This window comes from Coleofasciculus sp. A1-SPW-01 (genome assembly GCF_040217205.1).
In the GTDB taxonomy this organism is placed as follows: Bacteria; Cyanobacteriota; Cyanobacteriia; order Cyanobacteriales; family Coleofasciculaceae; genus Coleofasciculus; species Coleofasciculus chthonoplastes_A.
The window spans coordinates 1-57,671 of sequence record NZ_JAVJNP010000101.1; the positions used below are offsets into that span (position 1 = coordinate 1).

The window sequence follows — 57,671 nt, forward strand, 5'->3', positions numbered from 1 at the left end:
GGCATTTAAACCTTAATATTAGTAATGGCGAAAGCCTTGTAGTGCGTTTAGCGAAGCCATGCCGCAGGCTTTAGCGAAGCCATGCCGCAGGCTTTGCATCTTGCTCGCTACTAATACCCAATTTAAATGCATGACAGCTTACCCAATTAATCCTAAGCCGAACTGCTACTTTCGCCCTTAACCACAGCCGCACCGATTAGATGAGCTAAACGCAACGCTTCAGGAACTTTGCCACAATCCGTTACGCGCTCTAGAACCGATGCGATAACTTGGGGATTCGCACCACAAACCTGAAAAAAGAAAGGGGGATAAGAATGAATGGTTCCAGCGCGTTGGAGGAGATGGAGACGCTGTTCAGGTTGAGGTAATCGATGAATTGCCTGTTTGACTGCTTCTACATTAGGCATACGCCGCATCAGAGACACACAGGGAAGACTCAGGCGATCGCAAAGCTGGGGCAAGTCTATCAAATTAAAGCCACCAAAACCAATACCATCCAGCAGTAAAACATGCAGTTGAGGTAAAAACTTCCGCCCAACTAATAGCTGAACAATCCTATCCGTCGCATCCCAGCCATCTCGTTCCACCTCTCCCCAAACCATCCCCTCAAAGCGCGTTCCTGCACAAACCACTCCCGCAATGGACACGTTGGCGCTGGCATGACGAGAAAACGGTGCGTCGTCAAAGCCAATGACGCGAATGACGCGATTGAGTCGCACAAGATCATCAAGTTCCATAGAGTGCCATTGAGCCAACCAATATCAATTGTACGGGTACTGCCGTTTTCTTTTGTCCGACTACTTATTAGGAATGACAAAGGACAAAGGACAAAGGACAAATGACAAATGACAAATGACAAATGACTATGACCAAAGACCTCGCTTGCCATTCGGCATAATTGTTGCCCAATTCGTTTTAGCTAAAGCTAACTGTTCCTCCGTAATTTTGGCATTGGCAAGATTCGCGCCACAGAGATTTGCCCCCTTAAGATTGGCATGATTCAGATAAGCAAAACTTAAATCTGCCCCGCGTAAATCTGCCCCCTCTAAATCCGAATTGCTCAAATAAGCCCGTCCTAAATTGGCATCTCGCAAATTTGCCCGAGTTAAGCTTGCCTGACCAAAATCAGCACTGGATAAATCAGCACCTTGTAAATTAATGCGAGTTAACTTGGACTGGTAAAAAATCCCGCCAGATAAATCCGATTTTTGTAAATCCAACCCACTTAAATCATGGGAAGCAAAATCTCTCCGACCTTTCATATATGCCGTTAACACACCATTAGCATCAAGTTTTTTTGGTCTACTGGTAGCAAAACTTTGGCTCGATGGTATATTCCCTGTATGAATTTCTGTCACTGACCTAGATATAAATTGACTGCGGGGATTACTATTACCCATGGTGTTGGGAGAACCCGGACGACTACGTTCCCGCCGTTCACGACGCTTACGAATCGCCGCCGCTAACTTCTGGGTCGCCGATGAAGGAGAGGAAGGAGAACTGGGTGAGTCTACCTCTTGAACTTCGGTGGAATTGCCATTTGTATTTGTATTCGATAGCCCAGAGGTCGGCATTGCCATTCCTTGAACCAAACTATCAAAATAAGGTTCTAAGTCTAGCGCTCTGAGAATCTCTTCTGCCGTTTGATAGCGATGACGAACAGAAGCCTCCAGCATTTTTTTCAACACAGTCGCAAAATGATCGCTGACTTGCACAGATTTACGCCAGACCATTTCACCGGTTGAGGGATTGTAATCTAAATCTTTTGGCGATTTTCCGGTGAGTAAATACACGCTAGTTACGCCGAGAGCATAAATATCACTGGCATAAACGGGTCGCAATGCCATTTGTTCCGGCGGAGCAAAACCGGGAGTCCCAATGGCAAAATTTGTCAAGGCGGTTTGATCAGAGGTACTGGCAACGGCGGCTTGGTTGACTTCATCTTTAACCGCACCAAAGTCAATCAAGACCAGTTTTCGGTCTTGCTCTCGTCGAATTAAATTAGCCGGTTTGATATCCCGGTGGATCACCTCTTGGCTATGGATATATTTAATCAGGGGGAGAACTTCACTCAGAAATTGCTTGACTCCGGCTTCTGAGAGGGGACCACATTGTCTAATTTCTTGCTGTAACGTGAGTCCACTAATATACTCCTGTACCAAATAAAACTGCTGATTGTCTTGAAAAAAATCCAACAGTCGGGGAACTTGCGGATGATTGCCAATCTTGCCGAGGGTTCTGGCTTCTCGCTCAAATAGCTTTTGAGCCATTTCCAGAACCTGTGATGTGGTTGTTGCGGGACGAAGTTGTTTAATGACGCAACTGGGATTGCCAGGAAGAGACTCATCTCTGGCTAAAAACGTAGCGCCAAATCCGCCTTGACCTAGGGTTTTTAGCACACGATAGCGATTTCGCAACATAATAGGATGACCACACGCCTGACAGCTAGTGACGTGCAGCGGATTTTTGGGCTGAGGACAGTCAGGATTTAGGCAGTAGCTCATTCAGCATCACCAATGGGGCGTTTGTCCGGGCTAGGACGAAAGCTTTCTCAATTGTGATCGAAGCACCCGGCTTATCTATTAAGATCTATAGTTGACTTTAGTGGGAAACGCACCGCCGAATGCACCCTCGCTTTGGTAAGCCTTGGTAAGCAATCTTATCTATCTACAGGATATCTTAATTTACCCTGTCGTTTAGGCACAGATGCCCAAATAACGCACTGATTTGAGTCTTTTTTGGATAAAGTCTTGATAAAGATTGTCTTCTGTTTGTGAAGAATTGGTAAAGTGTGGCAAGCCGGGGAAGCAATGTAGAGACGTGCCATGGCACGTCTGGGAGCTGGGGGAGCTGGGGGAGCTGGGAGACAAAATTTCTATAACCCATTACCCTATTGCATAAGACACACCGAGCGTGTTACCGAGCGAAGTCGAGGTAAGTCGAGGTGTTGCCTATTGCCTAAGCTGTCATGCATTTAAATTGGGTATTAGTAGCGAGCAAGATGCTCGCACTACAAGGCTTTTGCCGTTATTGATATTAAGGTTTAAATGCCGAACAGCTTATTGCCTATTGCCTATTGCCTATTGCCTATTGCCTATTGCCTATTGCCTATTGCCTATTGCCTGTTCCCTGACGAATGACAAATGACGAATAACAAATCGGGTATAGTGAGATCAACAGTAACGGAACTGCATCTAAGCTGAGGTCGGTAAAAGCAAGAAATTAATGCGTATCTCTTTAAATTGGCTGCGGGAACTGGTGGATGTGACCCTAGCTCCCCAAGAAATTGCGGAAATTCTCACCAATGCTGGATTTGAGGTCGAGGATATTGAGGATCAGCGAGAGTTAGCCGATGGCGTAGTTGTGGGGAAGGTTATGGATGTTCAACCCCACCCTAATGCCGATAAGCTGAGAGTCACTCAAGTTGATATTGGAGACGCCAATGAGCCAGTCACCATTGTCTGTGGCGCGGCTAATGTCCGGGCAGAGGCTTATGTCCCTGTAGCAACGGTAGGCACTTACCTGCCCACGGTTGATTTGAAAATTCGCTCCTCGAAACTGCGGGGAGTGCGTTCGGAAGGGATGATTTGTTCCTTGGCAGAAGTTGGCTTGGAAAAAGAGTCGGAAGGAATTCACATCTTTGAGGCACAGACGCTACAAGTGGGAAGTGATGCTCGTCCTCTCCTGGGACTTACGGATGTGATCCTGGATTTGACCGCAACGGCGAATCGGGCGGATGCGTTGAGTATGGTTGGAGTGGCTCGTGAAGTCGCCGCCCTGACAGGTGCATCTTTGAACCTGCCAAAAACGCCAGAGTTGACGATTCCTCAAGGTACGGGTGGGTTGACGTTGAAAATTTCTGACCCGAAAGCTTGTCCTGCTTATATCGGTACCGTGATTGAAGGCGTGAAAATTCAACCATCGCCAACCTGGTTAAAACAGCGTTTACAAGCCGCCGGGGTGCGACCAATTAATAATGTTGTGGATATTACCAACTATATTCTGTTGGAATGGGGTCAGCCGCTCCACGCCTTTGACCGCGATCGCTTACAACAAGTAGCAGGTGACACATCTTTAAGCATTGGGGTTCGTTTTGCTAAGGGAGAGGAATCATTAACCACTTTAGATGGTCAATCCCGCACCCTTCAATCCCAAACTCTCCTAATTACCGCCAATGATCGCCCTGTAGCGCTGGGAGGAGTGATGGGTGGTGAGGAAACCGAAGTCCATGAGGGAACAGAGAATTTGGTTCTAGAAGCCGCCCTGTTTGAACCCGTCGCCATTCGTCGTTCCGCCCGCTCTCAAAGCTTACGCACGGAAGCATCCACCCGTTACGAACGGGGCGTCAATCAAGCGGAATTAGGCATCGCGGCTAAACGAGCGATCGCGTTAATCCAGGAACTCGCCCAGGGTAAGCCGATTGTCCAAGAAGTAGCCGATACCCGCCCTGATCCAGAGAGTTGGGTGCGCTCGATTGAGTTACGCCTAGAACGGGTGAATCAGGTATTAGGTCCAGTGGATTTGGGGGATGAGATTGGAGACATTCAGCCCGATGATGTTGAACGCATTCTCACGGCGTTGGGATGTCAACTGGAGTCCGTGGAATCCGACGAGGCGATGAAATGGATTGTCACCGTTCCCCCTTACCGCTACCGAGACTTAGAACGGGAAATCGACCTGATTGAAGAAGTTGCCCGTCTCTACGGCTATGATAAGTTTTGTGAAGATTTACCCCCGAAAACTGAACCGGGTTATCTATCGATTGACCAGGTGTTAATCCGCAAGATTCGGGAAACCTTCCGTGCGGCGGGATTAACGGAATTGCTGCAATATTCTCTGGTTAAACCGGAAGAGAAAGGGGAGCAAATTAGCCTATCAAATCCTCTATTTGTGGAATATTCTACCCTGCGGACGGATTTACTCTCAGGATTAATCGAAGTCGCCCAGTACAACCTCGAACAAGGGAATGGCGTATTAAACGGGTTTGAAATCGGGCGAATTTTCTGGCGCGACGAAGACGGATTTGCTGAGGGCGATCGCGTGGCGGGAATTTTGGGTGGTGATCCCAGCCGGGGGAAATGGACGAGAGGCGGACAAGATGCGCCGATGAGTTGGTATGAAGCGAAGGGAATCATCGAAAGCTTGTTTGAACGCTTAGGATTAACCGTGGAATACCAACCCGATCGCCAGGATTCGCGCCTGCATCCAGGGCGTACCGCTTCCTTATGGATACAAGGCGATCGCTTGGGCAGATTTGGGCAACTCCATCCCCAACTTCGAGCAGAATTGAGTTTACCCGATGAAATCTATGGGTTTGAGTTAGACCTAGATGTCATGTTAAATGCTCTTGTCCAAGATGAAAACTTGACGCCGAGATTTTCCGTCTACTCGACGTTTCCAGCCGCCGACAGAGATATTGCCTTCTTTGTACCCGATACTGTCTCAGTCGCCGACATTCAACGCACCACTCAACAAGCCGCCGGAAGCCTATTGGAATCGGTGCAATTATTTGATGAATATCGCGGGGAACGAGTGCCAGAAGGACAGCGTAGTCTGGCTTTCCGGCTGATCTATCGCGCAGGCGATCGCACGCTGAAGGACAAAGAAGTGGAATCCGCCCACCAGAAGGTTCGAGACGCCTTATTAGAAAAATTTGGTGTTAGCCTGAGAAGTTAAGTTGTCATTTGTCATTTGTCATTTGTTCACAGTTGACTTGTTATGCCCAAATACGTAATGTGGGGAAGCTACTGTGAGGACGTATTAGAAAAACGCGCTCCTCATCGCCAAGCACATCTGGATGGTTTAACTCAGCAAAAAGAATCAGGCGTATTAATCACGATTGGTCCAACCAAAGACTTGACCAAAGTGTTTGGTATTTATGAAGCTGAAGATGAAGCCACCGTGCGCCAATCGATTGAGGCTGATCCCTATTGGCAAAATGGAATTTGGACAGAGTACGATGTGAAAGAATGGATTCAGGCATTTTAGGGTAAGTAGGTGGACACAATTAAAGTTAGCGGTGGAGATTAGGGAACAGGGAACAGTAAGGGTTTGAGGCTTGTTTACATAACTTGATCTAGTTAAGTTGATTTCCACCAACCTACTTAGCCGCGACGTGAGTCCAGAAAACCCATAAAATCTTTGACAGCAGTTTCTGCTAGGATTTTCCATTGTTCTATCGGTTGACATCCTCACTTAAAACTTAGTATATGCGCTTTCCTTAGCAGGCTCCATGGCTCAACCCACAAGTTTCAGGACATAAGGTTGTATCAAGATCGCTTTGCTTTACATTTGTTCATGGGTTGATCGGGACTTCATCTGCAACCCATGGAAAGCTGAACAAAAAAATGACAAACTTGACCAGAGTAAGCAACAACTCGCCTAAACTCATTATTGGGGAGATTAAGCAAATTCTGGTAAAGGTTAGAGAACACCCTCAATTCCACCCCAAACCAAGGGAGTGAGTCTGTCTTATGGCTTTCTCCCTAGCAGAGGGGGAAGTCTTACAGGATTTGAGTGCAGGTGCATTGAATGGATAGAGGTACAAATGAGCGATCGCAACAAGTCCTACGAACAACTCATGGCAGAAGTGGCATTACTACGCCGACAAGTGATTAAACTGAAAATGACTAAAATGGCGTTTGATGCCCAACATCAGCTCATGAGAACCTTTGCCACAACCTTGCAAGCGGCGAGGGGGACACTGATGGTTAGAGCAATGTTGCAACAAATTGTGACCATTGGCACTAAGCTAACTCGTGCGGAATCCAGTAGTTTGTTCTTACTTGATGCCCATGGCGTTGTCACCGAAAGTATTCTAGCTCGTGGTGCGACGCTACGAGGACAAAAGCAACGGCTGATTGGTCAAGTATTGGATAAAGGGTTAGCGGGTTGGGTTTATCGTCACCGCAAACTTGGACTCATTACTGATACGATCGAGGACGAGCGTTGGTTGACCTTACCCAATCAACCTTACACCGTTCGCTCCGCCCTTGGCGTTCCGATTTTAATGGGTAAAGAAGTCTTAGGAATTCTCACATTAACTCACTCCCAACCCGGACATTTTAGCCCGGAATCGGCTCATCTAATGCAAATCACAGCAGAATCCATGGCATTGGTGCTTGACAATGCTCGACTCTATCATGAACGTCAGCAGCAAGAACTGGACTTAGAATTAAAGCAGGCTCAACAGAAAACAACCGCTCAATCTCGTCAAAGTGTAACTCAATCCTTCAGCGAGAAAGAATTTTCCAGAATTGGCATGTATATCCTGTTTGGGGAAGGGAATTTTCTATACGTTAATCCCAGATTAGCCGAAACTTTTGGCTATACTTTTGGAGAACTGATCTCATTAGAATCGGTTCTTGAACTCGTATGTTTAGACAATCGTAAGTTTGTTGAACAACAAATCTATAGCTGCATTCAGGGTCAAACTAAGAATCTGTACTGTCGATTCAAAGGACAGCGTAAAGATAGGAGTTTGATTAATGTGGAAGTTTATGGAAACCGAACTAAACTTTACGGTCGGTTTGTTATCATCGGGGCACTCCGCGTAATTTGACTATAATAAAAAATCGCTATGGGTTAAAACAATCTATGTAAATACAGCCTCAAATCATCATTAACCCCAGCTTTATGGTTGTTTTAAAAAAATAATAACACTTTAATAGTTGAATAAATCATGACTCAACCTCAAGCCATAAAAACTTTGCTCGAATCAGTGGCTGCTGGCGAAACAAGTCCGGCAGTTGCTTTAGATAAACTGAAACATTTTCCCTTTGAGTCCGTTAGTAACTTTGCTAAAGTTGACCATCATCGCACCTTGAGAACAGGTTTCCCAGAGGTAATATGGGGTTTAGGTAAAACACCTGACCAAATTGCTCAAATTATGGCAGCAATGCGACAACGTAATTCAGTGGTGATGGCAACTCGCATTGATCCTGATGTGTTTGCCCAACTCCAAGTTACAGTCCCTGATATCCACTATTATCCCACTGCCCGGATTTGTGCGATCGCGCCGGAAACGATTCCATCCAATTTTCCAGGAACGATAGGGATTATTTGTGCAGGAACCTCTGACTTATGGGTTGCTGAAGAAGCAGCAGTGACGGCTCAACTGTGTGGATTTCAGGTACAGCGTCTCTGGGATGTGGGTGTAGCGGGACTCCACCGCTTGCTGAGTCATCAACAGGTTATTGCTGAAGCCAATGTGCTGATTGTCGTAGCCGGGATGGAAGGAGCGTTACCTAGCGTTGTTGCGGGTTTAGCTGATTCTCCAGTTATTGCAGTTCCTACGAGCATCGGCTACGGTGCAAGTTTTGGCGGACTTGCTCCTCTTTTAACCATGCTTAATTCTTGTGCGCCAGGAGTAGGTGTTGTGAATATTGATAACGGTTTTGGTGCGGCAATTCTAGCGGGTCAAATTCTGCGGACGGCGCAGAAGTTATTGAGGGAATAGTGAACAGGGAACAGGGAACAGGGAACAGGGAACAGGGAACAAAAAAATGCGTTTACTGTTACAATTAAGGCTTTGAGTAAAAACTTGCACCAATAAACCTAAATCTTAATTAAGGAAAATTTCAAACTAATTCCTTGAACACTAAAGTTTAGCTTATCCTAATTAAAGTCTTGAATAGGTTTTCCAAAATAGAGTTTGATAGTAGGTTATTCTGATCAGTAGAGGTATCGCTAGCTGAGCCTAACTTTGACATTAACGTCATCAACCCATACCCTGTGATCTGTTCCCACACCGGATAAACTCTGATGGATGCCATCACTATATTATTATTGATTAGCGGCTTTGTTTTGTTGATCGCCGGAGCCGAAATTCTGGTACGAGGAGCATCCAAATTAGCTGTAGCGGCTGGACTTTCACCCCTAGTTGTCGGATTAACGGTTGTTGCCTATGGCACCAGCGCTCCGGAATTAGCCGTATCTGTACAGTCTAGCTACGCGGGACAAGCAGACATTGCCATTGGTAACGTTGTTGGCAGCAACATTGCCAATATTTTGCTAATTCTAGGCAGTTCCGCCGCCGTTGCTCCGCTGATTGTCTCGCGACAGTTGGTGCGACTTGATGCGCCTGTAATGACTGGAGTATCGTTGCTGGTGTGGTTAATGGGGTGGGATGGTAAACTGAGTCGGGGGGATGGGATTTTCTTGGTTATGGGAGCGATCGCTTACACTCTATTTACCCTCTACCAAGGACGTAGGGAAAGCCAAGCCCAAGAAGACTCCTCAGAAAGCAGTAATCAGCGCTCTCGCCGAGGGATATATCAGATCTTACTCAACCTAGGCTTAATTCTTGTCGGTATAGGAATGTTGGTAGTGGGGTCAAACTACCTTATTCAAGGTTCTGTCGATATCGCCCAAGCGCTTGGAATTAGCGAATTGATTATTGGTTTAACCATTGTTGCTGCTGGAACTTCGCTACCAGAAATTGCCACGTCAGTTGCTGCGGGTATTCGAGGGGAACGGGATATTGCCGTTGGAAATGCTGTTGGCAGTAATATTTTTAATCTCCTATTGGTATTGGGGGTGTGCAGTATTGTTGCGCCTGACGGCATCGCTGTATCAATGCCTGCTTTAAATTTTGACATTCCGGTCATGATTGCTGTTGCTGTCGCTTGCTTGCCAATTTTCTTTACTGGCTATTGTATTGCTCGCTGGGAGGGAATTCTATTTCTGGCATACTATGTTGCTTATACGATGTATTTGTTTCTTAACGCCACTGAACATGATGCGTTGGAGGAATTTAGCACGATCATGCTCCTGTTTGTTATGCCGTTGACTCTCATAACACTGCTTATTCTGGCGATTCGTTCCTTCCGCAAAACTTGATACTTAACGGGAGAAGTGTTGAGCTGATCTCCTCTGCTCCCAGACGCGCCATGGCGCGTCTCTACCCTGCACCGCCGCCCGCCGCACTGCACTAGCTGCGCCAATCCGGGAATTTACCTTGAAGACAAGCCGCGATTTCCGGTGTCCACTGTTCTTCTATGGTCATTAGCCATTCCTCGAACTTATCATCTGTAGCTAAGTGTGCAGTCTGGTATTGTAATTTAAGGAAGGCTTTTTGAGTTTGGGTCAATTTGGAGGATTGGAATTGATGTAATTGTGAAGACATAACTGGAATCGAACTTAATCAATCGTTATATCAATTGTCATCCGCCACAATGCTGATCGTAAACAGCATTTTTACGGATTTTTCAAGAACATTTGTGGAGGAGTTTACAGAATTGTTGATAGGTAAAATTTCGCAACCTGTTCAACTTAATGTTTACTGTCAAGGTCAAGGCTTTCCAATTCTCTGCCTGCACGGTCATCCGGGATCGGGGCTTTGTATGTCGGTTTTTACCGACTACCTATCTCAACGATTCCAAACCTTGTCTCCTGACTTGCGAGGATATGGTCGCAGTCGTACAGTAGAAGCGTTTGAGATGAACGACCATCTGATAGATTTAGAACGGGTACTGAATCGTTTTCAGATCAATCGTTGTTTGGTTCTTGGCTGGTCTCTAGGGGGAATTCTCGCTATGGAATTAGCGCTAAGGCTACCTGAGAGAGTGAGTGGTTTAATTTTGATCGCCACAGCCGCGCGACCTAGAGGAAACCATCCTGCGATCGCGTGGCAGGATAATCTCTATACTGGGATCGCTTCTATCTTGAATCGCGTCTCTCCAGGATGGCGGTGGAATATTGAAACCTTTGGCAAGCGATCGCTCTATCGCTATCTCATCCAAAACCATAGTGCAACGGCTTACCAGTATTTAGCACAGGAAGCCTTAGTCGCTTATCTCCAAACCTCTAAGGCGGCGACTGATGCCCTTAACCAAGCATTGAAAGCAAGATACAATAGACTGGCTGACCTAGAACAAATTCTATGTCCCTGTCTGGTATTAGCGGGAGAAGCGGATCGCCACATTACCGCTCAATCGAGTCAAGAAACGGCTCAACACCTACAAGAATCTGAGTGGCGTTGTTATCCTCATACAGCTCACCTGTTTCCGTGGGAAATTCCCAATCAGGTACTCCGTGATATTGATGATTGGATTCAACGCCACCCTCAAGTTGTTGATCTCAAGGGGTGAAAAGAACCTTAAAAAAGGGATCGGGTATATATTTCTCCCCCAGCTTCCCCAGCTTCCTCAGCTTCCCCAGCTTCCCCAGCTCCCCCAGCTTCCCAACACCTGACACGACGTTCTAGGAAAGGTTTCCACTGAACACTGGTATTTTCGCACTAACCTTGAACTCTTCTGATTCTTCATCAAAAATTGTCAGGTTAGTCGGTTTGCAGCGCATGACATTTACAGAAATCCCTTGAGCGCCTTCATTTTCTAAATCTTCAATATATCCCCCTTGAGCGGATTCGGCTTCCTGTTTGCTGGAGAATGGACCGAAATAGTAAGTGCATTGGGGATCATCTGTGACAATTTCTACCCAAAACGCCAAGCCTAAAAATTGGAGACTGTTGATCAAAACTTCTTTCATGTTCATTACCTACGTCGATGGGATGCTATGTGGTCTTGTTAATTTCCAGTTGTTTACATTTTGTTATACTACTTTACGTTTCCTTTTTCCAAGAATTTTTGCTGAGATCATCAAGATACAGGGGATTGACCCAACGCTGACGATAGGTTTCATACAACGTCATGGCGGCGGCAACAGAAGCGTTAAGGCTAGGAGTCTTGCCATACAAGGGAATCGAAACCAACACATCACAGCAGCGTTGAGTCAAGAGGCTTAGACCACTACCTTCTGAACCAATAACTAATACTATCGATCCATTTAAGTCAACGGTGTGTAGTAGTTTACCAGCGTCAGCACAAGTCCCATAAATCCAAAACCCAGCGGTTTTCAGTTCCTCCAATGCACGACTAAGATTGACCACTCTGGCAATGGGCAAGGTTTCTAATGCGCCTGCTGCTACTTTCAGCACGGTGGAAGTAACGCCTACGGCTCGTCGTTGGGGAATCACTAAACCTTGAGCGCCCAAGGCTTCCGCAGTACGAATAATAGCACCTAAATTGTGGGGATCAGTAATCCCATCACAAACGACGATCACAGGGTATTGACTGGTGGATTTGGCAGCTTTAATTAAATCCCCTAATTCTTTGTAAGAGTAAGGTGCTACTTGAGCCGCCACACCTTGATGATTAGCCCCTTGAGTAACTTGGCTGAGGCGTCGCGAATCGACTTCATCAATCACTGTACCATTGGCTTTAGCTTGCAGCAGTAATGAGTGAAAGCGGTGATCGTAGCGTAACTGCGGTAGAATCCACACCCGATTAAGCTGACGTTGATTTTCCAGGGCGGCTAGGACAGGGTGGCGTCCATAAAGTAAGTCAACATCTTCTGACAAAGTGGACTCAGATTCCGTTGGTTCTGGCGGCGACGGTTGGGGATCATAGCGACGTTTTAGAACAGGTTTATCCGGGGAGCGTTGATCCCTGGAGAATTTACCTTTAGAGGAGGGACGGCGTTGGTCACGTTGAAACTTCCCTCGCTTTGGCTTGCTAGAGGTGTTAGAGCGGCGATCTTGATTAGCCATAATTTAATTAAATAAAGTGTGCTGATGATTTAAGGGGTATCGAGTTCCAAATAAGCCAATAACTGAGTCAGGCGTTGGGGATCAGTTAGATACAGATATCCCAGTAATGTTTCTAAGCTGGTGGCTTGTTGATAGATTTTGCGATTGAGGCGTCGTGAAGTTCCGGTCGCCGCATTCCGTCCACGTCGCAATAGTGCCAATTCGGGTTCAGTGAGATAAGGTTCGAGCGATCGCAGCGTATTCGCTTGACTTTCGGCGCGGACTTGAGCCACTACTTGATCATGATAATCACATAAACGTTTAGGGGGAAGTAAATAGTGACGGCGGATATAGAGTTCATACACAGCATCTCCCAGATAAGCCAACGCCGCCGGTGAGATTTGTTGGATTTGGCATTGGGGATCGGCAGCAGTATTCAATTGCCGAAATCGGGCTTCTGTGCCAGAAAGGGCTGAGTTATTGTCTACGCTGTTTGCCGTCTCTTCCTGCTGCTCCATAAAACTCGGACGAAATGAAAGGCAGTTTAAATGCCCGCCCCTATTTTATCGTAAAAGGCTCCAGGGCAAATAACGGGAAATCCCCTGCCAGACTGTCAGGGGATGAGTGCCACAGTTTTCCTGTGTTCAATTATTTTTTGACGTTATCCAAGGCTTCATCAACCGATGGTTGAAGTGAGAGAAATTTTTCTAGACGCACTAGCTTCACTGTTTGAGTCACACGGGCATTGGTGACAATTTGCAATTTTCCCTCAGCCGTTTGAGCCTTTTTCGCTATACGCACTAAAGCGCCTAAGCCCGAACTATCCACAAAATCGATCTTTGAGAGATCCAAAATAATATTTTTCGGTCCCTCATCGACACATTTACCAATCACCTTCCCAAACGTTGGTTCTGAGAAGGCATCTAACAATCCAGTCAGACGGAAAAGTTGATAATTACTTTTGACCTCACGAGTCCCTCTTAAGCTGACTGTCAGGTTGAGTTGCTCAGGAATAACACCCTCCTAGCTGTACTTACACTAAACGATTCAACATGGGTTGGTGATTTACCAGCGATTAAGCTATTCGATAGTATAGCGAGAAGTTTACGGATCATCCACATAGAGCATGGTGGGCATGGAAATAACCCACCTTCTACCCCTTGCCTTCTACCTTCTGCAAGTAGGGGCTTCAAGTAGGGGTTTTGTGCGATCGCATGGATTCGACAAACTGATCAAACAAGTAGTCGGCATCATGAGGACCCGGACTCGCTTCTGGATGGTACTGCACCGAGAAAAATGGTAGCGTTTTATGACGCAATCCTGCCACAGTCCGGTCATTCAGGTTGAGGTGCGTAATTTCCACATCCGCCCCTAAGGACTCAGAATTAATAGCAAATCCATGGTTTTGGCTGGTAATTTCTACCCGTTGCTTTAACCCAGCCGGGTGATTTAGCCCACGATGTCCAAATTTTAGCTTAAAGGTTTCAGCACCCATGGAAAGACCTAAGATCTGGTGTCCCATGCAGATGCCAAACAGGGGTTTTTCCTGTGCTAACAAGGCTTTGGTCGTTTCAATCCCGTCCCTCACCGCCGCTGGATCACCCGGTCCGTTGGAGAGGAAAATTCCATCGGGGTTGTACTTGAGAATGTCTTCCGGGGACGTATCCGCAGGTACTACGATCACGCGACAACCATAGCTGGCTAAACGCCGCAGAATATTGCGTTTGATGCCAAAATCGATCGCCACTACCGTTAAGGGTTCACCCGCCGCCGATTCTGCCGAGGGACGAAACTCCCAATGATTATCCGTGGTTTCAGACCACTCGTAAACCGCTTTGGTGGTCACTTCCTGCACCAGATTTAACCCTGCCATATTCGGCGCGGCTTGCACTTGTTCCAGCAATTCGTCCGGATCAAGAATTTCTGTGGAAATACCGCCATTCATTGCCCCGGTTGAGCGCAGTTTGCGAGTCAGCGCCCTCGTATCAATCCCGTAAATTCCGGGAATCTTGTGTTCCTTGAGGTAATCGGGGAAAGACTGGGTTGATCGCCAATTACTGGGACGCCAACAAATGTTTCGGGCGATCGCGCCCCGGATCTGAGGATGGGTTGATTCTTCATCCTCTGGGTTAACCCCCGTGTTTCCCAGTTCGGGATAGGTGAACGTGACAATCTGACCACAGTAGCTGGGATCGGTTGCCACTTCTTGATACCCTGTCATGGCGGTGTTAAAGACAACTTCTCCAATCGCCGTACCTGAAGCGCCGAAAGACCAACCCGGGTAGGATGTTCCATCCGCTAGTACCAGAAGCGCTGGTGTAGCTGCTGAAATAGGCATAAGCAGTGTGTTGTTAATGGTTGGTTGATTTTTATTCTAAGAGTAAGATAACTCGAATACTCAACTGAGGCGCTATTATCCCATGGCAATGGAAATACTGGCGAGGATGGGTAGCAGCGATCGTGAAAATTCCCCCGACTGAATCAGTCTGGGGGAAGGAAGCTATGAGGAAATTTGAAGGGAAATAAGCATTACTAGGGCGTCGATTTCACCTGGATGGTTGAAATGTTAACCGCCTTCACCGTAATGCCACCTACACCAAACGGTTAATGAATGGATGGAGGTTACTAGAGTGTGACTTTTATAATCGTGGATTGCCCACCGCCTGAGCAAGATCAGTTGTCGTCTGCCTTCGGATCAGTAAAATTGATCTTGATTTTTTAGCCATCATGAGATAAGAGGTAAAGGCTAAATCATCCGTCATAATAAAAATAAATCGCTCAACATATTCGCGGGAATCCTCGCCCTCAACTCTCGTAGGGCGAGGAGGGATAGCGGGATGCCGGAATAATGGAGGCATCCCATTTTTTACGCTACACATAAGCCGTTATTTCTCTTAATTAACTCGACTTTGCTAGGAGCAAACTGCCCAATCCGTTTCCAGGTATAGTCACAAACAGAGATATTTTTGGTCTTTTTGGTATCGGTAAACCCGCCAACGTAACCGATGTAGATTTTTCCGGCTTTCTCTGCTCTAACCAAATCACCGATCCTTAGACCAAACGGAGTGATTGTCCCGCCCTTACGTTTCCTTTTCCCTGACTTATCCGGTACTTCAAAGTGTAATTGACGGCGGAAAAAGCCATACTCTTTTCCCCGCTTCACCGCACCAGGGCGGGTGATGATTTTAAACGGAGAGGAAGTGACGTTAACGCTACCCCTGTGGGTGTAACCGTATGAGTTAGAGCCAGTGAACGGGACATATCTGACAAAATACCCGCAAGCCAACGTCACCCCATCAACTGCATGGGTTTCCGGTTTGGCTATGGACTTGTTAATCTTGTCCTTCTCTAACCCTAGCTGGGTTCGGAGTTGGGATGTACCGTTCCCATCCTTTTGCCAACCTTCGCGGACATAGACGGGGGCGATTGTTTCCATTTGGGATATTGCCCAATTCTGACCTGTCATCACTGGGGAGAAGCCCTTGCCCGATTTGGCACGTTTGCGTTTGGTCTGATCTACATCAGCCTTGACCCGCTCATAACCAATCGCCGTCACCGGGAAGATAGCCGCTAATTCCATAACTGTCCGCAACTCCAGTTGCCGTGAGGCTTTAATGGATGGGGGAAGTTTACACTGTTTGCGGTTATCGAACTTGCATTGCCGATGGTTCCGTTGCTTGAATGGAACATCCCGGTTAATCCGCCGTCCCCGCCGTCCCCGTCGTAACATGGCACGGGTTTCCATCCGTTTCTTCACCCGTCCAAACGGGAGGATAAGGTGTAGTTGTAGCAGAGTGCATTTAGCCGACTGAACACCGACACCGGAGTAAGACTTGCCCGGATCGACTCCAACGGTAATGGGCTGCACTTCCTCAGCCGATGATGATCTGGTGAGTTGGACGTAATAGACTCCTAGGTCTGACCATTTTCCCACTGCTCTACCAACATTCACCCACCGTCTAGCCCTGGATGGTTTGGTGGGCATTAAAGGTTTTCCTTCTTTACTGACTACTGGAACACGATTCATAGATATAATCCACTCGTGTAAATGTTTACGTCTCTTAAGGCATTGATAGGGGTGTGTCCTGGAATTACCCAGTGCCTAGAGATTCCTAGACCTACATAGAGTCCGAACTAGAGAAACGTTCGGAAGTGATTATCCCCTACCAACTCATGCCCTATTCATGACTTCCTGGCAAGTTCCCTCTGCCAATCCCTAACCTCAACGAAGTAGGTTAGGGTTCATGAAGAGCTTTTTGAGCCTATGTCATCTTGCGATCGCGTCGTCATTCTGTTTATTTCTGGCACCTTAGCCTTAACCACAGGGGCTTGTAGCCGTTTGGAGTCCTCAGGGCGTATGGAGGATTCCTCGCAACCCATTGTTACCTCGACAACGCCCAGGGTTTCCCCTCAACCCTCGACACCTCCGGAATCGGCAGAAACTGAGACACAGCCAACTGCGACAGAACTTTATAAACAAGCGCTAGATGCTGCCTATAGTGCGGCGACGATTAGTCAATCGGCTCAATCGTTTGATGATTGGCAGTTAGTGATCAGCCGTTGGCAAGAGGCGATCGCGCTTTTAGAATCAGTGTCATCGTCTAGTCCCAACTATGCGATCGCGCAATCGAAAATCACTGAATATAAACGCAATCTTAACATTGCCCAACAACAAGCCACTCGTCCTCGTCTCCCTGATCCTGAACCCCTCAGTGTCGCCACCAAAACAGTTACGAAATCCCCGGATTCCTCAGACACAGATCAGGCAAATCCGGCGACATCCGAGAACCCGTTACCGGGAAATAGAGAAACTGCCAAAATCGTTAAAGCGCCAATCAAGCAGCGAATTGGTCAAACCCCCGTGATTGAAGTAACCTTTAATGGCGAACAGACCTTTAACATGGTTGTTGATACAGGGGCAAGTGGTACAGTCATTACTCAAGTCATGGCGCAGCGTCTGGGTGTAGTTCCAGAGGGTGAAATTACTGCCGATACAGCTAGTGCTAAGGGGGTTAAATTTGCCATTGGTCAAGTTAAATCTATCGCTGTCGGAGAAGCCGTTCAACAGAATATAAAAGTCGCGATTGGGGGTGTGGATTTAGAGGTAGGATTATTGGGTCAAGACTTCTATAGTCACTATGATGTGGTAATTCGAGAAAATGTTGTCGAATTTCACCACCGTTAAGAATAAACCTCTAGCTTTTGAGCTTAATCCTTGCTTCTATTATGTCCGCCTTATTGGTATAAACGTGTTACCTAGTACCCAACAGTTGAGGTAATTTTGTCAGGTCTACATTGCCACCGCTAATAATCACGCCGATTCGCTTTCCGGGTGCGGTGATTTGTCCTTCGAGTAAAGCAGCGGCGGCGAGTGTGCCTGTGGGTTCAACGACAATTTTTAGGCGTTCCCATAAGAAGGTGAGGGTGCGACGAATGGCATCTTCGGAGACAGTGATCATGTCATCGACGTAATTGAGGACTAAGGGAAAGGTAAACTGACCCAAAGATGGGGTACGAGCGCCATCAGCAATGGTATCTGGGTTATGGCATTTATGGAGGGTTTTGCTGTAAAAAGAGCGGGTAGCATCATCAGCGCGTTCGGGTTCGACGCCAATCACTCGGCAATTAGGGAATAAGGTTTTGGCGGTAATCGCACAGCCGGAGAGTAAACCACCGCCACCACAACAGACGAGTAAGATATCCAGTTGACCGATTTGTTCAATCAGTTCTTTGGCAACGGTACCTTGTCCGGCGATAATATCAGGGTGGTCGTAGGGTGGGATAATCGTCAGATGTCGTTCGGCGGCTAGTTTTTTGGCGAGTTCCTCTCGGATGGTTTCTGCTGGTTCATAGAGGATCACTTCAGCGCCATAACCACGAGTTGCCGCTAGCTTGACATCTGGGGCATTTTCTGGCATGACAATGGTTGTCGGAATGTTGAGCAATTGACAGGATAGGGCGATCGCTTGGGCGTGGTTTCCGGATGAGTAGGTGATTACACCCCTTTGTTTCTGGGCAGTTGAGAGTTGAGATAGGGCGTTAAATGCACCACGAAATTTAAAGGAACCTGTGCGTTGGAAGTTCTCACATTTGAAGAAGGCTTGAGCTTGGGTACGTTGGTTGACGGTGGTGGAGGTGAGAACGGGTGTAATATGAGCGTGGGTTCTCAAGCGCTTAACAGCGGCTTCGATGTCGGTGTAGGTAACGGGTAATGTTTTATTGTTCATTATCAATCAAGACAGCCAGTTGAGTAAATCCTCACGGGTATTAAAATCCCACAGTGCTTCTCCTAAACGTTCTAAATCTGGGGGCGTCAAGGCTTTAATTGATGCGATCGCGTCAGCAGGTATTTCTCCAAAACGACGCTCAATCTGTCGCAATAGTAAAGCTCTTTCGCCTTTTGTGATTCCCTCTATTATTCCCTCTTCTATTCCTTCCCTTTTGGCTAGACTCAATTCCCCTCGCCTGTCCTCCAATAATATTTCTTCTTTTTGGATTTCTTCCAACTCTTCAACACTCAAACTAGCTTGATTCGCTATAGTTAGGGCTTTTTCAATTTGGGGTACTTCTCTCAGGTTTTCAGGAATGATTTCTAAGTTAGACGTTTCTTTGATAAAGTAGATCCACTTATCGATTACTGTCTCCAACTCTTCCAGCTTCTTCGTGAATTTTGGGAGTTCCACAAACACTAGCTTTAACTCATGCTCCTGATAGGCAAAGTGTTCGACGGCTTCTTGAAAGTAAAAACAGTTAATTACTTTTTCCGTTGATGAGAATAATTTAAAGTCAGTGATGGTTAAAGCAATGACCGGATTTAGATAAGAATATCCCTGTCCCGACTTGACCTGATTGGTGTAGGTTTTACACAAGTTATAAATGACTCGTTTTTGAAAGGCTTCAACATTCCAAAGTTGCATTTCAATAATTACAGTTGTTTGATCGGCTAATACTGCCTTAACATCCAGATAACTATCTTTTAAATCGACCACATTGCCAGGATTATAGGGTTCGATAATTTCTAAGTCCTGGATGACGTAATTACCGCAGTATATCATGGCATTGAGGAAGGAAATTAGAATGTCCTTACTCTCGTTTGAGCCAAAGATTTTCTTGAACGCAAAGTCAGTTTTTGGACTGATGAATCTCATCGGTTTAGCCCGGTTTTGCTGAGTTGTTTGTTAAGGTCTTTATTTTGAGGATAACTCAATTCATGGGAATTGACTGGTTTTGGATGGGTTGAGTCCTACTTTATTTCTAATGATCTCTAATTTTTGGGGGAGTAAGGCGTTGTTCTATAGCGTTTTTCAATTGGGTGAGGTACAATAACAGCAGTGTGTAAACCAGTTGATAAAATCTTGTTCTGTCACCTGACTATAAGCTTGAACTAGGGCTTCTTCTAAAGCTTGATAAGTTCTAGCTCCCCAAGAGCGAAGACACGATTTTACTTTTGACCAAAAATTTTCAATTGGGGAAAAATCGGGGGAGTAGGGCGGTAGATATATAATCTCTGCTCCCGCTTCTCGAACCGCTTTGGCGATAGCTTCTCCTTTATGAGTGCTATAGTTATCTAACCAGACAACTGCTCCTTCCCAAAGTTCTGGAACAAGTTTTTGAATGATAAAGGCTTCAAACGTTAAACCGTCAATTCCCCCGACTAAGTTGATTGAAGTCACAACTTTTTTAAGAGATATAGCTCCAATAACTGAAACATTTTGACCCCGCTTGTTGGGCTTACTTCCTCTAGCTCTGTTTAAGCAGCTTCTGAATGAAACTGAGGGCTACTGAAAACTTGTTCGCAAGCTGGCGCTGTGAGATAGGAGTGCTTTCGTAAGTCTCCAGGATTTTTTGACGAAAAATGGTCGAATAAGCTTTCATCGCTTGAGTTTTTACCAACTCTATGACTGTACCTCACCCAATTGAAAATTGCTATAGTGGCTTGAGCGAAAGGTGAGTAATGGTCTTTTGCCCTCTGCCTTTTTTTTGCTTAGTTTTCTGTTTTAGGCTTAAGCGTAACAATCATTTCAAAACTATGAGTAGAGGGGTTGTCTTGAGTCACGGTTCCGCCGATCCCTTGCACGGAATTTAGAATAGCTAAAGCGGTTTGAGTATCAGGGTCAGGTTCGGGTGTGTCTGGGGTGGTATTTTCGAGAAAATCATTCACCACTGTCATGGTTTTATCCATATCTAAATAAAAGTAACCGCTGTTAGATTCAGGTAAAGCTTCCGTTACCGTAATAAACGACTCACTTTGATCCAGAGACGGTTCAGGATTCGCCAGCATTTTTTCTACTATTGGTTCGCCAATGGCGATAAACAGTGAGTTCTGGTTTAGCCAACCATGTCCTAACCAGGTTCCTTGTCCTGGAATTGCCCATTTGGTAACCGATTCTCCTTGAACGGTTGTGGGTGAAACTTGAATAGTATTCTGTTGGGCGAGGGTATCGAGTTGAGTTAACGTAGCTTGGGCGGTGGCGCGATCGCTGGTTTGAAAGACGATTACTCCGCCAAAGCCGATGGGGGCGAGTATCCCTTCCCTGGAGGGAATCACGCCGATGGCAAATTCCCCATCCATCCAGCCAAAGATATCCTGATCCACGTCTAAATTAATGCTATTGGCGGCACTTCTGAGGCTGTTGAGTCCTTGCTGTAATTGGGGATCGGTTTGGGCGGATTGGCTCATTATTTCCCATCCCTGACTAATTCCATTTCCGGTTAACAGCATCATCGTTGAAGCGGGAAATTGACTGATAATTTGACCGGGATTGGGCTGAAATTCGACTTGAATATCCGAGGGTTCAACATTGGCGATCGTTTTCAGCCGGATTCCTACGTCATCAATTCCTACCCCCATTTTGACTGACTTAAACGTTTGCAATTGTTCTAAGGTAGCAGGTGGTAAGGGAGCAACTCCTGGATTATTAGCAACCATCTCTTGCACAAAAGCAGTATAGTCAGGGATATAAAACTTAGCAACGGGGTTGAGCAGATCCATATCCTGGGAGAATAGTTTGGCAATATTCCCTTCGCTAGCCAGAGACGGTTCTCCCTTATAGCTATCAATCGCTAATTGTACAGGTTTCAAGTCTTCGGATATGACCAAATGCTGTCTCAAAACTGCTGAATAGAAGGTTTGCCCCTCGTCGATTGTCTCCACAATCGTAAACCCGTTATAGTCAATCTCATCAGTTCTTCCCAGTTTTTCCTCAGTTTTCAACTGGTTAGCAAACTTTAACAGACTGAACTTATTTTTAATCGTAACAACTGTCAACAGATTGGAGTCCTCTACTGCTTCAGCCGAAGTAGTTGGTAAAACCGCGACCATTACATTCCCCAACCACGGTTTTAAATCTTCCTCGTAACTAATTTGGGAATCCTTAAAGGTTTCTGCTTGTAAATTTTCCAGACTCTGATTCACTAACGTTTGCAGTTCGGGCGTACCAAACTTCTGCAACTTCATCCAGGATTGAGGGTCAGTGGAAATAAAGCCCGCCATCACCGCTTCATCGGGAATAACTTTAGCACTGGCGGCTGGGGTGTCGGCGACTCCCCAGAATCCTTTGGCGTAGAGATAGGCTGCGCCACCCCCTACCAAGACTAGAGTTGTGCCAATTTCCAGAAACTTTTTAAAGGACATTTCAAATGTCTCCTAACTTGAATAAATGTTTTCAATAAACCTGCGTTTCATTATTTATCACCCTAAATACTAGAATGTCCGACTACTTACTGTTCCCTGTTCCCTGATTTAATTTTGTCCAACTACTTATATTTCATGTTAGCAGGATTTATAACAAAACAGGCTTACTGTAAATAGGACTATAGCTTGACACGATCTGAACAGAGGGTTGAGTAAGCCGCAGGGTGAGGGCTAGCCGAACTTGACCACTGGTATTGCGAATCGAACGATGCATGAGTTGGTCGGTAAATAAAACAAATTGTCCAGGACGCAAAACCACAGGAACGGCTTGCTGTTCTAAGTCTTCTGGCAAATTAAACAAGCGATTGCCACTAAATGGGTCTTTCATTTTCACAGAGACATCCGGAGTGAGTTGAAAATTAGGGATATACTCAAACCCATTCCGTTCATTAACCTCGGTTAGTGCAATGTAGACATTGATCGTTTTCCCTTCGCCTTGAAGCAGATTGGGATAGGAGTCTTGATGCCAAAATGGAATCAGTTGTTGCGAGGGATAATTAACCCAAATTTCTGAACGCCACAAGACTATCGATTCACCCAAATACTCGTTCAATTTCTGTCGTAAATTTTTATCCTGGCAGATCGCCCAAACAGCGTCTGAATCAAGATGCCTTTCCATATAAAACTCTTTTTTGCGAAGTTGATTAAAAAGTAGAACCATCCCTCCAATTTTGAGTTTAATTAAAAGATCAATAAAATGATAAAATTGATTTTTTAGCGGGGGGTTAGGCAATACAGTTTTAACAATAGCTTGGGTAAGGGAACCGAGTTCAGGGGGACTCAATGCCAGCGAATAGGGTTCCAAAAGTCCAACAGTCGTCTCAGGTTTGGCGGGTGCTTTCGGATTGTATTGATGACAGCCTGTCCACAAGCCACTCTGTTCCCACAACTGTTGACCGAGTTCAGTATCTTTTGCTAGATCAGGAAGTTCGATTTCGTTCTGCTGATAATCAAAAAACTTACCCATTACCGCTGCAAAATCAGGAGATGTTGCACAATTCAGCAACCCAGAAGCACTTTCTTGGGGTGAAATACCGATGCCTAAATACTTGCTTAAGCGATGCCCTAAGGTTATATTAGATTGCACAAATCCGGGATGAATCGCGTTAACAGTTACGTTGGTATTCTCTAAGCGCCGTGACAGTTCTTGAGTCAGTATCAATAAGCATAATTTTGATACGGCATACAGTTCTATAAAATTAAACGGTGTCTTCTTGACAAAACGCTCCCATTTGATAGAAGTGGGGCGTAATGCTAAGTCCGAGGCAACCATGAAAATTCGACTTGGAGCTGAATTTTGGAGGGTTTCCAGTAACAAATTTGTCAGTAGAAAGTGACCCAGATAGTTAATTCCCCAAATGAGTTCAAATCCTTCTTTAGTTCTGCCTCTGGCATTGAAAACACCCGCATTATTTACTAATAAATGCAGTGGGAGCTGTCTATCCTGAAACAGTTCCACAAATGTACGAACTGAATCCAGGGAGGCTAAATCGAGTGGCAAAAACTCAACCTGGGAATTTCCGGTGGAGGAGCGAATATAATTGACAGATTTCTCTGCTTTGCTTGCACAGCGACAGGCGATGAATACATGATGACCGAATTGGGCGAGACCCACAGCAGTCATCAAACCGACACCTGAGTTACCACCTGTGACAATGCAGACCTGCTGAGGCTGACACTGATTCATACGTTCTCATTTTTTATTGATAGTAGCGCAATCTTTGTGTAATACCCAATCCGCCTTGAGAACCCAGTTGATCCCTTAGCCGATGAAAGCCTATTGCCTGTTGCCTTGTTCCTACTTATAAAGGGGGTGGTTAACCCGGATTGGGTATAAAAGCTAGGTCAGGGTGAACTTTTAAGCTGTTCGGCATTTAAATAGGGTATAATCAAAATAGGAAATCCGAAAAAATAAAAAAACATGCCAGCTAAAAATTATCTGAAACCCGAGCAAAAAGAAAAACTCCAAATTACTCTGAAAACAGAGAGCAATGCAGATATTAGAGAAAGAATCCTAATACTATTGTTGCTGAATGATGGAAAAACACAACAAGAAATTGCCGAGTTTATTGGTTGCTCACAAAACAAAGTATGTTATTGGTGCGTTCATGGAGACCCAGATGATTTGGAAAGTCTCAGAGATAAAAGAATGTCAGGGAACCATCAAAAATCCACAGATAAATATATTGATATTTTACTGGAAACAATTGAAAAAAGTCCCGAAGAGTTTGGATATGAATTTGGTCGATGGACAACTCAAAGATTGGCTAAGTATTTAGAGGAAAAAACAGGAATTCATTTAAGTGGTTCACAGGTTCGGAGGATATTACAGAGAAAAAAGTACGCTTACCTTTGGACAAAGTATAGCTTAGAAGCGAAGAGAAACGCCAAAAAAAGAGAAGCGTTTAAAGAAAAAATAGAGGCATATATAAAAATAGAAAAAGAGAGTCCAGAACGTCTCCAGGTATGGTTTTGGGATGAAAGTGAATTTAGTTTAAGGGTAATTAGAAGAAAAGATTGGTGTAAAAAAGGAAAGCGGAAACGAGTTAGAGGAGACCGAAGAAAGGGAAGGGTTGACCCTGAGCGAAGTCGAAGGGTCAATGTCATGGGGTGTATGCGTCATTCAGATAAGAAGAGATTTGTCGAATTTCTAGATACAAGCAATTCAAACAACTTTTACAAAGTTTTAAAAAGCTTCTATGAAGAGGTAATCAATGAATGGGTAGAAGCCGGAAATAAAAGAGAAGACTTTACCGAAAAGGGAGCCAAAATTGTTATTATATTAGACAACGCCAGCTTTCACAAAAAAGAAGAGTACATTGATAAAATTGAAGCTGAAATGCCAAATATTCATCTTGAATATTTGCCCGAGTATAGTCCAGATTATAACTTAATTGAATTAGTCTGGCATTCAGCTAAAGAATATATTGCCAATCGGCTTTTTGAATCCATTGAAGAGTTAGAGTCTTTATTGCATCAACTTTTAAATGAAGACAAGCTAGTTATTAATTGGGGACGCAAACTGAAAAATAAGGGTAATGCTCTTATCACAGTTTAAATGCATAACAGCTTATGTCGATGAATAGGGCGCACGTCTGTGAGAAAAGGGCAAAGGGCGCACGTCGGTGCGCCCCTACGAATTATTTAAGAGATGCATAAATGAATGACTATGAGTAAAACCTATTCTCACCTAAACAAAACACTTAAGGGTTGGCTGAAGCGCCCCCGTTCTTTTATTGCTTTGATTCTGGGTGCTTTTTTCCTAACCCTATCTTTACAATCACCCAAGTTGCCAGCAACGGCGGCTTATCCTCCGTTGGGTATGGGGAATCAGACGGAGGAAATTGTCGAGAACCGGGCGGAAACATTAGGACTCCCCATGGAACCTCTCTACAGCCAAACGGTTGAACCATCAGATTTAGTTGAACAGGGGAAACTTTATTATCAAGCTGGACAATTTGACCAAGCAGCAAGAGTATGGCAAGAAGCAGCCGAGACGTATGCCGCAGAAGGGTTTATCCTGAAACAAGCCCAGGCGCTGAATTACCTGGCGTTGGCGTATAAAGAGTTAGGAAATACGGAATCTGCCCAAAGCGCGATCGCACAAAGTTTAAAGCTGTTACAATCTCAACCGGATACTGATAACAATACCCGCTTACTCCTTGCCCAAGCCTTGAATACTCAAGGCAATATTCACCTGCTGCAAGGACAAAGCCAAACCGCGTTAGATACCTGGAAACAATCCGCCTCCATTTATGAACAGGCAGATGACAAAACCGGACAATTAATCAGTCAAATTAACCAAGCCCAAGCCTTACAAGCCTTAGGGAAATATCGACGGGCAAAGTCTCTCTTAGAAAAATTGGTAAGTGAGTTACAATCTGAACCCAATAGTCTCCTGAAAGCCAAGGGATTGAGAAGTTTAGGTGTAGCATTACAAACCCTGGGTCAACTGCGCCAGTCGAAAGCTGCGTTAGAAGCCAGTTGGCAAATTAGTCAACAGTTAAACTCACCCCAAGATACCAGTGAGGCACTGTTTAGCATTGGCAATGTCGCCCGAGATTTACAAGAATATGCCGTGGCTTGGACGTACTATCAACAAGCCGCAGAATTAACGCCTGATCCCTTAACTCAACTCGAAGCGCAATTGAATCAATTGCGGATGTTAATCGAGTTACAACGCTGGGATGTCGCCCAAGAATTCATCCCTATTGTCACCCCTAAAGTTAACCAACTGTCTGCCTCGCGTCCGGCAATTTATGCCCAAATTAATCTGGCAGAGAGTTTGATGGAATACGATGAAGCCGGGATGTCAGACTCCTTGGCAGTGGATACATCAAAACTCTTGGCGAAAGCCGTTAACCAAGCCCGAAAAATTAATGATCCTAGAGCCGAAGCTTATGCCCTCTATCAATTGGCTAAACTGTATCAGGCGAATGGAACATTAGACGATAGCAAAACCCTCTCCCAACAAGCACTAAAACTCGCTCAAGAAATTAACGCCGACGATATAGCGGCACGGGCGGGGGGACAATTGGGTGAAATTCTGCAAAAACAAGGCAAAACCAGCGAAGCCCTCGCCGCTTATAAAATTGCCTTTGATAATATCCAATCCCTACGCAGTGATTTAGTGGCGATTAGTTCCGATGTGCAGTTCGATTTTAAAGAAGGGATTGAACCCCTCTATCGCCAACTTGTCAGCTTACTTTTAACAGAAGGGGATAATCAAGCCAACTTGCAACAAGCCCGTGAGGTGATGGAAGCGTTGCAATTAGCCGAACTGGATAACTTTTTCCAAGATGCCTGTTTAGATACTAATCCGGTTGCTTTAGAAGAAATTGATACCCAAGCAGCGGTGATTTATCCAATTATATTACCCGATCGCCTGGAAGTTATCCTCTCGATTCCCAATCAACCCCTCACCCACTACGCCACTCAACTCACCCAAGCTGAAGTGGAAGCAACCCTGACACAACTGTATTCCGGACTGTCTCCCGGCTATCCCAGAAACGAACGGTTAAAACTCTCTCAACAGGTGTATAACTGGTTAATCCAACCCGCTGAAGCGGCGATGACTAGCCAAGATATCCAGACGTTGGTGTTTGTCCCTGATGGCTTTCTCCGCAACTTACCCATGGCGGTACTCTATGATGGACAACAGTATGTCCTAGAAAAATATCGGGTTGTCTTTAGTCCCGGATTACAACTGTTTCCCCAAGGACTTCCCCAAGAAGAACTGAGTTTATTAGCTGCTGGATTAACCGAAGCTCGTCAAGGGTTTAATCCCTTACCAGGAGTTGATGAAGAGATAGCACAAGTATCGCAACAAGTCAACTCTAAAGTGCTATTCAATGAAACCTTTACCTTTGCTACATTTAAAGAACTGATTAACAACGAATCCTTCCCTATCGTTCACTTGGCGACTCACGGTCAATTCAGTTCTAATCCTGAAGAAACCTTTCTGCTCACCTGGAGCGATCGCATTTCCATTGAAGACTTCGACCTAATCTTTCAAAAACGGCGGTTAGGGCTACTGAAACCGATTGAACTATTAGTCATGAGTGCCTGTCAAACCGCAGCCGGAGATAATCGCGCTACATTAGGTTTAGCAGGATTTGCCCTGCGATCGGGTGCCAAAAGTACAATCGCCAGTCTCTGGTCAGTGAGTGATGAATCCACCTCGATTATGATGCAGGAATTTTATCATCAACTAACGGATCTGAAGGTAAGCAAAGCTGAAGCATTGCGACAAGCACAGCTTAGTCTTCTCAAAGAACCCTTATACCAACATCCCTATTTTTGGGCATCGTTCGTTCTGATCGGTAATTGGCTATAGGCTACAAGCATTCAAGGAAAGTTGACCATGACTCCAGCAATCTGCCAAACTCTCTTATCCGCTACAGTAACCGGGACAATTTTCTTATTAACAGCCAATGCTGCTTTAGCACGTTTTGTCCCCTTAGAGTCGGAACATCCCATCAACAATAACCTGATCAGTGTAGACTTCAGTCTTCCCGACGATAATGTTCCGAAAAGCCCTGTTGGTGGGGGTGTGCGAGGTCAGGTGCAGTTTGGTCTTCCCCAAGATTCCGCACCTCGTAGTGGTGTCGCTGGGGGCGTCAGAGGAAATGTGCAGTTTGCTTTACCTGGTGGTTCCGCACCCCGTAGTGGTGTAGCAGGTGGAACTAGAGGAGATGTGCAATTTAGTTTACCTGGTGGTTCCGCACCCCGTAGTGGTGTAGCAGGTGGAACTAGAGGAGATGTGAAATTTAGCTTACCCGGTGGTTCTGCACCCCGTAGTGGTGTAGCAGGTGGAACTAGAGGAGATGTGCAATTTAGCTTACCCGGTGGTTCCGCACCCCGTAGTGGTGTGGCGGGTGGAACTAGAGGAGATGTGGAATTTAGCTTACCCGGTGGTTCTGCACCTCGTAGTGGTGTGGCGGGTGGAACTAGAGGGGATGTGGAATTTAGCTTACCCGGTGGTTCTGCACCTCGTAGTGGTGTGGCGGGTGGAACTAGAGGGGATGTGGAATTTAGTTTACCTGGTGGTTCTGCACCTCGTAGTGGTGTGGCGGGTGGAACTAGAGGGGATGTGGAATTTAGTTTACCGGCTGATGGGAAAAACCCCTATACCAGCGCTGGTGGAGGTATCCGAGGTGATGTTGAACTATTTCTCCCCAGTGAAGATTCAGTTCCCCCAACCCCAGTGGATGTAGAAACATTAGAAGAAAATCCGGTCAGTGATATTCCTGCACTTACCGCATTAGTTCCGCCGACGAAACATGGACGCACGGTGTCACCTCGTCCCACAATCTATGTTTATTTGCCTCCAATTGGCGCACGGAAGGTCTTTTTTAGTATCCAAGATGAAGCAGGGAATTCTCATTACCACACCATCCTCAATGTCTCTCCCCAAGGTGGAGTCATAGCAATTACCCTACCGCCAGACACACCGGAATTGGAAATCGATAAGAATTATTTGTGGTATTTTGCTCCCATTGAACCCGGTGGAATTCTGAGACCCGATAATTATGCCGTGACAGGATGGATAAAGCGGGTTGAAAATACGGTCAATGAGCAAGAGTTTGTCGAATCTCCCGTGAAGCTGGCAACTAAGTATGCCGAGGCAGGGATCTGGTATGATACGTTGCAGGTTTTAGTTGAGGCTCAACAATCTGAACCGACGAATGAAACCTATCGTACAGAATGGCACGATTTATTAGAACAAGTTGACCTAGAAGCGATCGCATCTCAACCTTTTGTTTTCTAGAAGGCAGGAGGCTTTGTTTGTAGTAAGCACTTTAGTGCTTTAACGCATAGCTGGAGAGGGCTAAAGCCCTTACTACGAACCCAAGCTAATCCACCAATTAAGGTGTGCCACGACACTACTTATTGGAAGGGTAAAAAAACATGATCATGGTTGAGACAGATATAACATGGGTGACGACTCATTAACCAAGACTGAAAATCAAGCCCTTGAACAAAGCGAGGGGTCAACAATTGAGATGAACCCTGACATGTCTCTACAGGCATTATTGAAACGCTGGCAAGGGGTTTTGCTGATTACGCCTTGTGTGGCAGGTTTTATTATTGCGGGCAGTTATCTGGGTATTTTTCGGGTTTTAGAATGGTTGATTTTAGATCAATTCTTTCTCCTGCGTCCCCAAGAACCCGTTGATGAGCGAATTGCGATCGTCACGATTGATGAAGAAGATATTGATTATGTGGTGCAGTGGCCCATGGCGGATAAAGTCATGGCAAAACTGCTCCGAAATATCAAAGCCAAAAACCCTAACGCGATCGGGTTAGATATTTATCGAGATTTACCCGTAGAACCGGGACATGAAGAACGGGTTGAGGTGTTTAAAACTACCCCAAACCTAATTGGAATTAACAAAATTGCTGGAGATACTATCGATCCGCCACCGACGTTAGCCGACAAAGATCAAGTGGCGGCTAATGATATGTTCCTGGATAACGATGGCAAAATTCGCCGCGCTCTTGTCCTCGGTGAAGCTGAGAGTGGTTTAATGCAAGGCTTTGGCGTAAAACTGGCGTTAGATTATTTAGCCGACCAAGACATTGAATTAGAAGCGCTCAATCCTGAAAAACAAATCTTCGGCTTAGGTGAAACTACCTTTATTCCCCTGAGTAAAAATGATGGATTCTACAAAGAATCGGATTTAGGTTGGTATCAAATCCTCGTAAATTATCGCGGCGGACTGGATCGCTTTCCGAATATTTCCATGACCGATGTCTTGGAGAACCGCATCCCCGAAAACTTTTTCCGCGATCGCATCGTTTTTATTGGGGCAAAAGCGCCCAGTCTTAATGATAACTATCTTACCCCTTATAATAGCAATCTAGCTGTCCCCACGGATTTAATGCCCGGTGTAGTCATCCACGCTAATATCACCAGTCAGATCCTCAACGCCGCTGTATCAGGGCGTCCCATGTTACGGGCAACGACGAAACCCATACATTGGCTACTGATTGTTGTTTGGTCAGGATACAGTGCCACACTTGGCTCATTCTATATCCGTAGACGCTGGATGACTCTTTTGGGGTTATTAATTGCGGTAGGAATTATTATCGTCAGTTCCTATTCTGCCTTTCTCTACGGTTGGTTAGTTCCTGTCTTTACCCCTTTATTAGCTGTAGTTGTTGCAGCGACGTTGAGCGTCGGTCAGGTTTTGTGGCAAAATCTGATGATTTCCTATCAAAAATTAGAAGATTATGCCCGTAACTTAGAAGACAAAGTGAAAGAACGCACCGCTGAACTCGCCCACGCCAATCAGGAAATTAGTCAACTCAACCAAAAACTCAAAGCCGAAAATCTGCGGATGAGTGCCGAACTTGACGTCGCCCGTCAATTGCAATATATGATTCTGCCCACGTCTGATGAATTAGAAGCCATTGAAGGATTAGATCTGGCTGGGTTTATGGAACCGGCTGACGAAGTTGGTGGTGATTACTACGACATCCTCTGCACAGATAATGTAGTCACCATTGGTATTGGCGATGTAACCGGACATGGGTTAGAAAGTGGTATTTTAATGATGATGACCCAAACCGTTGTTCGTACCCTAGATGAAATTCGGGAACGTGATGCGGTGAAGTTTCTTGATGCGCTAAACCGCACCCTTTACAAAAATGTGCAACGGATGAACTCGGATCGTAACTTAACTTTAGCCATTCTTAATTATGTTGATGGCAAAGTTAGTATTAGTGGTCAACATGAAGAATCTATCGTGGTACGGGCTGGGGGCATTATTGAGCGAATTGATACCATGGATTTGGGATTTCCGATCGCCTTAGATGATGACATTGCTGATTTTATTGATCAGGCGTCAATTGAATTACACCCTGGTGACAGCATTGTCCTCTACACAGACGGTATTCCTGAAGCTGAAAATATGGAGAATGAACAATATGGTTTAGAACGATTGTGCGATGTGATTAGTCAAAACTGGGATAAATCCGCCAACGCTATTAAAGATGCGATTATTGATAATCTGCGGCACTTTATTGGTAAGCAAAAAGTTTTTGATGATATTACGTTAGTCGTACTTAAGCAAGAGGTTTAGGGGCTTAAATATAATGTAATTTATGATATAGCAGTAGACACATCGATTAGGACTTTCGGCACCATTGTAGAGACGCGCCATGGCGCGTCTCTACATAAATGATGTGTCCTAACAGCTATGCGGTACATTGTCGATCCCCCTAAATCCCATAAGCCAAAAAAGCGAAGCATCCTCTGGCTTCCCCCATGGAACAAAAAGCGAAGCATCCTTTGGTCTCCCCCTTTTGAAGGGGGACGGAAGGGGGATCAAATAGGGGGACGGGAGGGGGATCTGAAGGGGGACTTTGATCTACTGTACTTTATTACAGCGCTTTGCGCTGTATTATATTTTATACAACTGATTAATCATTTCTGACGAAACATTTGTAGCTGAACTATCAAATAAAATTCTTCCCATTTTTAATCCAATAAGGCGATGATAATACCTCAGGGCAAAATCAACCGAATGTAGGCTAGTAACCAAAGTCTTACCGCCCTGTTCACTCATTTGACATAGCAACTCTATTACCTCTCGACTCAACTCCGGATCAAGACTAGAAATCGGTTCATCGGCTAAAATCACTAAGGGATTTTGGATGAGAACTCGCGCTAATGCCACTCGCTGCTGTTGTCCCCCTGAAAGTTGATCAGTGCGGGTATAAAGTTTATCCGGAATTCCCACTTGAGTTAACGCCTGATGCGCTGTTTCTACCTCTAACGGAAACAATAGCGATAAAGCAGCTTTAAACAATGACCACCGTCCTAAATGTCCAGCATTAACATTGTGAATCACTCGCAAATTATCCACTAAATGAAACTGCTGATAGACTGTACCAATTTGCCGTTGCACTTGGCGTAATCTCTGAGTTGAAATTTGGGAAAGATTGTACCCTAATGCCCAAATTTCTCCTTGGCTGGGTTGCAATGTCCCATTCAACAAACGCAATAGGGTGCTTTTTCCCGCCCCACTTGACCCGACTAATGCCACCCGTTCCCCAGGGTAAAGCGTGAGATTAATCTCCGTTAGGGCAGTTAAGCGACCAAATTGCTGAGTTACACCGTTTAGCTGAAAAATTGGCGACGAATCGCTCATTTAATTTTGCCAATTTGACGACCGACTTTTTCAATTTGAGCGTAATTGGAATTTTCTGTGGAAATAAATTTATCAGCACCAAATAAGTCTAAAATTTCTTGGTGTTCGGGGTTATTCGGGTCAAGCTTGAGTAAGGCGGCTTGCACTTTCTGGGAAAAATCTTCGCCATAGCGTGACTTTACATCGGGATGAATCACCCAATGATAATCATAATAGGTTGGCGTTTCCCAAATCACATCCACTTTATTTAAATCCACGTCTCCAGCTTCCACGCGGCTTTTCCAAACTTGAGAATTTAATGCCCCCGCCTGATAACTCCCGGCTTCAACCAGTTGAATTGTGGTATCATGGGAACCGGAAAAACCGACCTCTCCCTGGAAATTATCTGGTGTCACCCCAGCTTGTTCCAGAAAATACTGAGGCATTAACCGCCCTGATGTGGAGGATTCACTGCCAAAGGTAAAGGTTGATCCTTTTAATTTGGATAATTCTTGGATATCCTGAATCGGTTGCAGTCCACTATTTTTATTAGCAATAAATACACTGGTAAATTCAGCATCAATATCCCGTTGGGCGATCGCCTCTGCGCCTTCAACTTGCGATCGCGCCTGTACGCCAGTTAAGCCACCAAACCAGACGAGATCCAGATCTCCCACTCGAAACGCTGTCACCGCCGCCGCATAGTCGGTTACAGGTTTATATTCGACGGGTACACCTAACTCCGTTTCCAGGTAATTCGCTAACTTGTCATACAGCCGTTGCAACTTTTCCGGATCTTGATCGGGAATCGCCCCAGCGATTAACGGTTCAACGGTTGTCTCATCCCCCGTAGAGGAGGCGGAGTCAGACGCTGGGGAACAAGCCACTAGCGGAGATAGCAGGAACAGCAGTATCCCCGATACTAAAACGTTTTTTAACGATGCCATTTGCTGAATCTATAAAATTTTTACCCAAAAAAATTGTAACAGCAGGAGTGTCGGGGTAGGGTGTACGGTGTGCGATCGCGCTTTCGATGCTGGTAGATTTGGTTTGTAGTAAGGGAACCTTAGCCCTTAATTGTACGGGTTTCTTGTGCATAATGCTAATCCATTTTGCTTAGGTGTGCCACGCCACGACTGGCGTAACCCAGCTAAAATTGTGGAATAGATTTTACCGTTAAATCGGGCGCACGTCGGTGATTGGTATTAACTTAAGGCTGAAACCCTTACTTAATAAGAGATCCCCCCTAGCCCCCCTTTTTGATCCCCCTTCCGTCCCCCTTCAAAAGGGGGAGACCAAAGGATGCTTCGCTTCTTTTGCACGGGGGAGACCAAAAGAAACAGTTGTGTAGAAGGAGCAGCAAAAAATATTTTTTCTGCCATGGAATCCAGAAACATTTTTGTTTCTGAACTTTTTGCTACATCAATACCATCAACATGACAAATTAATAAATTTATTTCTTCTTCGTTAAGTCTGTATTCGGATATAAATATCCAATTATTGGATTTCATGTATTCTGCTACTTTAGTTGAAATAGGTTCAATCTCTTGGCGTATTTGGGAATACTCTTTAAGTAGCTCTTCAAGTTGTTTTTTCATCCGATTATTTAATGATTCTGCTATAGACGTAACCTCTCTTGTTAGTTTATGTTTTTCGATGGTCTGTGACGTTTTACGATCAACCGATTGTAATTTTTTAAAAAATTGTTCAATTTGCTCTATTTCTTGACCGAAAAAATTTCCTTCTTTATAAGCAATTATTTGTGTGTCAATATATTCCAAATAGTCAATAAACTCTTGTAATTTTCTAATCTCTTGATTTATTTCTTCAAGTTTTTGCATTGCTAAAAACAATACATTGCCTTTAAAATGGCTAGAGTTATTATCAAATTGTAACATCTCTTGAATATAACCATTTTTGCAACAGAAAAAATCAATGGCTACAGTTTTACTGTTATCCCAAATATCAATCATAGCCAAAGTTCTCTTCGGAGAGTCTTCGCGAATATTGAAGCCATTGAGTAGATTTTGCACAAAAGGTTTTCTTTCTGGATTAGTGGAACAGTGAAGGAGAGTAAAAATCAATTGCAATAGTGTACTCTTGCCACCACCATTTAGACTACCCAAAGGAAAAATTCTGGGAACAAAATCTTTTTCAAAGGTAATATCAACATCCTTTAAAACCCGGAAATCAGGAACTCGAATTCGTTGCAGGTGCATAAAACACTCCTAATCTTGACTTGATATCCCCGTTGGCTTCACAAGTGTTATTTTACTTTACCTACGCAAGATGAATAGAAACCGTAGGGGCGCACCGACGTGCGCCCGATTCAACCGATTTCAGTAGTGGCGTGGCACATCTTAGCAAGATGGATTAGCCTGATGCCCATGAAAGAAATTAGGGGCTGAAGCCCCTACTACGAACCCAACTAATCCCAAATTTTAGCTGGTGGGCAATGCCCACCCTACGGTGTATCACGGGTTTTAGAATAATGTGTTGGATTTCGCGATCGCTCCTGACCTACTTGAGCGTTTTGGGCTATCCTAGACTGGCTCCCCAGTAGTCTGCCGCGAGTTCAGTAGACGGCGCTAGTCCGCAGGTTGACGCGGACATGATAGAAGTCCAGAAAAATCCAGAGGCTACAATTACAACCATGTAATGATCTTAGTGGTCATTCCTCTTTTGCCCACCGTCCGCCTTCTTCACTCACGTCGCCCACTTCTGGATTCATGAAGCCCTTACATTGCTCTCACGGTCACGAAAATCCCCCGAATAGTCGCTTTTGTCTCCACTGTGGTGAGAAACTGGAGCAAGCAGAAAATGGCAATAGGGAGTCGGGACTGGCTTTGGCGGGACGCTATCGGATTGTGCGGGAATTGGGACATGGCGGATTTGGACGCACCTATTTAGCCCAAGACTTGAATCGCTTCGGTGAAGCTTGTGTATTAAAGGAATTCGCCCCACAAGTGCAAGGCACCTTTGCCTTACAGAAAGCCTCAGAACTGTTTGAACGGGAAGCTGGAGTTCTCTATAAGCTGAAACATCCCCAAATTCCGGAGTTCCGAGAACTGCTGCGGGTGAAGAAGCAGGGAGAAGGACGCCTATTTTTAATTCAGGACTATATTGCTGGACAAACCTGTCGGGCTATCTTAGAGGCACGTCGGAATCAGGGATTACGGTTTAACGAAACCGAAATTCTCAAATTATTACGCCAAATTCTCCCCGTTTTGGACTATATCCACTCCCTCGGCGTGATTCATCGAGATATTTCTCCGGAGAATATTATCATCCGTCAACAGGATGGATTGCCTGTACTGATTGACTTTGGTGGAGTGAAGCAAGTCGCGGCTACGGTAGCCTCTCAGGTGATGGCATCATCCCCCGCCACAGCCACGCGCTTGGGTAAAGTGGGTTATGCCCCCCACGAACAAATGCAAGGGGGGATTGTTTCTGCCAGTAGCGATTTGTACGCTTTAGGGGCAACAGTTTTGGTGTTACTCACCGGGAAAGAACCCTCTGAATTCATCGATCCCCACACCTTAACCTGGGATCGTAGTAGGCACTTTAGTGCCACTCCCCTTAGCCCTACTCTCAGCCATGTTCTTGAACAACTGCTGCAACCCCACCCCCGTAATCGCCCCCAAAGTGCGAAACAAGTCTTACAGATGCTGAATCCTCAATCCCCCCCAGCGGCATACTCTCCACCGCCGCCACCATCACCGCAGACCCAAGCAACTGTAGCGGTTTCACCGGGTCAGGTTGCACCGACGCCACCTTCCCCCCCTGCACCTGTTGCCCAGAGGTCTGCGCCAAGTGCTGCGCCCAGTGGCAATAATAACGCCGCCTTAGGCTGGTTGGGGAAATTGCTCCTAGTATTAGGGTTAATTCTGGCAGCAGGTGCTTTTGGCTGGTGGGCGGGTAATCTCTGGATTGATAGCCAACTGCAATCTAATCAACCCGATGCTACGCCTACTGTAGAGGACTTTGAGAACCCAGTGATTTCACCAGAGGATGATGACGAACCTGAACCCTCCTCCGACTTTTCGCCGGAAGAACAACGACGCAAGCAAGCCTTGCGACAGCGACGGATGAATCTGGGTATCGATTATGACTTTTATGTCAGTTTAGTCGATGAAGCGTTTTGGAATGAGTATCCAAGACAACGGGGAGTTCCATTAAGTACCGATCCAGACGATGCTAGGCTGCGAGAAGCCTGGGATAAAATCGCAGCCAATGTACTCACCCAGATTGAACAGCTTGATCTGAGTCGTCAAGCCAAGTCAGAATTGGGCAGTTATGACGGGAGCGATCGCGATCGCTGGAAACGTCAAGTCAATCGTCTACGTGTCAGTAGTCGGGCATTATATGACCTCGCCGATGCTAGGTTTTTCCGCATCTTCCCCAAACAAGAAGGCGAAACGGGATCGGAATTTCTGGATCAACCTATAGGTCAAATCTGGCAAGCCACGGTTGCGGATACCGTCAAGGCGTTACAATCCAGAGAGGCGTTAGACCGGATTATTTTTGAATCGGGTGATACGGGCACACAAATGAGTGGAACTCTGCAACCTGGAGAAGGCAAAGCCTTTACCGCCGAGTTAGCAGCCGATCAGTTAATGGAGGTGAATCTCTCCACCGCCCCCAATGCCTTATTATCGATCTATAGTCCTACAGGGAATACAATCTTCCTGGAAGATTCACGCCAGCACAGCTTTTCTGGGGAATTACCAGAATCGGGGTTCTATGAGTTTGTTGTGGTATCTGACGCGGATGAACCGATTGATTATCAGCTTGATCTCACGGTGGAAAATCCCCCCGAATCGGACATCTCAGTTGATAAAGGTATAGCGGAATAAAGGATTGACTTAAACTCATCCCATAAAGGCGTGAGATTTCACACAATAAGTTTGGAGAGTCGCGATCGCCTAGATCAGGACACCATGATTCAGGTCAAGCAAAAACCGTAGGGTGCGTTAGGCGTAATCAATCATATTGATCATCCTTTTAATAGGAATGTCGCCGTAACGCACCATTATTTTGATAAGAGCAATGCCCACTTAGATCAGGACACGATATTATCGTGTCCCTACGTACTAAACCTTAAACTTCTGGGTAATCCGCTTCATCGCCTCTTCCACATTCTCCCGACTATTGAACGCCGAAATTCGGAAATAGCCTTCACCCGCAGCCCCAAATCCGGAACCTGGTGTTCCGACAACATAACAGGTTTGCAGTAACTTATCGAAGAAATCCCAACTGGATAAACCATTGGGTGTCTTCACCCAAATATAAGGGGCATGAACCCCGCCATACACACTTAATCCCGCTTCCGTTAACTTCTGGCGAATAATTTTGGCATTTTCCAAATAAAAGCTAACTAATGCTTTCACCTGGGCTTTTCCGGCTTCTGAGTAAACCGCTTCCGCCCCTCGTTGGACAACATAGGAGACACCATTAAACTTAGTAGACTGGCGGCGATTCCATAGTTTCCAAAGTTCCACATCTGAACCATCCGATGCTTTTGCCGTTAAAGTTTTGGGAACCACCGTCAACGCACAACGAGTTCCGGTAAATCCCGCATTCTTAGAAAAGGAACGAAACTCGATCGCACAATCTCGCGCCCCTTCAATTTCATAGATAGAATGGGGTAAACTCTCGTCGGTGATAAACGCTTCGTAAGCCGCATCAAAGAAAATAATTGACCCATTCGCCTTCGCATAATCCACCCACGCCTTCAAGTTTTCCTTAGTCGTGGTAGCGCCTGTGGGATTATTCGGGAAGCATAGATAAATCAAATCCACCTTCTGAGAGGGAATCTGGGCAGTAAAGTTATTCTCGGCACTAATCGGCAAATAGACTAATCCCTCAAATTCACCCTTCTCATTCACCTCTCCAGTATGTCCCGCCATCACATTCGTGTCCACGTAGACGGGATAAACGGGGTCAGTTACGGCAATTTTGTTGTTTTTGCCAAAAATATCCAGAATATTACCTGTATCGCACTTAGAACCATCAGAGATGAAGATTTCCGATGCATCCACCTGACATCCCCGCGCCTGGAAATCCTGGGCGGCGATTTTCTCCCGCAGCCAGGGATACCCCTGTTCGGGTCCATAGCCTCGGAAAGACTCCCGATTCCCCATATCTTCTACCGCCTGAATCATCGCCGTGCGACAGGCTTCGGGTAAGGGTTCGGTAACATCGCCAATTCCCAGTTTAATAATCGCGGCATCTGGGTTCGCTTCAGCAAAGGTATTCACCCGGCGGGCAATTTCGGGAAACAGGTAGCCTGCTTTGAGTTTCAGGTAGTTATCGTTGATGGTTGCCATAATCAATTGTGACGAACGCCGTAAACCAGCTTACTGCTAACTGTAGCGGAAAAGGCAACAGGCAACAGGCAACGGGGAATAAGTAGGTGGGGACAATTAAAGTTAACGGTGGGGAACTCGCTTTCGCGAGAAGCAAGCTACGTCATTCGTCATTCGTCATTTGTCAGGGTTTAAGGCTTGTTAACATAACTTCATAAGGTTGAGTTTATTTCCACCAACCTACTTACACAGTTAACAACGATAACTTGGTGGGTTACGGCGGATATCTAATTTAAGGATTTGTTTTCTCTATTGAATACCGCCTAACCCACCCTACTGGCGTGGCACGCATAATTTGGTAGATTAGCTTGGGTTCGTAGTGGGGAACCTTAGCCCTATATTCTGTTATTCCACTGTTAGCAACGGTAACTTGGTGGGTTACGGCGGATATTTAATTTAAGGATTTGTTTTCTCTATTGAATACCGCCTAACCCACCCTACTGATTCGGGGTTATTTGGGTCTATAGGACGGCACATTTTCCCATGATGAAATAATACCGGAAACGACAAAAAAAGTCAAGTGCCAACGAACATTCATCAAACCTGAAATTTATCGATAAGCTATCTGAACCCCTGGCTTTCTGATTGAGTCCGTCTGATTCTGTCCAGATGTGAAAACCTGACGATTTTGCACTAAAATAAACGCGGCTACGGCAATTAAAAAATAACCAAAGGCTTTCTGTAACTGTTGGGCTTTGACATACTGTGCCAAATATGCGCCAACGATAATTCCCACACTTGCCGCCACAATGAATGAACCAATTAATCCCCAATCTAGGGGAACCTGTCCAAAATATCCCAGAAATCCAGCCACCGAGTTACAGGCAATAATTAATAATGACGTTCCCACCGCTTCCTTCATCGGCGTATTCCCTAATAATACCAACGCTGGAACGATCGCGAATCCACCCCCAACCCCGACTAAACCTGTCAATACGCCCACACCTAACCCTTCAGTTAGCATCCATACCCAACAATATTTACACACGGGTTGAGGATAATACTGCAAGTCATTATCGGGTTGAGTCGGTTTACTGCTTTTGCGGATCATGAATCCCGCCGCAATAATCATCATTACGGCAAAGAGAAGAAGCTGGAATGTTCCGCTGACAAAAAAGGCTAACTTTGCCCCTAAATATGCACCTACCATCGTCGCCGCGCCGAACATAAACGCCTTTTTGAAATTCAGATTCCCTCGTCGCCAGTGAGGAATAACTCCAATCAAGCTAACGGTTCCCACGATTACCAATGTCATCGCGATCGCGCTTTTCGCTTCCACCCCCATCACATACACTAAAATAGGCAAGGCTAGCACCGAACCGCCACCCCCCATTAACCCTAAACTAATACCAATTCCGGCGGCGAGAATTAGCCCAATTATCCAAGTAGTCATTTGTCTTATGTCCTTGGTCATTTTTAATTGTTCAGCACCCTGTAGGGTGGGCATTGCCCACCCACCTTAAATCAATGACCTATCACCTTTAAACTCGTTGGTTGTAAGGTAGTTTTGCCAATAACATCCCCATTGCACAGGTTCCACTCACACCAGCAAAGACTAATCCCGCACCGACAAAACCACTCAAAATCAAAAACCAGGGAGAGACAAATGCGCCTAATACAGTTCCCGTAAACACTAATGTACCTGCCACAATTTGCACTTGTCGGAATAAACTAATGGGTGCATTTTTGTTAATTTGAGTCTGATATCCGGCGGATTTCCAAGTGGGTAATCCCCCTTGAAGATGATTCACTGATTCAAATCCAGAGTTGAAGAGTTTTTGGGCGGCTTGTTTCGAGCGATTCCCGCTTTGACAATACAATACAACCTGTTGATCGGTTTCTGGTTTAACATCGGCGGGATTGAGGTTAGACAGTGGCATTAATTTTGCCCCAGGAATATGTTCACTGGCATATTCGCCCGGTTCCCGCACGTCAATCAGCATTACTTGTTGACGATCCAGCCATTGTTTCAACGTTTTGGCGTCTATTTCTTGGAGGTTATTGGCATTGGCTAAAACCATGAGTTTTTCTCCTTATCTATGTGCAGAACTTGTCTAACTGAATGTATTGGTGTAGATGGTTACAGGAATCCCTGTTCCTTTATGTGTTCACCGCTACTTTGCCACAGCGTTCATTAGCGGGAACCGCTTCCATTATCTTCTTCGGATCAGGAAGATTTAAGTTATTCATCAATTCGATAAAGCTGGCGCGATCGCGATTCGCTAATCGGGGATTCCATTGCTGTTCTTCGCCAATTGTGGATACGGTATGTCCGCGATAATCATGTCCAGGATACACCAGCGTCTCATCGGGTAAATTAAATAACTTTTGAGTTATAGAATGAAATAATGTGCCTGCATCACCGCTTTGGAAATCAGTTCGACCGCATCCCCGAATTAACAGCGAATCTCCCGTGAGGACGCGATCGCGATTCACGAAGTAGGCGTTATGGCTATCGGTATGACCCGGTGTGGCGATCGCCTGAATCTCAACTGAACCCACCATTAACACCTCACCATCCGCCAGAAAGCGATCAGCACAAGCAGCCGAGGCATTTTGAGGAACCACACCCTGACAGTGCGTCAACTCCCGCAGTTGCGCTGTTCCGGTAACGTGATCGGCATGAATATGCGTTTCCAGACAATACTGCAAGGTTAATCCCAACTCATCGAGGAGTTTGCGATCGCGATCCACCTGTTCTTTGACCGGATCGACCAGAATCGCGGCTTTTGTGGCTAAATCAGCGATGAGATAGGTATAGGTGCTGGTTTCACTGTCAAATAGTTGACGAAATAACATCAGCTCATCTCCCTTGGACTGTTTCGTATTGTTTATTAACTAAATTGCTATTTAGTTATATTTAACTTACCTCACACGAGACACACCTGTCAAGAGGGAATATGGGGGAGATGGGGGAGATGGGGGTAGTAGAGACGTTCCGGTGGAACGTCTGGGAGATGGGGGACAATTTGTAGGGGCGGGTTTAGGCACTAAAATCGGCTACTCAGAACTAACTGAAAAACAAAACCCGCCCTACCTCACCAATAAATGAACAACAAAATCCGCCCTCTTCTTGTGCAAGAATGCCACCATAATATTACAAAAACAATGGGTTCGTAGTTCAAAATTTTGGAAGGGCAGGTTTTGTATTCAATGTAGTGATTTCCCCGTTACTTAAGTTCCTAAACCCGCCCCTACATTTGGATTGGCTGCTAGGTAATACTAAACTATTGCACCTAATGAACAACGAAACCCGCCCTCTGCTTAAGCATGAACGGGGTATTTTTGATTGAGCTTATCGGTTAGGTTCAAGACTGGGGAAGGGCGGGTTTTGTATTCAATGTAGTGACTTGCCCGTTACTTGAGTCCCTAAACCCGCCCCTACATTTGGATTTGCCTGTCAATTGGATTAACTGACAGGAGTAATCTGACGCTCAAAATCCTCTCGATTGGCAAAACTTTTAAACACGCGATTCATTTTTGTCAGTTCAAAAATCATCTTAACTTGGTCACAAAGCGAGCAGATAAACAGTTGACCGCCAGCCGCCTGAACCGTTTTTAGCGTGGCAACTAAAGCCCCTAAGCCTGTACTATTCATAAACGTGACATCCTGAAAGTCAACCAAGACAATATTCGCACCACTTTCAACAACATCATTGACTTCACGCCGAAGTTGATTGACGCTTACGCCGTCTAAGATACCAGTAGGTTGAACAATTTTAATGGTTGTACTCATTTGCATGACTCCTTTGTTGTGAATAAATTTACTTTGTCATTGGTCATTTAGACAGGGCGGGTTTAGTGACATTAGGGTGGGTAAAAAACGATAGTAGTGAAACCCGCCCCTACAATTCCCCCATCTCCCGATAACTGATCATTGATCACTGATAACTGATTACTGATCACCTAGTTACGGCTAGCTTTGGGTTGCCAGACAGCGGCTCGAATAATTACCCATAACAAAGACAAACTATAAACTGCCCAAAGCCCGTTAATTAGATAAAGTCCAGGATTTTTTAACTCTCCCATTGCTAATCGATACAGACACCATAGTATTCCCAGAATCGTGAAAATAACTATCGTTAACTGCGGCAAAACTAACCGAAGATACATCCCGGATTGACGCTGCTTGGGCGTGACTTGGAATTTAATCGGGCGTCCCGTGAATACACTCCAAACCGCTTGGATAAATAGGGGAAATAACGCGATCGCGTATTGCTCCGAACGCCACAGTTCCCGGGCGGGAATCCCCCAGCTTGCGGCGATAAAGGTTAAACGGTTGAGAACAAAGGCGGGAATGAAGTGGATGGCAAATTCATCTCCATAAGCTTGCACCGGAATAATCCCGGTGAAGAAATAAATAATCGGACAGATGAGAAAGACAACCGTAGCAAACCCAGAGAAATAGCTGTACATGGTTTGAAAATAGTGTAACTGTTGCCAAAAGGTTAACCCCGGTTTACTGAAGGGATTTTCTCGCAGGAGAACCTGGAGAGTTCCCTGCGCCCAGCGTAGCTTTTGTTTGAGCGTAGAACTTAAGTCATCGGGGGCTAATCCTGTCGCTAATTCTTCATCGTGATAGGCAGATTTCCACCCTGCTGCATGGAGGCGCATGGCGGTATTCATGTCTTCGGTAATGCTGTTACTGGAGACACCACCTACTAAGTCAAATTCGGCTAACCGTTTTTGATCGACGGCAAATTCATCGGCAAAGTTTTGCAAGCCGACACTAATTAATGCCTCGCGTCTTAACACGGCATTGGTTCCAGTGTAAAACGCCGAATTCATACCATCTTTTGCCTGTTGAATTAGTCCGTAGAATAAGTGGGCTTGATGTCCAAAGGGGTCTCCAGGAGGGATATTATAAAAAGCTTGGGGGGTTTGAACAAAGGCGATTTGATTGCTTTCGTATTTTCCGGTATTGAGGTTGTAGGTGTAAAAGTAGGGCAGAACTCGTTGTAAGAATTGCGGTTTGGGAATGTGATCTGCATCTAGGGTGAGGATAAAATCGCCAGAGGTTTCGCCGGAAAACATCGCGTAGTTAATATTACCTGCTTTGGCATGGTGGGGTTTTCCTTTGGGTTTGGGACGCGCAATGTAGCGACAGCGAACTAAGTTACTGAGTTCTAACTCTTTTTGGTAAATCTCTTTTTCGACGATTCTAATTTCAGACGCTAAATTACTGCTCAAATTGGGGGAGGTGGGATGTAAGACGCGCAGCCAGTTCCGCAGACTTTTGAGATGACTGGTAACGGTATAGGAGGGACAATCTTGCTCAACCTCGGAGAGAGGAGAATAGGATTTAATCATGAGCAAACAGTTGCGATTATCTAAGGTGCGCGTATAACTCAAATAATCCGCAATTTGATGCATAATGTTGACGCCACGCCCCCGTTCTGCGGTGTCCTCGACTGGATTTGGGTTGTTGAGTACATATCCCTCTAAATCAAAGGCGGTTCCCTGATCCCAAATCCGCATTTCTATGGATTGGGTGAAAATAGAGACTTCCAGCGTAATTGGCATTTCTGGTGGCAAGTTTTTATGGGCGTGGGAAATGGCGTTATCAAATCCTTCCGCGAGTACGGTTTGACATTCTAACCAGACGGAGTTAGGAATTCTGGGTTGGCGTAATTGCTCGAACCAGGATAAAACTTGAGATAAGGCATTAAAGTCGGTAGTGACGGTAAGTTGAAAGGATTCCAAAAATTGCTCGGCTTGGGAAATTTCTAGGGCTAAATTTTTCAGTTGCTGACGGCGATTTTCTAACTCGGATCGCTCGGTATCAAGGCGCTCGGCTTCTTGTTGCAACATTGGCGATTGTAAGTCCTCTAACCCGAGTTTTTCGGTCATGGCTCGCAAATCGGGGGAATTGCCATCATCGAGAACATAAACCGATAGTTTGGTGAGGGGATAATTGAGGGCTAAAGCAGCGCGTGTGGTGTTTTCGACTAATTCCGGGGGTTCATTGTAGCAGGTAATAAACACATCCACGGTGGGAAATTCTGCTGGGGGGAAGGGTGGGCTGAGTTGCCACAATGAGCGGACTTTGTGAACGATGGGTCGCCATAATCCTAGCAGAAACATGACACCACCCACGTAACAGTAAATTTCGGCGAGGAGTAGGGGAATGGATAACCACAGCGCATTGGTATTAATTGAATGAGTAATTCGCCAGTGGAGATACCAAGCGCCAAAAATTAAGTTGATTTCGGCTAAATAGCGAAATAGTAAGGTTCGTTCTTTGAGGCGGGAGCGAATGTTGCCTAAAAAAACAGAGGAGTTTTCTAGAAGTGAAATAGAGGTAGTCATGGTGATTTTAGAAGGCAGTGGTTCGACAGGATCACCAACCGGGCAGGAGGCAGAAGGCAGGAGATAATTAACCCGGAGTTAGGATTAGGTGAACTTGATATCATGACGTTTCAAAATCCTAATGTGGAACGCCAGTAGGTTCCCGCCGTTCCCGTGATTAACTGGGCGGTTTGCTGGACAGTCGTCGGCAATCCTTGACCCGAATCCCCCGCTTCTATGGTTTGCCACCAGGGAGAATTCAGGGCGGTTTGGGGGCGAATCAGGGGTTGCTGATCGGTGGCGGTGTAGAGTAGGGATTGCAGGATGAGACTGTTGGTACTGCCACTCAATCCCTTGGCAGTTTTCCCGGTTTTTTCATAAAATCCCTCATAATAGCCAGATTGGGAATTATAGCGATCGCGGATTGCCTCCCATAGCGGCTGAGTATAGTCATGGTTCGGGAATAGGGCATGAAAGCCAAAGCCAACGGCTGTACTCACGGTGCGATTGTCGGGAACCGAGTTTCCTTGATCATCCAGAGTTGCCCAGGGTTTGCCCTTGCCAATAATCGTGCTATTGACAATATAGGGGGGTTGATCTAGTAGGGTCGTCGCCGCCCCTGTGACGGTACCTGTGCGACGATAGCGTTGGGCTTGGGCTTGCAGGAGGGGTTGCACCAACGCCATCATGGAGGGATCAAAGCCAAATTCTAAGCCGTAGAGGAGAAAGGGATTACTAACCGTGGAGGAGTCTGGGCTAGCTAAGGGTACGGGAACCCCCTCAACCAGGGTTGTCGGATAGGTTCGGCTACTCTGAGACGGGGTAACGTTGAACCCCCAGAGTTGAAATGCCCGCGCCGCATAGTCTACATAACCGAGGCGGGTTTCGGGAGTAACATGGGTTCGCAGTCGTCCATTGTTATCCTGTGTCACCCTGGCACTATAGAGAATCCCATCCCGGATAACTTGAGAATAAGACCAATCCAACACCAGATGATCCACAACATCAGTGTATTCTGGATGACAAGTTTTCAACGTGTACAACGCCGCCAATAGTCGTCCCAAATCCAACGCCGACCAACCCGTCCCCTCAGCCGTAGGATTGGTGCTACCCTTGACACTGGGGTTCCCGCCGTAATCGATGGGGTGTAAGGATTGGGTATCATAGCCTCGATGGGGTAATTGTCCGGCAAATAGGGGCAACTGCTGCAACGCGGCTAACAGATGACGAGTGCGATCGCTAAATTCTTCCGGTGAGATAATATCTAGAGTACGGGCAGCATGGAGGGCGGCTAGATAATCCCCTAATCCCCATAGCGTAGCCCCATTGAGATCCGCGCGATCGTTCACTAAGCCTGTATTCTGTTGATAGGTTGCCTGGAAATACTGCCACGCCTTCTCCCCGTAACGCCGTTGGGTATCGGTTAAGGGTATTGCCAGAGGGGGACAAGTTGAAGACTGGGGTTTTCCGACTGGAGGGAGGGGTTGAATCGCTACCGCAGGCGGGGTGGAGGTGGAATGAGTTCTAGGGGAAACAACGGCTTCCTTTCCCGGTTGTCCGGTGGAAACACTGACGCCATTGCTGCCAATTAAGGGTTGATTGCCTCTGGCTTTATAGTAGAGAATCTCTAAAATTAAGCCATTGGTATTCCCGGTTAAGGCGGTATTCGGTGCTTGAGTTTCCTCATACAATCCCGCATAAAACCCGCCACCATCGGGACTGCGTAAGTCTTTCACCGCCTCAAACAGCGTTTTGGCGTAATCATTATCGGGATAGAGATAGTGCCAACCGAAGGCGGCTTTAGTGCTGATGCTGCGTAACGCTGAGTGAGACTCGTTGCGATCGGTAATTGTTGCCCAGGGAACGCCATTGGCGTAAACGGTATTGTAGAGAAAATAGGGCGCTTGATCAATATTATCCTCTGTCACCGCCGTGAGTTGTCCAGTTTGTTCATAGCGACGTTTCTGAACCTCTAAAACCCTAGCCGCATAATCCGCAATATCTCCCTGGAAGCCAAATTCAATCCCATCTAAAATATAGGACTCACTCACTACATAGTTATTGGCATTGGTGGTTTGGTAATCGCGGGTATCCACAGGAATTTGCACCCCATTAATCTCCACCAACTTAAACGGTTCAAAGGAGACCGCTTTCGCCGCATTAAAGCCCCAAAGTTCGTAGCCTCTCGCCGCATATTCTTCATAACCCAGACGCCCTTCTTGCACCAATAGAGTTTGATTATCCGGTAAAACCGTAGCGCCATAGAGGTGTCCATCGTTAAGCGATCGCTCAATATCCCACGTCTGAAGAATTTTAGACAACCAATCTTCATACTGGGGATGACAAGTCCGAATTACATCAAATGCGGCTAATACGCGACCAATATCCAACGCCGACCACCCAATTCCTCGTTCGATGGGAGTATTGGCATAATCAACAAGTTGTCCAGTTTCGGTATTATACACTTTGTTGGGTAGGCTATCTTCAAATAACCTCAACATTTCCAAACCCGTTAAAAACTGATTCAGGCGATAGTCGAACTCTCCCTGGTCAATTAAATTTAACCAGCGGGCTGAATTCAGTGCCATTAAATAATTTCCCATATCCCAGAGTGTACCGGAGGGATAATCATTGCTGGAGTTGGTGAATCCTGTTTCCGGCTGATAGTTATTGAGAAAATACTGCCAAGCTGTCTGGGCATAAATTTGTTCCTCTGCTGTTAGCGGGGCAGCAATTTCCGCACAGGTAGCAGGTGCGGAGGTTTGCATTTGAGCGAATGCTGTTTGGGGAAACTGAATCAATAGTGAAGGAGAGATTGCTGCGATGAGGAATAAAGCAATTAGTTGTAAGGCGGTTTGGCGAGAAGGTTTTGGCAGCATAAGAATAAATGTTTACGCTAGAACAAGTAACATCATTCGTCATTTGTTAGGGAACAGGGAACAGTAAGAGTTTGAGGCTTGTTTACAAAACTGAGTACGGTGCTGTTTTCTTTTATCCAGCTACTTACTTAACTCTATTAATAGTTTGAATCGTCACCTTATCGGTAAAACCCGCCCCTACAAACCTATTCCTTCACCCCTGCCCACTCGATGAGTGGTTCGCCAACTTTTTTGTAGAGAAACAGTTCCAGAATCACACCATTATTATTCGCCGTCAGGGATTTATTCGGTTCATCTAACGACTCATAAAACCCGTTGTACCATCCCTTATCCGCTTTGAGATTATCTTGGACAAACTCAAATAACTTCTTGGTGTAATCCGTATTATAAAGAACGTGCCAACCCAGCGCCGCTTTCGTACTGATAAAGCGCAAATCATCATAATTTTCGCGAGTATCAGTAATCGTTGCCCAGGCTTCCCCATTGGCAAACAAAGTGCCGTAGACAAAATAAGGCGGACGATCCAAATTATCTTCAGTTACCGCCGTTAATTGATTCGTGGCATTGTACCGGGATTCTTGTGCCGCTAAAAGTCGATCCGCATAAGCTTTCGGCAGCGCTTTAAACCCGGTTTCAATTCCATCTAAAATATAGGGTTCGCTGAGGACATAGTTATTCGCTTCCGAGGTTTCATAATCTCGCTTGTCATAAGGAACCCCTTGACCATAAAGATCGACAAACGCCACATTTTCGGCAAAATCCAACGCCTTCTGAACATTCAAATCCCACAACTTCAAACCATAAGCCGCATAATTTTCATAGCCCAATCGCCCTTCCTGATTATATTGCTCTTTGCCATTAACAACGCTAGTGCCATACATCTGATTATTGTTCGTCAACCGCTCAACCTGCCAATGATCCCAAACCGCTTCCGTTTCTGATTTAAACTCTGGATATTTCGCGCCAACAATCTTCAGCCATAACGCCAATCGTCCTAAATCAATGGCTGACCAACCGATTTCCTCTTTCTTGTCCAGTTGACCATAATCAACAGGCATTAATGTTTCAGAATTATAGACTTTATTCGGCAATTCATCGTTATAAAGTGGCATCGTTGCCAGTGTTTTCAACAGGCGACTCATCTTAGTCTTAAATTCAGACTCTGGGATAATCTCCAGTTCTTTAGCACTGACTAATGCCGCAATTGCCGCCCCTTGATCCCACATCGTTACTGAGGCAAATCCATCAGCAGAATTCACCAATCCGGTTTGATCATTCCAGTTCTGTTCAAAATACTTCCAGGCTTGTTCAGCCATTGCCATTTCCGCTGGGCTTAATATACCTGCACCAGGGGGAATCACTGAACGTTCTGCCGCTTTGAGTTCAGCAGATGTGACAGGAGTACCGGGCAATTTTATCGATTCAGCATCAAGTTTCGCCAATTTAGGGTTTTCCTGGGACTTAGGCGTAACGACTTGAGAAACCGAGGCTTCTGGCGATGACATAGACGAGATATTCGGCTGATTTGACAGGCTTTCCAAACTCGCGATCGCGGCGATGGCTGTGGCAATTCCTCCAGCACAAACCAAAAGAGATAATTTTCTTGGCGGTGGCTCAAAATTAATACTCATAATGCTCCTCAAACTATTACAAATTACCAATTAAAAATGACCTAAAAAGAAATCCGCACCTGTCCACTAAAGGCATCATTGTTATAGTCACTATCCCCCGTCGCTCGATTCTGGACATTGGTATAGCGATAACCAAAATCTGCCTCTACATTGGGCGAAATCTTAGCTGTACAACGGGCTTCATACCCATTAGCATTGTCAAATTCTCCATCTAATCGCTGGCGTCCTAATGTTGCCGCTAACCGACAACTCAGAAACTCAAAGATATCCCCTTCCCAACCAATCTCGGCATTGTAAACTAAGAAATCCGGCGGTGAAAAATAGCCATTTTGTGTCTCTAGATCCTCTTGATAACTCCAGGTAAACAGATTAGCCGCCAGATAAAACTGACCCATTTTCTGCTCTAGCCGACTAAAGGATTGCCACTCTTGATTCCCATCGTTATAAAGCCCCAATCTCAGAAAGGTAAAGAAGCTCGTATCTGGGGCAATCTGCCAGTATAGATTGGGACCAAATCGCCAAGCCGTGATTTGATTATCTAGCGTTTCAGCATTAAACTTATAGGGCGCTTGTTCGACGATAAAGGCGGGAAAAATTCCCGATTCTAACTCTCCTGTCGGACTCACCTTAACCGCAATAGGCGTTTCCACCCTCGCTCTCAAATTCAGCGCCGTTGGCAAACGGTCAAACCAATCAACCCCTCCAGCAACCTCCACTGTGACTTGATCAATTTTTCCTTCCCAACCCACTTGAATGGGGATATTGGTCACGGAATCAACATCAGGATGCTCGAAGGAATTCAAGCCTGTTTTAAACCGGACGATATTCCCATTCCGTAAACGAAATTGAGCGGTTTCTTCAACAAAGAGATTCCGTTGATCAAAGTTATCATGGTCATAGCGAAAATTAGTCGTTAAACCTTCTAAAACAATCGACTCAGTAGAAGACGAAGCTGAACTGGGTTGGGATGGCAACTCTGGAGATTCCGGCGGTAATCGTAACCCCGGATTGAAGTTTTCTGGTGCAGCTATCAACAGAGGGGATTGATCGGATGGATAGTGCAGTTCAGTCGAGGAAACTTCAGTCAAACGACTATCTGTCTGAGTGGGTATTTCTGGGGATGACGCTAAAGCAAAATTCAACGTTACCTCTGGCGGAGACGGGTAGGGTATTGGTTCTAAAGATGGGGAAATAGCCGACTTATAAATTGGCGGACTATCGTGAGTCCGATGTAACGACAGGTTCTCTTTTATTCCAGACTTAGGAGTAACCGATTTCTCAGCTAGCGTCTTATCCAATTCAACCAAATTATCCGAAAATGGCATAGAATCTACCTGATTAAAAGCAGCTTGACTGATTGCCTGTAACCTACCAACACTCAATATCCAGAACCCGACAGTCCCGATAAAAATCCTTCGGTAATGCCAGCGCATTTTACTTACATTTCGCAGGAATAGCAAAAACTCTAAACCATAATTGAAACCGTTTACGCTCATGACTAACTCCTGAACGATAAACATCTTAGTCAGTCATGCCGGTCATTTACATCCGGGAAAACTATGAATGTTTGATGAAGGGAAGGCAATCTAATCCGTAAATTTACTGAGTGACATAGAAGAAAACAGTTCTAATTGTCTTCCCAAGTTCCCAGGCACACGACGTTTACCCTGAAGGGTGTCGTGTTTTCTCCTTACTAATTCTGATAACGGGTATACTGCTGAGTATATTCCTCAAAACTATTGCGTGTAAGTATTCCACCGGACATGATATGAACCTGTTCTTGTTGGGTTTCGTTCCTCAACCCAACCTACAAAGGTGACTGATGACGAATGACGATCTTTAACACATTTTTTTGATTTTGTCAATACAGGAATTCTAGGATAAAGTTTTGGTGACTTCCAAGAAATACCGTAATTCTTCGCTGGTGTCTGGGGTAGTGTCAAGTCCACAATTAACGGAATGACACTGACGTACAGTGGGAAGCCACTGGCACATCAGCATTACTGATAATTAAGCTGATTAATATTTAAACCGATCGCATGAGTCACTCAATTCACTCAAATTCTGCCTTGATTCTTATTGTTGATGATGACCGATTTACGCGGCTCATGCTGCGTCACATCATCGAAAAAGAGGGTAACAGAGTCGAAGAAGTAGAGAATGGAGAACAATGCCTTGCGACTTACGCCCAGCTACAACCGGATATGGTACTGCTTGATGCCATGATGCCAGAGATGGATGGTTTTACCTGTTGCCGCAAACTGCAAGCCTTGATGGGTAGCGATCGCACTCCTATTTTAATGATTACGGGATTGGATGACCAAACCTCGGTGGATCGGGCGTTTGAAGCGGGTGCGGTGGATTATGTGACTAAACCGATTCACGCCCCCGTGTTGCGGCGACGAGTGCGTCGTTTGCTGGAAGCGAGTTGGGCGGAGAAGGCGTTACGCAAAAGCGAGAAGCAATATCGTTCCGTGGTGGAAAATCTCAAAGAAGTGATTTTCCAAATGAATGCTGAACGACAATTAACCTTTCTTAATCCTGCTTGGACAGAGATTACAGGATTTTCTGTACCCGAAAGTATTGGTAAGCGCTTTGTAGACTTTATTCACCCTGATGATCGTCACGATCATGATGCACATTTCCACTATCTACTCCAATCCTATTCAGTTAACGCCTTACAGGTTAATGAAGCTAAATTAGCCGGAGAGGAACTCACCCCTCAAACGCCAGATTGCTGTTACCAAGTTCGCTATTTATCAAAAAATGGGACCGTAGCCTATATTGAAGTATATGCCCGCCTACTCTTAAATGAAAATGGGACTCTCAGAGGAATTTCCGGCACACTCAATGATATCACTGAACGCAAGCAAGCAGAGGAAGAATTACAGCGTCAAAATCAGATATTGCAACAGGAATTAAATCAAGCCGCCGACTACGTGCGATCGCTCTTACCGCGTCCCCTAACTGAATCGGTTGTCACCATTGAACAGCAGTTTGTTCCCTCGTTGCAGTTAGGGGGTGATGCCTTTGATTATTATTGGCTGGATTCGGAACATTTAGTCATGTATCTGTTAGATGTCGCCGGACATGGGGTGAAGTCCGCCCTGTTATCGGTATCAGTGTTGAATATTCTGCGATCGCAGTCTCTAACCAACACCAATTTTTACCAACCCAGCGCGGTTCTCACAGCACTCAATACCATCTTTCAAATGGGTGACACTGGCGATGACTATTTCACCATTTGGTATGGCGTCTACAACCGGACTAATCGCACCTTAGTTTATGCTTGTGCTGGACATCCACCCGCTCTTTTGCTGGCTGATGCTTCAACTCCCATACAACGGTTGGAAGCAAAGAGTATTCCCATTGGTATGCTTCCAGAAGCCGATTTTGATGAAGATTTATGCGAAATTAAACCCGACAGCACACTCTATTTATTTAGTGACGGAGTTTATGAAATTCATCAAGCCAATGGCGAAATTTGGGGGCTTAATGCATTCTCTGAAGTTCTAGAAATTGCCAGTTCATCCGCTAATAACACTCTAACACAAGTTTTTAACCATATCCAATCCCTTGGCTATAAGGGTATCCTTTCTGATGACTTTTCCTTGTTGAAAATTAGATTGTCTTAATTTTTTAGGGGGCTAGAAGTACCTGGATATAAATCCTGAGCGTTTGAAAACAAACACCAAGCAGACACCCTAAATCGTAGCGCATTCCATCCTCAGCCCTCCGTCTTCTGTTTGCTCATCCTGAGTCTGCTCCTGCCTTTAATAAGCTGTGCCAGAACGGAAATGGAGGGACAAGGTGATCAATTAACCACCGCGTCTGAGATTATGTCCCCGCTTAAGTGTGAGTATGAACGGGTCAAAGTGGAATTGATGGATATCAAGTCCAGTTGAAGGCAGGGTAAGTGGGTGGACATAATTAAAGTTAACAGTTGAGATTAGGAAACAGGAAACAGCCAGGGGGTGCAGGCTGTGGCTTGGATTCTAACCCTCAAGCTATAGCCAAAGATGGTACCAAAAAGAAGACAGGCAATAAAGCAAAAGGAGATAATGATTGGATAGGTGGACATGATACAACTCTCAACCCGATACAGATGCCTCCCTTACCTAGCAATGAAGCCGATAGACTCAAAGCACTTGAACGATATCATATTCTCGATACGTTGCCAGAAAAGGCATTTGATGATTTAACCAAGATGGCGGCGTACATCTGTGACGCTCCCATTGCCTTAATTAGCCTTCTCGATGCCACTCGGCAGTGGTTTAAGTCAAAGGTGGGTATAGATGCTACCCAAACCCCCAAAGAACAGGCGTTCTGCGCTCATGCGATTCTGAAGCCAGATCAGGTGTTAATGGTTCCGAATGCCCTAGACGATGAGCGGTTTGCCCAGAACCCTTTAGTTACATCTGAACCCAACATCCGTTTTTATGCCGGGACTCCTCTTGTCACTCCCGATGGTTTTGCGTTGGGTACCCTTTGCGTGATTGACCAAGTGCCGCGCCAGTTGACTCCAGAACAGATAGAAGCGCTAGAAGCCTTGGGGCGTCAAGTGATCGCTCAAATTGAGTTACGGCTGAATGTTGATAAATTAGAACGCCAGATGCAAGCCTTACAGAAGGCTGAAAACAATTACCGCAGTATTTTTGAGAATGCGGTTGAGGGAATCTATCAAACCACACCCGATGGGCATTATATTAGCGCTAATCCTGCCCTCGCCCGGATATATGGCTATAACTCACCCGCCGAGTTAATCGCCTCGGTTACCGATATTGGACAACAGCTTTACGTTGACCCCTCAAAACGGGCTGAGTTTATCAACCGGATGCAGCAACAGGGAGCAGTATCTCACTTTGAAGTTCAAGTCTATCGGCGCGATGGGAGCTTGATCTGGATTATGGAAAATGCCCGGGCGGTTCGCGATCGCAAGGGGACATTACTCTATTATGAAGGCTCCGTTGAAGATATTACCCAAAGCAAGCAAGCTCAAACTGCCCTAGAACAGCAAAATCGGGCGCTCAAAGACGCCAGACAAGTCGCAGAAAAAGCCAATAAAGCCAAAAGCGAATTCCTGGCAATGATGAGCCACGAGATCCGCACCCCGATGAATGGTGTAATCGGCATGACGGGACTACTCCTGGATACCGAACTGACCCCAGATCAGCGTCATTTTGCCGAAACGATCCGCAACAGTGGTGATACGCTGCTGACAATCATCAACGATATTCTCGACTTCTCCAAAATTGAGTCGGGCAAGTTGGATTTGGAAGAACAGCCCTTTGAACTCCGAGACTGTGTTGAAGACGCGCTGGATTTACTGGCGGCGAAAGCAGCGGCGAAAAAACTAGAGTTAGGCTATCGCTTCGACTCGCACATTCCTGATCAGGTGAGAGGAGATGTGACACGAGTCCGCCAAATTTTGGTGAATTTATTGAGCAATGCGGTTAAATTTACCGAAGCTGGAGAAATAGTGGTTTCGGTAACAGGGCGGAAATTAGAGAATGAGGCAGATTCTCACCCAGACTCCAATTGTTATCACATTCAATTTGCGGTTAACGATACAGGGATTGGTATCGCTCCCCAACGGATGCACCGCTTATTCAAGCCATTCAGTCAAGTGGATTCCTCCACCAGCCGCCAATACGGGGGAACAGGGTTAGGATTAGCGATTTGCAAACAGTTGAGTGCGATGATGGGCGGTACGATGTGGGTGGAAAGTCACGGCACTGTGGCGGGTAATCCTCCTGCGGGTTGGCAACCATCGGCAGAACAGCCGTCTGAGTCAGGTTCAACCTTCTATTTCATGATCACGGTTGAGTCGGTGGCGGGTGCTGTAGCACAGAGGGTTGACTCTCCATCCTGTCTCTCTGGGAAGCGGCTGTTGATTGTGGATGATAACGCCACGAACCGGGACTTTCTAAGCCGACAAGCAGAGGCTTGGTCAATGGTAACCGATACAGCATCCTCAGCAGCAGAGGCGATCGCCTTAATTGAGCAAGAGCCATCCTTTGATTTAGCCATTCTGGATATGCAGATGCCCCAAGTCGATGGTTTGAGTTTAGCCGCTACCCTGCGTCAGCGCCCTGATTGTCAGAAGTTGCCGCTGATTATGCTCACCTCCATTGGCATCCCAGAAAAGGAGTTGAATGCTGCCCAGGTTGATTTTGCGGCTTTCTTGAATAAACCAATTAAACAGTCTCAACTGTACAGCGTTTTGGTTCAAACGGTAGGGGGAATGCCAACTAAGATTAAATCCCGCCGTTCTCAGGGGGTTACACTCGACTCACAACTGGCATCGCGACTACCCCGGCGCATTTTAGTGGCGGAGGACAATCTGGTGAATCAACTGTTAGCGGTGCGGTTATTGCAGCGGATGGGTTATCGAGCCGATGTGGTTGGTGACGGGCTTGAAGCTCTGGAAGCCTTGCATCGTCAACCTTATGATATGGTATTTATGGATGTCCAGATGCCGCACATGGATGGTTTGGAAGCTACACAACGCATCTGTCAAACCTGGGATGCTGCCACCCGTCCTCGAATTATTGCGATGACAGCTAATGCCATGGAAGGCGATCGCCAAGAGTGTTTGAAGGCTGGCATGGATGATTATATCAGCAAGCCGATTCGAGTGGAGGAATTGGTACGAGTCTTAACTCAGTCTCAGCCAAACCAGGAGACGATAGAACCCGCACCAAGGCGTGAAGCGGCGCTTGACCTTGAGGTTCTGCAAGCCTTGCGAGAAACTCTTGGAGAGGGTGCATCAGCATGTTTGGCTCAATTAATTACGGTTTTCTTAACTGAAACTCCAGCATTAATCCAAGGGATGGAGACAGCCATTGTTCAGGGAAATGCAACCGGGCTAGAAGCATCAGCCCATACCCTCAAGTCAAGCAGTGCGTCTCTAGGGGCAATACCGTTTTCGGAATATTGCGAAAAGTTAGAAAGAATGGGAGAAAATGAGCAATTAACCACCGCTTCCGAGGTTGTGTCGCGGCTGAAGCGGGAGTATGAACGGGTCAAAGCGGCATTAATGGAGATTAAGTGCGGTTGAAGGCAATTTGTCGGGGTGGGTTTAGGGACAATTTGTAGGGGCGGGTTTAGGGACTAAAATCGGCTACTCACCAATAAATGAACAACAAAACCCGCCCTCTTCTTGTGCAATAACGCCACCAGCGTACTACAAAAACAATGGGTTCGTAGTTCAAAATTTTGGAAGGGCGGGTTTTGCATGAACTGTAGTGATTTCCCCGTTACTTGAGTTCCTAAACCCGCCCCTACATTTGGATGGGCTGGTATAGCAACCGCCATAGCGGTTAGGACACATCATTTATGTAGGCGAATTTCCAGGATACATTTACTGCCGGGTAAAGAAATTCGTTAATTTGGCTGAATCTTAAACAAGACAACAAAACCCGCCGTCTGCTTAACCGTGCGGCGTGAGTTTTGGATTGAGGTTATTGGTTGGGTTGAAGATTGGGGGAAGGGCGGGTTTTGCATGAAATGTAGTGATTTCCCCGTTACTTGAGTTCCTAAACCCGCCCCTACATTTGGATTGGCTGGTAAGGAATCCTCGTGCGTTGACACCGGGGAGGATCTAAAATAAACAAAAGTAGAGTCAGGAGCCAGTTTACTGGAA

The 57,671-nt window shown here is 45.7% G+C and carries 39 protein-coding genes and 1 pseudogene; 14 read left to right on the top strand and 26 right to left on the bottom strand.

The window, feature by feature from the left end; translation table 11 throughout:
* Nucleotides 1–152 precede the first annotated feature (152 nt).
* Both RH949_RS14960 and RH949_RS14965 read right to left on the bottom strand, forming a co-directional pair.
* On the bottom strand, nt 153–737 hold the full coding sequence (locus tag RH949_RS14960) for an endonuclease dU (protein ID WP_006102172.1): 585 nt from the start codon (nt 735–737) through the stop codon (nt 153–155).
* 126 nt (nt 738–863) lie between these two features.
* Nucleotides 864–2,504 carry a serine/threonine-protein kinase gene (locus RH949_RS14965; protein WP_006102275.1) on the bottom strand — a complete coding sequence of 547 codons (1,641 nt, stop codon included), beginning with the start codon at nt 2,502–2,504 and terminating at the stop codon, nt 864–866.
* Nucleotides 2,505–3,225: 721 nt separating this feature from the next.
* On the opposite strand from RH949_RS14965, the gene pheT reads away from it, so the two are divergent.
* From pheT to RH949_RS14990, 5 genes are all read left to right on the top strand, one after another.
* Nucleotides 3,226–5,676: a phenylalanine--tRNA ligase subunit beta gene (pheT, locus tag RH949_RS14970; protein ID WP_446354159.1), complete on the top strand. Its 2,451-nt coding sequence runs from the start codon at nt 3,226–3,228 to the stop codon at nt 5,674–5,676.
* A 42-nt stretch (nt 5,677–5,718) separates the two neighbouring features.
* Nucleotides 5,719–5,988 (top strand): YciI family protein, encoded by a 270-nt coding sequence (locus RH949_RS14975; RefSeq protein WP_446354161.1) that lies wholly within the window; start codon nt 5,719–5,721, stop codon nt 5,986–5,988.
* A gap of 559 nt (nt 5,989–6,547) precedes the next feature.
* A complete protein-coding gene (locus tag RH949_RS14980; protein WP_006102212.1) occupies nt 6,548–7,561 on the top strand; it encodes a GAF domain-containing protein in 1,014 nt (337 codons plus the stop codon).
* Between the two features lie 120 nt (nt 7,562–7,681).
* Entirely contained in the window at nt 7,682–8,458 is a 777-nt protein-coding gene (larB, locus tag RH949_RS14985; RefSeq protein ID WP_006102191.1) for a nickel pincer cofactor biosynthesis protein LarB, read from the top strand.
* Between the two features lie 305 nt (nt 8,459–8,763).
* Entirely contained in the window at nt 8,764–9,840 is a 1,077-nt protein-coding gene (locus RH949_RS14990; RefSeq protein ID WP_446354164.1) for a calcium/sodium antiporter, read from the top strand.
* A gap of 91 nt (nt 9,841–9,931) precedes the next feature.
* Here RH949_RS14990 and RH949_RS14995 read toward each other — a convergent pair whose 3' ends face one another.
* Nucleotides 9,932–10,126, bottom strand: a complete 195-nt coding sequence (locus RH949_RS14995) for a hypothetical protein (RefSeq protein ID WP_006102340.1) — start codon at nt 10,124–10,126, stop codon at nt 9,932–9,934.
* 94 nt (nt 10,127–10,220) lie between these two features.
* On the opposite strand from RH949_RS14995, the gene RH949_RS15000 reads away from it, so the two are divergent.
* Entirely contained in the window at nt 10,221–11,090 is an 870-nt protein-coding gene (locus tag RH949_RS15000) for an alpha/beta fold hydrolase (RefSeq protein ID WP_446354221.1), read from the top strand.
* A gap of 112 nt (nt 11,091–11,202) precedes the next feature.
* Here RH949_RS15000 and RH949_RS15005 read toward each other — a convergent pair whose 3' ends face one another.
* The 6 genes from RH949_RS15005 to RH949_RS15030 form a co-directional block, all read right to left on the bottom strand.
* On the bottom strand, nt 11,203–11,490 hold the full coding sequence (locus RH949_RS15005; protein ID WP_446354166.1) for a DUF1816 domain-containing protein: 288 nt from the start codon (nt 11,488–11,490) through the stop codon (nt 11,203–11,205).
* 73 nt (nt 11,491–11,563) lie between these two features.
* A complete protein-coding gene (rlmB, locus tag RH949_RS15010; RefSeq protein WP_446354168.1) occupies nt 11,564–12,550 on the bottom strand; it encodes a 23S rRNA (guanosine(2251)-2'-O)-methyltransferase RlmB in 987 nt (328 codons plus the stop codon).
* A gap of 29 nt (nt 12,551–12,579) precedes the next feature.
* A complete protein-coding gene (locus tag RH949_RS15015) occupies nt 12,580–13,047 on the bottom strand; it encodes a Mini-ribonuclease 3 (RefSeq protein ID WP_006102210.1) in 468 nt (155 codons plus the stop codon).
* A gap of 130 nt (nt 13,048–13,177) precedes the next feature.
* Nucleotides 13,178–13,543 (bottom strand): STAS domain-containing protein, encoded by a 366-nt coding sequence (locus RH949_RS15020; RefSeq protein ID WP_071777234.1) that lies wholly within the window; start codon nt 13,541–13,543, stop codon nt 13,178–13,180.
* A gap of 175 nt (nt 13,544–13,718) precedes the next feature.
* On the bottom strand, nt 13,719–14,867 hold the full coding sequence (gene carA, locus RH949_RS15025; RefSeq protein ID WP_006102225.1) for a glutamine-hydrolyzing carbamoyl-phosphate synthase small subunit: 1,149 nt from the start codon (nt 14,865–14,867) through the stop codon (nt 13,719–13,721).
* Nucleotides 14,868–15,395: 528 nt separating this feature from the next.
* Nucleotides 15,396–16,556 (bottom strand): RRXRR domain-containing protein, encoded by a 1,161-nt coding sequence (locus RH949_RS15030; protein WP_044208160.1) that lies wholly within the window; start codon nt 16,554–16,556, stop codon nt 15,396–15,398.
* A gap of 237 nt (nt 16,557–16,793) precedes the next feature.
* On the opposite strand from RH949_RS15030, the gene RH949_RS15035 reads away from it, so the two are divergent.
* Complete coding sequence (locus RH949_RS15035; RefSeq protein WP_006102296.1) at nt 16,794–17,714, top strand: retropepsin-like aspartic protease family protein; 921 nt, start codon at nt 16,794–16,796, stop codon at nt 17,712–17,714.
* A gap of 67 nt (nt 17,715–17,781) precedes the next feature.
* On the opposite strand, the gene RH949_RS15040 is transcribed toward RH949_RS15035, so the two are convergent.
* From RH949_RS15040 to RH949_RS15060, 5 genes and pseudogenes are all read right to left on the bottom strand, one after another.
* Nucleotides 17,782–18,756, bottom strand: coding sequence for a threo-3-hydroxy-L-aspartate ammonia-lyase (locus RH949_RS15040; protein WP_006102143.1), 975 nt, complete (start codon nt 18,754–18,756; stop codon nt 17,782–17,784).
* Nucleotides 18,757–18,762: 6 nt separating this feature from the next.
* On the bottom strand, nt 18,763–19,677 hold the full coding sequence (locus RH949_RS15045) for an Rpn family recombination-promoting nuclease/putative transposase (RefSeq protein WP_006102183.1): 915 nt from the start codon (nt 19,675–19,677) through the stop codon (nt 18,763–18,765).
* A gap of 156 nt (nt 19,678–19,833) precedes the next feature.
* Nucleotides 19,834–20,262, bottom strand: a pseudogene (locus RH949_RS15050) (transposase); the annotation flags it as partial.
* A 251-nt stretch (nt 20,263–20,513) separates the two neighbouring features.
* Nucleotides 20,514–22,163 (bottom strand): DUF3352 domain-containing protein, encoded by a 1,650-nt coding sequence (locus RH949_RS15055; protein WP_446354172.1) that lies wholly within the window; start codon nt 22,161–22,163, stop codon nt 20,514–20,516.
* A 148-nt stretch (nt 22,164–22,311) separates the two neighbouring features.
* Nucleotides 22,312–23,910, bottom strand: coding sequence for an SDR family NAD(P)-dependent oxidoreductase (locus RH949_RS15060; RefSeq protein WP_446354174.1), 1,599 nt, complete (start codon nt 23,908–23,910; stop codon nt 22,312–22,314).
* A 234-nt stretch (nt 23,911–24,144) separates the two neighbouring features.
* Between RH949_RS15060 and RH949_RS15065 the strand changes: the two genes are divergently transcribed.
* From RH949_RS15065 to RH949_RS15080, 4 genes are all read left to right on the top strand, one after another.
* A complete protein-coding gene (locus RH949_RS15065; RefSeq protein WP_446354176.1) occupies nt 24,145–25,281 on the top strand; it encodes an IS630 family transposase in 1,137 nt (378 codons plus the stop codon).
* A gap of 111 nt (nt 25,282–25,392) precedes the next feature.
* Entirely contained in the window at nt 25,393–28,059 is a 2,667-nt protein-coding gene (locus tag RH949_RS15070; RefSeq protein ID WP_446354178.1) for a CHAT domain-containing protein, read from the top strand.
* A 27-nt stretch (nt 28,060–28,086) separates the two neighbouring features.
* Nucleotides 28,087–29,493: a DUF928 domain-containing protein gene (locus tag RH949_RS15075; RefSeq protein ID WP_446354180.1), complete on the top strand. Its 1,407-nt coding sequence runs from the start codon at nt 28,087–28,089 to the stop codon at nt 29,491–29,493.
* Nucleotides 29,494–29,659: 166 nt separating this feature from the next.
* Nucleotides 29,660–31,810, top strand: coding sequence for a CHASE2 domain-containing protein (locus tag RH949_RS15080; RefSeq protein ID WP_446354182.1), 2,151 nt, complete (start codon nt 29,660–29,662; stop codon nt 31,808–31,810).
* A 321-nt stretch (nt 31,811–32,131) separates the two neighbouring features.
* Here RH949_RS15080 and RH949_RS15085 read toward each other — a convergent pair whose 3' ends face one another.
* The 3 genes from RH949_RS15085 to RH949_RS15095 form a co-directional block, all read right to left on the bottom strand.
* Nucleotides 32,132–32,881: a phosphonate ABC transporter ATP-binding protein gene (locus RH949_RS15085; protein WP_446354184.1), complete on the bottom strand. Its 750-nt coding sequence runs from the start codon at nt 32,879–32,881 to the stop codon at nt 32,132–32,134.
* Nucleotides 32,878–33,807 (bottom strand): putative selenate ABC transporter substrate-binding protein, encoded by a 930-nt coding sequence (locus RH949_RS15090; protein ID WP_446354186.1) that lies wholly within the window; start codon nt 33,805–33,807, stop codon nt 32,878–32,880. Before RH949_RS15090 ends, RH949_RS15085 begins: the two co-directional genes overlap by 4 nt.
* A 282-nt stretch (nt 33,808–34,089) precedes the next feature.
* A complete protein-coding gene (locus RH949_RS15095; protein ID WP_446354188.1) occupies nt 34,090–35,079 on the bottom strand; it encodes a hypothetical protein in 990 nt (329 codons plus the stop codon).
* A gap of 510 nt (nt 35,080–35,589) precedes the next feature.
* Here RH949_RS15095 and RH949_RS15100 point away from each other — a divergent pair.
* Nucleotides 35,590–37,716: a protein kinase domain-containing protein gene (locus RH949_RS15100; protein WP_446354190.1), complete on the top strand. Its 2,127-nt coding sequence runs from the start codon at nt 35,590–35,592 to the stop codon at nt 37,714–37,716.
* A gap of 237 nt (nt 37,717–37,953) precedes the next feature.
* Here the strand turns inward: RH949_RS15100 and RH949_RS15105 are convergent, their stop codons facing one another.
* From RH949_RS15105 to RH949_RS15145, 9 genes are all read right to left on the bottom strand, one after another.
* Complete coding sequence (locus tag RH949_RS15105; protein ID WP_446354192.1) at nt 37,954–39,189, bottom strand: LL-diaminopimelate aminotransferase; 1,236 nt, start codon at nt 39,187–39,189, stop codon at nt 37,954–37,956.
* 589 nt (nt 39,190–39,778) lie between these two features.
* Nucleotides 39,779–40,621: a sulfite exporter TauE/SafE family protein gene (locus RH949_RS15110; RefSeq protein WP_446354194.1), complete on the bottom strand. Its 843-nt coding sequence runs from the start codon at nt 40,619–40,621 to the stop codon at nt 39,779–39,781.
* 88 nt (nt 40,622–40,709) lie between these two features.
* The gene (locus RH949_RS15115; RefSeq protein ID WP_446354196.1) at nt 40,710–41,249 is read right to left on the bottom strand and encodes a rhodanese-like domain-containing protein; all 540 of its coding nucleotides are present in this window, start codon (nt 41,247–41,249) and stop codon (nt 40,710–40,712) included.
* A 79-nt stretch (nt 41,250–41,328) separates the two neighbouring features.
* Entirely contained in the window at nt 41,329–42,027 is a 699-nt protein-coding gene (locus RH949_RS15120) for an MBL fold metallo-hydrolase (RefSeq protein WP_446354198.1), read from the bottom strand.
* A 610-nt stretch (nt 42,028–42,637) separates the two neighbouring features.
* Complete coding sequence (locus RH949_RS15125) at nt 42,638–42,964, bottom strand: STAS domain-containing protein (protein ID WP_044208260.1); 327 nt, start codon at nt 42,962–42,964, stop codon at nt 42,638–42,640.
* 170 nt (nt 42,965–43,134) lie between these two features.
* A complete protein-coding gene (locus RH949_RS15130; protein WP_446354201.1) occupies nt 43,135–45,537 on the bottom strand; it encodes a glycosyltransferase family 2 protein in 2,403 nt (800 codons plus the stop codon).
* 110 nt (nt 45,538–45,647) lie between these two features.
* Nucleotides 45,648–48,395, bottom strand: a complete 2,748-nt coding sequence (locus RH949_RS15135; protein ID WP_446354203.1) for a DUF3131 domain-containing protein — start codon at nt 48,393–48,395, stop codon at nt 45,648–45,650.
* A 185-nt stretch (nt 48,396–48,580) separates the two neighbouring features.
* Nucleotides 48,581–50,026, bottom strand: coding sequence for a DUF3131 domain-containing protein (locus RH949_RS15140; protein WP_446354205.1), 1,446 nt, complete (start codon nt 50,024–50,026; stop codon nt 48,581–48,583).
* Nucleotides 50,027–50,067: 41 nt separating this feature from the next.
* Complete coding sequence (locus tag RH949_RS15145; protein ID WP_446354207.1) at nt 50,068–51,522, bottom strand: hypothetical protein; 1,455 nt, start codon at nt 51,520–51,522, stop codon at nt 50,068–50,070.
* Nucleotides 51,523–52,065: 543 nt separating this feature from the next.
* Between RH949_RS15145 and RH949_RS15150 the strand changes: the two genes are divergently transcribed.
* Both RH949_RS15150 and RH949_RS15155 read left to right on the top strand, forming a co-directional pair.
* On the top strand, nt 52,066–53,661 hold the full coding sequence (locus RH949_RS15150; RefSeq protein ID WP_446354209.1) for a SpoIIE family protein phosphatase: 1,596 nt from the start codon (nt 52,066–52,068) through the stop codon (nt 53,659–53,661).
* 353 nt (nt 53,662–54,014) lie between these two features.
* The gene (locus RH949_RS15155) at nt 54,015–57,086 is read left to right on the top strand and encodes a response regulator (RefSeq protein WP_446354211.1); all 3,072 of its coding nucleotides are present in this window, start codon (nt 54,015–54,017) and stop codon (nt 57,084–57,086) included.
* Nucleotides 57,087–57,671 lie beyond the last annotated feature (585 nt).

What these genes read in the sequence shown, in the direction of transcription:
- RH949_RS14960 (WP_006102172.1), bottom strand. Translation starts at nt 737, where the DNA reads ATGGAACTTGATGATCTTGTGCGACTCAATCGCGTCATTCGCGTCATT.
- carA (WP_006102225.1), bottom strand. Translation starts at nt 14,867, where the DNA reads ATGCCTATTTCAGCAGCTACACCAGCGCTTCTGGTACTAGCGGATGGA.
- RH949_RS15100 (WP_446354190.1), top strand. Translation starts at nt 35,590, where the DNA reads ATGAAGCCCTTACATTGCTCTCACGGTCACGAAAATCCCCCGAATAGT.
- RH949_RS14965 (WP_006102275.1), bottom strand. Translation starts at nt 2,504, where the DNA reads ATGAGCTACTGCCTAAATCCTGACTGTCCTCAGCCCAAAAATCCGCTG.
- RH949_RS15075 (WP_446354180.1), top strand. Translation starts at nt 28,087, where the DNA reads ATGACTCCAGCAATCTGCCAAACTCTCTTATCCGCTACAGTAACCGGG.
- RH949_RS15125 (WP_044208260.1), bottom strand. Translation starts at nt 42,964, where the DNA reads ATGAGTACAACCATTAAAATTGTTCAACCTACTGGTATCTTAGACGGC.
- RH949_RS15140 (WP_446354205.1), bottom strand. Translation starts at nt 50,026, where the DNA reads ATGAGTATTAATTTTGAGCCACCGCCAAGAAAATTATCTCTTTTGGTT.
- RH949_RS14990 (WP_446354164.1), top strand. Translation starts at nt 8,764, where the DNA reads ATGGATGCCATCACTATATTATTATTGATTAGCGGCTTTGTTTTGTTG.
- RH949_RS15040 (WP_006102143.1), bottom strand. Translation starts at nt 18,756, where the DNA reads ATGAACAATAAAACATTACCCGTTACCTACACCGACATCGAAGCCGCT.
- pheT (WP_446354159.1), top strand. Translation starts at nt 3,226, where the DNA reads ATGCGTATCTCTTTAAATTGGCTGCGGGAACTGGTGGATGTGACCCTA.
- RH949_RS15045 (WP_006102183.1), bottom strand. Translation starts at nt 19,677, where the DNA reads ATGAGATTCATCAGTCCAAAAACTGACTTTGCGTTCAAGAAAATCTTT.
- RH949_RS15135 (WP_446354203.1), bottom strand. Translation starts at nt 48,395, where the DNA reads ATGCTGCCAAAACCTTCTCGCCAAACCGCCTTACAACTAATTGCTTTA.
- RH949_RS15150 (WP_446354209.1), top strand. Translation starts at nt 52,066, where the DNA reads ATGAGTCACTCAATTCACTCAAATTCTGCCTTGATTCTTATTGTTGAT.
- RH949_RS15105 (WP_446354192.1), bottom strand. Translation starts at nt 39,189, where the DNA reads ATGGCAACCATCAACGATAACTACCTGAAACTCAAAGCAGGCTACCTG.
- RH949_RS15090 (WP_446354186.1), bottom strand. Translation starts at nt 33,807, where the DNA reads ATGGCATCGTTAAAAAACGTTTTAGTATCGGGGATACTGCTGTTCCTG.
- RH949_RS15060 (WP_446354174.1), bottom strand. Translation starts at nt 23,910, where the DNA reads ATGAATCAGTGTCAGCCTCAGCAGGTCTGCATTGTCACAGGTGGTAAC.
- RH949_RS15070 (WP_446354178.1), top strand. Translation starts at nt 25,393, where the DNA reads ATGAGTAAAACCTATTCTCACCTAAACAAAACACTTAAGGGTTGGCTG.
- RH949_RS15080 (WP_446354182.1), top strand. Translation starts at nt 29,660, where the DNA reads ATGGGTGACGACTCATTAACCAAGACTGAAAATCAAGCCCTTGAACAA.
- larB (WP_006102191.1), top strand. Translation starts at nt 7,682, where the DNA reads ATGACTCAACCTCAAGCCATAAAAACTTTGCTCGAATCAGTGGCTGCT.
- RH949_RS15055 (WP_446354172.1), bottom strand. Translation starts at nt 22,163, where the DNA reads ATGTCCTTTAAAAAGTTTCTGGAAATTGGCACAACTCTAGTCTTGGTA.
- RH949_RS15130 (WP_446354201.1), bottom strand. Translation starts at nt 45,537, where the DNA reads ATGACTACCTCTATTTCACTTCTAGAAAACTCCTCTGTTTTTTTAGGC.
- RH949_RS15035 (WP_006102296.1), top strand. Translation starts at nt 16,794, where the DNA reads ATGTCATCTTGCGATCGCGTCGTCATTCTGTTTATTTCTGGCACCTTA.
- RH949_RS14975 (WP_446354161.1), top strand. Translation starts at nt 5,719, where the DNA reads ATGCCCAAATACGTAATGTGGGGAAGCTACTGTGAGGACGTATTAGAA.
- RH949_RS15115 (WP_446354196.1), bottom strand. Translation starts at nt 41,249, where the DNA reads ATGGTTTTAGCCAATGCCAATAACCTCCAAGAAATAGACGCCAAAACG.
- RH949_RS14995 (WP_006102340.1), bottom strand. Translation starts at nt 10,126, where the DNA reads ATGTCTTCACAATTACATCAATTCCAATCCTCCAAATTGACCCAAACT.
- RH949_RS15015 (WP_006102210.1), bottom strand. Translation starts at nt 13,047, where the DNA reads ATGGAGCAGCAGGAAGAGACGGCAAACAGCGTAGACAATAACTCAGCC.
- RH949_RS14980 (WP_006102212.1), top strand. Translation starts at nt 6,548, where the DNA reads ATGAGCGATCGCAACAAGTCCTACGAACAACTCATGGCAGAAGTGGCA.
- RH949_RS15095 (WP_446354188.1), bottom strand. Translation starts at nt 35,079, where the DNA reads ATGCACCTGCAACGAATTCGAGTTCCTGATTTCCGGGTTTTAAAGGAT.
- RH949_RS15120 (WP_446354198.1), bottom strand. Translation starts at nt 42,027, where the DNA reads ATGTTATTTCGTCAACTATTTGACAGTGAAACCAGCACCTATACCTAT.
- RH949_RS15030 (WP_044208160.1), bottom strand. Translation starts at nt 16,556, where the DNA reads ATGAATCGTGTTCCAGTAGTCAGTAAAGAAGGAAAACCTTTAATGCCC.
- RH949_RS15065 (WP_446354176.1), top strand. Translation starts at nt 24,145, where the DNA reads ATGCCAGCTAAAAATTATCTGAAACCCGAGCAAAAAGAAAAACTCCAA.
- RH949_RS15145 (WP_446354207.1), bottom strand. Translation starts at nt 51,522, where the DNA reads ATGAGCGTAAACGGTTTCAATTATGGTTTAGAGTTTTTGCTATTCCTG.
- RH949_RS15005 (WP_446354166.1), bottom strand. Translation starts at nt 11,490, where the DNA reads ATGAAAGAAGTTTTGATCAACAGTCTCCAATTTTTAGGCTTGGCGTTT.
- rlmB (WP_446354168.1), bottom strand. Translation starts at nt 12,550, where the DNA reads ATGGCTAATCAAGATCGCCGCTCTAACACCTCTAGCAAGCCAAAGCGA.
- RH949_RS15110 (WP_446354194.1), bottom strand. Translation starts at nt 40,621, where the DNA reads ATGACTACTTGGATAATTGGGCTAATTCTCGCCGCCGGAATTGGTATT.
- RH949_RS15085 (WP_446354184.1), bottom strand. Translation starts at nt 32,881, where the DNA reads ATGAGCGATTCGTCGCCAATTTTTCAGCTAAACGGTGTAACTCAGCAA.